53 protein-coding genes and 4 pseudogenes (1 of these 57 running past the window's edge) are annotated in these 57,671 nt (G+C 43.0%); 28 read left to right on the plus strand and 29 right to left on the minus strand.

Going from position 1 to position 57,671, the window contains the following annotated elements; translation table 11 throughout:
• Positions 1-120: 120 nt before the first annotated feature.
• Together ACYTXL_RS07355 and ACYTXL_RS07360 are read right to left on the minus strand one after the other, a co-directional pair.
• On the minus strand, positions 121-2,457 hold the full coding sequence (locus ACYTXL_RS07355; RefSeq protein ID WP_461924133.1) for a CHASE2 domain-containing protein: 2,337 nt from the start codon (positions 2,455-2,457) through the stop codon (positions 121-123).
• A gap of 184 nt (positions 2,458-2,641) precedes the next feature.
• Positions 2,642-3,595: a DUF1822 family protein gene (locus ACYTXL_RS07360; RefSeq protein WP_461924134.1), complete on the minus strand. Its 954-nt coding sequence runs from the start codon at positions 3,593-3,595 to the stop codon at positions 2,642-2,644.
• Positions 3,596-3,786: 191 nt separating this feature from the next.
• Here ACYTXL_RS07360 and ACYTXL_RS07365 point away from each other — a divergent pair, with 191 nt between their 5' ends.
• From ACYTXL_RS07365 to ACYTXL_RS07375, 3 genes are read left to right on the plus strand one after another with little or no spacing between them, the layout of a single operon-like run.
• Positions 3,787-3,954, plus strand: coding sequence for a hypothetical protein (locus tag ACYTXL_RS07365; protein WP_461924135.1), 168 nt, complete (start codon positions 3,787-3,789; stop codon positions 3,952-3,954).
• Complete coding sequence (locus ACYTXL_RS07370) at positions 3,944-4,438, plus strand: DUF4365 domain-containing protein (RefSeq protein WP_461924136.1); 495 nt, start codon at positions 3,944-3,946, stop codon at positions 4,436-4,438. Before ACYTXL_RS07365 ends, ACYTXL_RS07370 begins: the two co-directional genes overlap by 11 nt.
• Positions 4,435-4,977, plus strand: coding sequence for a hypothetical protein (locus tag ACYTXL_RS07375; RefSeq protein WP_461924137.1), 543 nt, complete (start codon positions 4,435-4,437; stop codon positions 4,975-4,977). The genes ACYTXL_RS07370 and ACYTXL_RS07375 overlap by 4 nt, the downstream gene beginning before the upstream one ends.
• Positions 4,978-5,153: 176 nt before the next feature.
• Here ACYTXL_RS07375 and ACYTXL_RS07380 read toward each other — a convergent pair whose 3' ends face one another.
• From ACYTXL_RS07380 to ACYTXL_RS07395, 4 genes are all read right to left on the minus strand, one after another.
• Positions 5,154-9,611: a DUF4912 domain-containing protein gene (locus ACYTXL_RS07380; protein ID WP_461924138.1), complete on the minus strand. Its 4,458-nt coding sequence runs from the start codon at positions 9,609-9,611 to the stop codon at positions 5,154-5,156.
• Positions 9,612-10,108: 497 nt separating this feature from the next.
• On the minus strand, positions 10,109-11,221 hold the full coding sequence (locus ACYTXL_RS07385) for a precorrin-8X methylmutase (RefSeq protein WP_461924193.1): 1,113 nt from the start codon (positions 11,219-11,221) through the stop codon (positions 10,109-10,111).
• A 48-nt stretch (positions 11,222-11,269) separates the two neighbouring features.
• The gene (locus tag ACYTXL_RS07390) at positions 11,270-11,515 is read right to left on the minus strand and encodes a hypothetical protein (protein ID WP_461924139.1); all 246 of its coding nucleotides are present in this window, start codon (positions 11,513-11,515) and stop codon (positions 11,270-11,272) included.
• 3 nt (positions 11,516-11,518) lie between these two features.
• Positions 11,519-11,866 (minus strand): STAS-like domain-containing protein, encoded by a 348-nt coding sequence (locus tag ACYTXL_RS07395; RefSeq protein ID WP_461924140.1) that lies wholly within the window; start codon positions 11,864-11,866, stop codon positions 11,519-11,521.
• A 315-nt stretch (positions 11,867-12,181) separates the two neighbouring features.
• Here ACYTXL_RS07395 and ACYTXL_RS07400 point away from each other — a divergent pair, with 315 nt between their 5' ends.
• Together ACYTXL_RS07400 and ACYTXL_RS07405 are read left to right on the plus strand one after the other, a co-directional pair.
• Positions 12,182-14,125 carry a heavy metal translocating P-type ATPase gene (locus ACYTXL_RS07400; RefSeq protein WP_461924141.1) on the plus strand — a complete coding sequence of 648 codons (1,944 nt, stop codon included), beginning with the start codon at positions 12,182-12,184 and terminating at the stop codon, positions 14,123-14,125.
• Positions 14,126-14,790: 665 nt separating this feature from the next.
• On the plus strand, positions 14,791-15,150 hold the full coding sequence (locus ACYTXL_RS07405; protein ID WP_461924142.1) for a hypothetical protein: 360 nt from the start codon (positions 14,791-14,793) through the stop codon (positions 15,148-15,150).
• Positions 15,151-15,542: 392 nt separating this feature from the next.
• Here the strand turns inward: ACYTXL_RS07405 and ACYTXL_RS07410 are convergent, their stop codons facing one another.
• The 3 genes from ACYTXL_RS07410 to ACYTXL_RS07420 form a co-directional block, all read right to left on the minus strand.
• Positions 15,543-17,162: an efflux RND transporter periplasmic adaptor subunit gene (locus tag ACYTXL_RS07410; protein ID WP_461924143.1), complete on the minus strand. Its 1,620-nt coding sequence runs from the start codon at positions 17,160-17,162 to the stop codon at positions 15,543-15,545.
• An 86-nt stretch (positions 17,163-17,248) separates the two neighbouring features.
• Entirely contained in the window at positions 17,249-17,647 is a 399-nt protein-coding gene (locus ACYTXL_RS07415; RefSeq protein ID WP_461924144.1) for a hypothetical protein, read from the minus strand.
• A gap of 569 nt (positions 17,648-18,216) precedes the next feature.
• A complete protein-coding gene (locus ACYTXL_RS07420) occupies positions 18,217-19,506 on the minus strand; it encodes a glycosyltransferase family 4 protein (RefSeq protein ID WP_461924145.1) in 1,290 nt (429 codons plus the stop codon).
• A gap of 659 nt (positions 19,507-20,165) precedes the next feature.
• On the opposite strand from ACYTXL_RS07420, the gene ACYTXL_RS07425 reads away from it, so the two are divergent.
• The 4 genes from ACYTXL_RS07425 (at position 20,166) to ACYTXL_RS07440 (ending at position 24,768) form a co-directional block, all read left to right on the plus strand.
• Entirely contained in the window at positions 20,166-20,333 is a 168-nt protein-coding gene (locus ACYTXL_RS07425; protein WP_461924146.1) for a hypothetical protein, read from the plus strand.
• A gap of 215 nt (positions 20,334-20,548) precedes the next feature.
• Positions 20,549-22,702: a glycine--tRNA ligase subunit beta gene (glyS, locus tag ACYTXL_RS07430; RefSeq protein WP_461924147.1), complete on the plus strand. Its 2,154-nt coding sequence runs from the start codon at positions 20,549-20,551 to the stop codon at positions 22,700-22,702.
• Positions 22,703-22,785: 83 nt separating this feature from the next.
• The gene (murD, locus tag ACYTXL_RS07435; protein ID WP_461924148.1) at positions 22,786-24,228 is read left to right on the plus strand and encodes a UDP-N-acetylmuramoyl-L-alanine--D-glutamate ligase; all 1,443 of its coding nucleotides are present in this window, start codon (positions 22,786-22,788) and stop codon (positions 24,226-24,228) included.
• Between the two features lie 126 nt (positions 24,229-24,354).
• Entirely contained in the window at positions 24,355-24,768 is a 414-nt protein-coding gene (locus ACYTXL_RS07440; protein ID WP_461924149.1) for a PAN domain-containing protein, read from the plus strand.
• 23 nt (positions 24,769-24,791) lie between these two features.
• Here ACYTXL_RS07440 and ACYTXL_RS07445 read toward each other — a convergent pair.
• The 4 genes and pseudogenes from ACYTXL_RS07445 to ACYTXL_RS07460 all read right to left on the minus strand — a co-directional run.
• Positions 24,792-24,965, minus strand: a pseudogene (locus ACYTXL_RS07445) (IS1634 family transposase); the annotation flags it as partial.
• Between the two features lie 142 nt (positions 24,966-25,107).
• A complete protein-coding gene (locus ACYTXL_RS07450) occupies positions 25,108-26,130 on the minus strand; it encodes a zinc-dependent alcohol dehydrogenase (protein WP_461924194.1) in 1,023 nt (340 codons plus the stop codon).
• Positions 26,131-26,380: 250 nt separating this feature from the next.
• Positions 26,381-26,566 carry a hypothetical protein gene (locus ACYTXL_RS07455; RefSeq protein ID WP_292796220.1) on the minus strand — a complete coding sequence of 62 codons (186 nt, stop codon included), beginning with the start codon at positions 26,564-26,566 and terminating at the stop codon, positions 26,381-26,383.
• 61 nt (positions 26,567-26,627) lie between these two features.
• Positions 26,628-27,692 (minus strand): glycosyltransferase family 4 protein, encoded by a 1,065-nt coding sequence (locus ACYTXL_RS07460; RefSeq protein WP_461924150.1) that lies wholly within the window; start codon positions 27,690-27,692, stop codon positions 26,628-26,630.
• Between the two features lie 458 nt (positions 27,693-28,150).
• On the opposite strand from ACYTXL_RS07460, the gene xth reads away from it, so the two are divergent.
• Positions 28,151-28,933: an exodeoxyribonuclease III gene (gene xth / locus ACYTXL_RS07465; protein ID WP_461924151.1), complete on the plus strand. Its 783-nt coding sequence runs from the start codon at positions 28,151-28,153 to the stop codon at positions 28,931-28,933.
• Here the strand turns inward: xth and ACYTXL_RS07470 are convergent.
• The 5 genes and pseudogenes from ACYTXL_RS07470 to ACYTXL_RS07490 form a co-directional block, all read right to left on the minus strand.
• On the minus strand, positions 28,930-29,079 hold the full coding sequence (locus ACYTXL_RS07470) for a hypothetical protein (protein WP_461924152.1): 150 nt from the start codon (positions 29,077-29,079) through the stop codon (positions 28,930-28,932). The two genes, xth and ACYTXL_RS07470, sit on opposite strands and share 4 nt — an antisense overlap.
• 21 nt (positions 29,080-29,100) lie before the next feature.
• Positions 29,101-30,294, minus strand: a complete 1,194-nt coding sequence (locus ACYTXL_RS07475) for a T3SS effector HopA1 family protein (RefSeq protein ID WP_461924153.1) — start codon at positions 30,292-30,294, stop codon at positions 29,101-29,103.
• Positions 30,239-31,477 carry a phosphotransferase family protein gene (locus ACYTXL_RS07480; protein ID WP_461924154.1) on the minus strand — a complete coding sequence of 413 codons (1,239 nt, stop codon included), beginning with the start codon at positions 31,475-31,477 and terminating at the stop codon, positions 30,239-30,241. The genes ACYTXL_RS07475 and ACYTXL_RS07480 overlap by 56 nt, the downstream gene beginning before the upstream one ends.
• 667 nt (positions 31,478-32,144) lie before the next feature.
• Positions 32,145-32,596, minus strand: a pseudogene (locus tag ACYTXL_RS07485) (WCX domain-containing protein); the annotation flags it as partial.
• A gap of 203 nt (positions 32,597-32,799) precedes the next feature.
• Positions 32,800-33,219 (minus strand): annotated as a pseudogene (locus ACYTXL_RS07490) (WYL domain-containing protein); the annotation flags it as partial.
• On the opposite strand from ACYTXL_RS07490, the gene cas3 reads away from it, so the two are divergent.
• The 11 genes and pseudogenes from cas3 (at position 33,202) to cysC (ending at position 41,069) form a co-directional block, all read left to right on the plus strand.
• A complete protein-coding gene (cas3, locus tag ACYTXL_RS07495) occupies positions 33,202-33,516 on the plus strand; it encodes a type I-D CRISPR-associated helicase Cas3' (RefSeq protein WP_461924155.1) in 315 nt (104 codons plus the stop codon). The pseudogene ACYTXL_RS07490 and the gene cas3 sit on opposite strands and share 18 nt — an antisense overlap.
• A gap of 1 nt (position 33,517) precedes the next feature.
• Positions 33,518-34,036 carry a hypothetical protein gene (locus ACYTXL_RS07500; protein ID WP_461924156.1) on the plus strand — a complete coding sequence of 173 codons (519 nt, stop codon included), beginning with the start codon at positions 33,518-33,520 and terminating at the stop codon, positions 34,034-34,036.
• A 53-nt stretch (positions 34,037-34,089) separates the two neighbouring features.
• Positions 34,090-34,245 (plus strand): hypothetical protein, encoded by a 156-nt coding sequence (locus ACYTXL_RS07505; RefSeq protein ID WP_461924157.1) that lies wholly within the window; start codon positions 34,090-34,092, stop codon positions 34,243-34,245.
• A 30-nt stretch (positions 34,246-34,275) separates the two neighbouring features.
• Complete coding sequence (locus tag ACYTXL_RS07510; protein ID WP_334801628.1) at positions 34,276-34,536, plus strand: DUF433 domain-containing protein; 261 nt, start codon at positions 34,276-34,278, stop codon at positions 34,534-34,536.
• Positions 34,533-34,913, plus strand: coding sequence for a DUF5615 family PIN-like protein (locus ACYTXL_RS07515; RefSeq protein WP_461924158.1), 381 nt, complete (start codon positions 34,533-34,535; stop codon positions 34,911-34,913). The genes ACYTXL_RS07510 and ACYTXL_RS07515 overlap by 4 nt, the downstream gene beginning before the upstream one ends.
• Entirely contained in the window at positions 34,913-35,155 is a 243-nt protein-coding gene (locus tag ACYTXL_RS07520) for a hypothetical protein (protein ID WP_461924159.1), read from the plus strand. Before ACYTXL_RS07515 ends, ACYTXL_RS07520 begins: the two co-directional genes overlap by 1 nt.
• A pseudogene (cas10d, locus tag ACYTXL_RS07525) lies at positions 35,133-35,594 on the plus strand (type I-D CRISPR-associated protein Cas10d/Csc3); the annotation flags it as partial. The gene ACYTXL_RS07520 and the pseudogene cas10d, both read left to right, overlap by 23 nt.
• Positions 35,584-36,261 (plus strand): type I-D CRISPR-associated protein Cas5/Csc1, encoded by a 678-nt coding sequence (gene cas5d / locus ACYTXL_RS07530; RefSeq protein WP_461924160.1) that lies wholly within the window; start codon positions 35,584-35,586, stop codon positions 36,259-36,261. The pseudogene cas10d and the gene cas5d, both read left to right, overlap by 11 nt.
• Positions 36,262-36,401: 140 nt before the next feature.
• Entirely contained in the window at positions 36,402-39,413 is a 3,012-nt protein-coding gene (locus tag ACYTXL_RS07535; protein WP_461924161.1) for a valine--tRNA ligase, read from the plus strand.
• Positions 39,414-39,615: 202 nt separating this feature from the next.
• Complete coding sequence (locus ACYTXL_RS07540) at positions 39,616-40,050, plus strand: hypothetical protein (protein WP_461924162.1); 435 nt, start codon at positions 39,616-39,618, stop codon at positions 40,048-40,050.
• 464 nt (positions 40,051-40,514) lie between these two features.
• Positions 40,515-41,069, plus strand: coding sequence for an adenylyl-sulfate kinase (cysC, locus tag ACYTXL_RS07545; protein WP_461924195.1), 555 nt, complete (start codon positions 40,515-40,517; stop codon positions 41,067-41,069).
• A 31-nt stretch (positions 41,070-41,100) separates the two neighbouring features.
• Here the strand turns inward: cysC and ACYTXL_RS07550 are convergent, their stop codons facing one another.
• Complete coding sequence (locus ACYTXL_RS07550) at positions 41,101-43,086, minus strand: ABC1 kinase family protein (protein WP_461924163.1); 1,986 nt, start codon at positions 43,084-43,086, stop codon at positions 41,101-41,103.
• A 317-nt stretch (positions 43,087-43,403) separates the two neighbouring features.
• Here ACYTXL_RS07550 and recN point away from each other — a divergent pair, with 317 nt between their 5' ends.
• A complete protein-coding gene (gene recN / locus ACYTXL_RS07555) occupies positions 43,404-45,152 on the plus strand; it encodes a DNA repair protein RecN (RefSeq protein ID WP_461924196.1) in 1,749 nt (582 codons plus the stop codon).
• A 454-nt stretch (positions 45,153-45,606) separates the two neighbouring features.
• Here recN and efeB read toward each other — a convergent pair whose 3' ends face one another.
• The 3 genes from efeB to efeU are packed head-to-tail and all read right to left on the minus strand — an operon-like array spanning position 45,607 to position 48,957.
• Positions 45,607-46,875: an iron uptake transporter deferrochelatase/peroxidase subunit gene (gene efeB / locus ACYTXL_RS07560; RefSeq protein WP_461924164.1), complete on the minus strand. Its 1,269-nt coding sequence runs from the start codon at positions 46,873-46,875 to the stop codon at positions 45,607-45,609.
• Between the two features lie 29 nt (positions 46,876-46,904).
• Positions 46,905-48,092 (minus strand): iron uptake system protein EfeO, encoded by a 1,188-nt coding sequence (efeO, locus tag ACYTXL_RS07565; protein ID WP_461924165.1) that lies wholly within the window; start codon positions 48,090-48,092, stop codon positions 46,905-46,907.
• A gap of 31 nt (positions 48,093-48,123) precedes the next feature.
• Complete coding sequence (gene efeU / locus ACYTXL_RS07570) at positions 48,124-48,957, minus strand: iron uptake transporter permease EfeU (RefSeq protein ID WP_461924166.1); 834 nt, start codon at positions 48,955-48,957, stop codon at positions 48,124-48,126.
• A gap of 143 nt (positions 48,958-49,100) precedes the next feature.
• Between efeU and ACYTXL_RS07575 the strand changes: the two genes are divergently transcribed.
• On the plus strand, positions 49,101-49,280 hold the full coding sequence (locus ACYTXL_RS07575; RefSeq protein WP_461924167.1) for a hypothetical protein: 180 nt from the start codon (positions 49,101-49,103) through the stop codon (positions 49,278-49,280).
• 690 nt (positions 49,281-49,970) lie between these two features.
• On the opposite strand, the gene ACYTXL_RS07580 is transcribed toward ACYTXL_RS07575, so the two are convergent.
• The 4 genes from ACYTXL_RS07580 to ACYTXL_RS07595 are packed head-to-tail and all read right to left on the minus strand — an operon-like array spanning position 49,971 to position 53,357.
• Positions 49,971-51,236 carry an MFS transporter gene (locus ACYTXL_RS07580; RefSeq protein ID WP_461924168.1) on the minus strand — a complete coding sequence of 422 codons (1,266 nt, stop codon included), beginning with the start codon at positions 51,234-51,236 and terminating at the stop codon, positions 49,971-49,973.
• Complete coding sequence (locus ACYTXL_RS07585) at positions 51,202-51,675, minus strand: MarR family winged helix-turn-helix transcriptional regulator (RefSeq protein ID WP_461924169.1); 474 nt, start codon at positions 51,673-51,675, stop codon at positions 51,202-51,204. Before ACYTXL_RS07585 ends, ACYTXL_RS07580 begins: the two co-directional genes overlap by 35 nt.
• Positions 51,676-51,694: 19 nt before the next feature.
• The gene (locus ACYTXL_RS07590) at positions 51,695-52,549 is read right to left on the minus strand and encodes an ABC transporter permease (protein ID WP_461924170.1); all 855 of its coding nucleotides are present in this window, start codon (positions 52,547-52,549) and stop codon (positions 51,695-51,697) included.
• Positions 52,506-53,357, minus strand: a complete 852-nt coding sequence (locus tag ACYTXL_RS07595) for an ABC transporter ATP-binding protein (protein WP_461924171.1) — start codon at positions 53,355-53,357, stop codon at positions 52,506-52,508. The genes ACYTXL_RS07590 and ACYTXL_RS07595 overlap by 44 nt, the downstream gene beginning before the upstream one ends.
• Before the next feature lie 117 nt (positions 53,358-53,474).
• On the opposite strand from ACYTXL_RS07595, the gene ACYTXL_RS07600 reads away from it, so the two are divergent.
• Complete coding sequence (locus tag ACYTXL_RS07600) at positions 53,475-53,600, plus strand: hypothetical protein (protein WP_461924172.1); 126 nt, start codon at positions 53,475-53,477, stop codon at positions 53,598-53,600.
• 163 nt (positions 53,601-53,763) lie between these two features.
• Positions 53,764-53,928 carry a hypothetical protein gene (locus ACYTXL_RS07605; protein ID WP_461924173.1) on the plus strand — a complete coding sequence of 55 codons (165 nt, stop codon included), beginning with the start codon at positions 53,764-53,766 and terminating at the stop codon, positions 53,926-53,928.
• A gap of 18 nt (positions 53,929-53,946) precedes the next feature.
• Here ACYTXL_RS07605 and ACYTXL_RS07610 read toward each other — a convergent pair whose 3' ends face one another.
• The gene (locus ACYTXL_RS07610) at positions 53,947-54,075 is read right to left on the minus strand and encodes a hypothetical protein (protein ID WP_461924174.1); all 129 of its coding nucleotides are present in this window, start codon (positions 54,073-54,075) and stop codon (positions 53,947-53,949) included.
• A gap of 13 nt (positions 54,076-54,088) precedes the next feature.
• On the opposite strand from ACYTXL_RS07610, the gene ACYTXL_RS07615 reads away from it, so the two are divergent.
• On the plus strand, positions 54,089-54,535 hold the full coding sequence (locus ACYTXL_RS07615; RefSeq protein WP_461924175.1) for a hypothetical protein: 447 nt from the start codon (positions 54,089-54,091) through the stop codon (positions 54,533-54,535).
• 14 nt (positions 54,536-54,549) lie between these two features.
• Positions 54,550-55,179 carry a PIN domain-containing protein gene (locus ACYTXL_RS07620; protein WP_461924176.1) on the plus strand — a complete coding sequence of 210 codons (630 nt, stop codon included), beginning with the start codon at positions 54,550-54,552 and terminating at the stop codon, positions 55,177-55,179.
• A 32-nt stretch (positions 55,180-55,211) separates the two neighbouring features.
• On the opposite strand, the gene ACYTXL_RS07625 is transcribed toward ACYTXL_RS07620, so the two are convergent.
• Complete coding sequence (locus tag ACYTXL_RS07625; RefSeq protein WP_461924177.1) at positions 55,212-55,901, minus strand: class I SAM-dependent methyltransferase; 690 nt, start codon at positions 55,899-55,901, stop codon at positions 55,212-55,214.
• Positions 55,902-56,507: 606 nt separating this feature from the next.
• Complete coding sequence (locus ACYTXL_RS07630; protein WP_461924178.1) at positions 56,508-57,263, minus strand: dienelactone hydrolase family protein; 756 nt, start codon at positions 57,261-57,263, stop codon at positions 56,508-56,510.
• Between the two features lie 134 nt (positions 57,264-57,397).
• Between ACYTXL_RS07630 and ACYTXL_RS07635 the strand changes: the two genes are divergently transcribed.
• Positions 57,398-57,671, plus strand: the 5' portion of a protein-coding gene (locus ACYTXL_RS07635; protein ID WP_461924179.1) for a GNAT family acetyltransferase. Its footprint extends 140 nt past the window's final position; the window shows 274 of its 414 coding nt (coding positions 1-274); it begins with the start codon at positions 57,398-57,400; its stop codon lies off the right edge, out of view.

Raw genomic sequence — 57,671 nt, forward strand, 5'->3', positions numbered from 1 at the left:
CGACAGGTGTTACCCTGAGCTTGTCGAAGGGCTCAGGGCAGGCAAGCTCAGTACAAGTCAGTCGAACGATTTTAGATTGTGAAAGAGTTATTGTAATCCGATTTGATTAAGTATATTTATTCAACCTTCTCTATTCCCCACCCCAACTTCTGTTTTGGAATTATAAATTGACATCAAGCCAACCATAGCTAGCAACGACAAAGCCGACGGTACAAACGGCACCCAAGCACCCGAAATTAGCAGACCAAAGCAAACTAGATACAGAACACTAAAGGTAATACTGACTGCCAATATCAACCAGGGGAACGAAAGCTTTCGCCAAGCCAGGACTCCCCCGACCAAAGACCAGCCCCAAATCCAGACCACCTCAACCCACAATGACCAAACCCGCAGCAACGGCCGCCCATCCTGGACAGCACTAAGGATCTGGCTGATCATATGGGCTTGTACTAATACTCCTGGCATTTGCTCATTTAAAGGAACGCCATAGGGTGTAGGCCAGGTGTCTGGAGAATCCCCCTTTGCCACTACACCAATCAAAACAATCCTATCTTTGATTGCATTGAGGTTAACCGGATTAGATAAAAATTCGGTTAGCTTCACCTGTTCGGCTATTTGTTTTGAAGAACGGTAGTTAAGTAAGATTTGACCGCCATTAGCATCAATATTTTGATAGCCGCCAGTGCGGGATTTCAGATTTGGAAAAATAGTTTTACCCAGCTGCAAATTACCTTCAGGAGTGAACTTTGGTTGAATTCCTGAAGGGCGTAGATAGAGAAAGGCCAGTTCTAGACTGAATGCAAAGGGAGCAGGACAAAATGATGTCGCCTCCTGCCTCATGAACAGGAGATGCCGACGGATAACTCCATCAGGATCATTAATAAAGTCACTGAATCCCAGGTTGCCTGCGGGGATTTCTGGTGGTGGCTTAATGCCTTTAATATTTAGAGTTCCATCGCTCCCCTTACATACGCCAACCAAATTATGAGTTTGTTGAAGACGAGCAATTAAATCTGGTTGTTTGGCTTTAAAATCACGGTAGATATCTAAGCCGATCGCGCGGGGTTGGTATTGATTCAGTTTTGCCAGGAGTTTATTAAGAGATTTTTCGGAAATGGAAGCTCCAATCAAGGACTCGTTATTTTGTCTTTGAATTGCCAAATCATCATCGTCAATTGTGATTACTAGCAGTCGGGGATCAAGTCCCTCCGCAGGGCGCGATCGCATCATCAGGTCAAAGGCTTGAATCTCTGAAATTTCCACAAATCCCACCAATCTCACCGCAAAAACCAAGGCTGTAATCGCAAAACTGGATAACAAAGTTGTTTGAAATCTGCGTCTGGTAGACAAAGCTAAATTCGATATATCTTCAATTTTTCTAGACCTTAATTCATCCCAAGTGGGTGGTATCTGCGCGGGATTTTGGCAAATCACTGGTAGCCAAGTTGCACAGGGAAATCGATCCTCAAGTCCTTGCAAGCGTTCCCGCGCTTGGCGTACCGACCGATAAAAAGACTCGCCACCGGCAAAGCCTTGGAGAAAATACTTTAAGAACTCCTTGGCAACCTGATCTGGGACTGGTTCGCGCATGACGATCATCTGAGGAATTTGCAAATCAGCCAATTCTCGCGCCAATCCCAATCCATCACAGGAGTTGAATATAGCTAGTTGCAAGCCGTTGTCAATCGCTTTCCTGAGAGCGTACTTTAATTCGCCAATGGTGAGGCTATCAGTTTTATTCAGATAAATTCGTCCGCTTTCTCCATTTCGCTGACTGGAACTGTGCCCAGCAAAAAAGAGAATATCCCAGTTTTTTCCCCAAAGATGGTCAGTCAATTGCTGACGTTGTGGTTCTACTAAAAAGCTGACCTCTGCATTACTACACTGTTGCAGTAAAGCTTGATCGGCTTGGGTGTCAATCCCCTGACTATTGCCTACAATTGCTAAAATGTTGACTAATTGATTTAAAGTACGTGGCTTGTGAATGCGATCGTAGGATGGTGAAGAAAGGGCGATTTCAGCTTTCGGGTAGCGTTCTAACAAGTCCCAAAGATGCCAGGGTAATAGCTGCAATTGCCTATTTTCTGTTTGCAGAATCACCCGCACTTCTTCGCTGGACGACAATCTTTCTAACCATTTTTCCCTTAAAGGGCGAAACTCCTCTGCTCGCAGCCAGGTATTAAAGCGTGCCCGCAAAATATGGGAAGTGTTTTCGCAGTCTTGAATCATCGATACATTCGTCACCTGCATTTTCTCAGCATGGAGGCGATAACGATTGCCTATCTGCCGATAACTAGACTGCCAATGACTATAATAGAGCGGCATTTCCGGGAATGAAGGTAACTTCCCCGTGATTTCTGTTGTAGCGTGCTGGTGTTCTTCACCAATTTGGAGAGTCACAGGAAACCCCTGATCAAAACTACCCTCTCCGAATTTCAGAACCACTAACTTACCCATGCGTCGCTATCTCCCTGTACAAAATCACGCCCTGTTCTAATGTCTAATCGCAAGCAAGCTTCAGAAGCATTTACAGACTTCTTTCAAAATCCCTAAAAGCCGACTTGAATTTTTAATTCTGAATTTTTAATTAACCAATTACCACTTATAAGTTACCGAGAAAGAGGGAAAATAGCTAGATGTTTCAAATCCGAAAATGTTCAGTAATGCTGATATCATTCATGGCTATTCTAACGCTAAATTGCTCTGTAGCTTCACCGCGAAACTGTAACTGAATGTAGTTGTCTGATTTTCTAGATTGAGCTTCTAGAAATACTGTTCCCGAACTATCTAAAACGGTGAGATAAACTCCGGGCGGCAAGTAGATTTGATTCCCAGTGGCGTGCAATTGGAGATGAATACTGGTTTGTTGATCCTTTTCGGGGCTGATTTCCACAATTAAGATCACGGGTTGGTTGAGAATTTGGATACCTAAATCAATCAGTTTTGCGCGTTTAGTAATTGATTCTGGTCGGTTAAGGGCATTTAGTTGCACAGTTTCAGGACTGCGAAAGGCATAAGCGGGTCTGAGTTCTGGCACGTTCCACAGGGATTCAATAGTCTGCCAACCTGCCTCAAATATACCAGCAAACCACTGACTCAAATTCACCAATTGGCGCAGTTGCCACAGGTGGTCGATAAACGCTTCCAATGGTTGCAGTTGTTCTAAAGGCAGTGTTTCAGTTGCCACACTAGGGATAAAACCAAGCAGCCGAGCTTCTTGGAGCAATTCATCAAATTGAACTACTAAATAACCCACCCGTTCTTCCCAGGTTTCTGGAGGAATGGAACATATCTGCTGATGCAGATGCACAGGGCGACACTCCAGACGGCCAACTGATGGCACTTCTAAGTCAGCTACATTCCCACAAAGGCGCATAACGGGGTTCCAGCTGTCACTAGCTTGGAGATCAGTAGGAATATCCATCATTTCCAAATAGTCATTCACCACCCACACAGCCAACGTATTCAGCCGAACTTGCTCTGCTTTTTCAGAATTTGGCTGCTGGTTAGCAAATTGCTGGGCAGTTATGCGAGCTGATTGGGAAATCGGCAATGTTAAAGTCAAATCGTCTGGCTGATAGGTGGAGTTACTCATAAGTTAATCTCTAGTGATCAATGCTGCTATATACATATCATCGACATTAACTAAATTTATGCCACAAAATAGAGAATGATTATTGAAAAAATAGAATTAGGAATTGGGGATTGGGGACTAAGACTCCCAATACTCCCAAGTACCCAAATCCTCATCAGCCCTGTAACTTGATAGTAGCCACACTTTAAGCGATGTCTACGATGGGCTGTGACGCTCGTTCGGGTAGCGGGTTTATTATTGGTGGAGGGAGTGCAAAGGTATCCGCGAGGATTTGGGGTGAGGCTGCGGGTGCGAGAAACGGTGCAGTGATAATCGGCTTGAAGATAAAGTCTGACCATCCAACACAATATGGATATTAACCAACAAAAAGAACAATTTAGCATCAGCTATATTAAAGCGATCGCTGCCGTTGCAGGTTATTCTTTATATAGGCCAGAAGTTGATAATGACAGCGTAGATTTAGGCATAGTTAGCAGAGGTGGTACAGGTAAAATCCTTTCTCCTAGACTAGAACTACAACTAAAATGTACATCTAGAAGTATTCTGGATGAAAACTATATTAAATATCCCCTCAATCTCAAAAATTATAATGATTTAAAAATAAATGCTCTTGTGCCTCGGATTTTAGTAGTCGTTTTAGTTCCCGAAAAAATAACAGACTGGATAAAACAAACAGAATCCGAACTGTGTCTTAGAAATTGTGCTTACTGGGTATCCTTGCGCGGAATGCCAGACACCGAAAATACAACCAATGTTACTATTGAAGTACCCCGTAGTAATCAGTTTACGCCAGATACACTCCAAGCCATCATTCAACGCATTAGTTTTGGAGATTTACCATGAAAGTTACTATCAAAGATAGTGAAATACTCAAAACTGTTAACCCTGATGTGCTACAGGCACACTTGCTAGCTACTGGTTGGCATGAAACAGGGCGTATATATAATAATGCCGGGGCAATTTGGCGACTGAAAAAAGATGCCGCCGATCAATACGAAATTTTACTACCTCTTCAACATAGTTTAGGAGATTATGCCGAAAGAATCAGCGATATATTAAAAACATTAGAGATAGTTGAAAATCGTGACCAAGTTGATATATTAAGTGAATTTATTACCAATTATCCCAATTTCACAGTACAAGGTGTGGTTATGCAAATTGCCACTCCTCAAATTGATAAGCTTAGTGGAAAAATTACTTTACTATGTGCAGTTTTTGATAAATTGCAAGAAATTAAAACTGAACTAGCAGATGATGATTATTTATTAGCGATTAAAGCATATCAGGAACGTTTACCAATTCGCTGCACAGGTGATTTAGTAAGAGTTGACAATCGTTTTATCCTTAAAAATCCTCAGAATTTGCAAATCGACAAAATCTAACTCCGACTTATCAATGTTTTTAGATTTTTTCTAGATGAGTTCTGATTCTAAGAGTTGCGCGATGCCTGACGATTATAAAAACACAAAAAAAGATAGATAAAATCTACTGATTGACCCTCTCCCCATTTCCCCCGAAAAGGGGAGAATAGGGTTAGAGGGATAACTCAGGGTAATTGCTAGCTTTCTGAAGTTTCTTGGGAGAACTTTTTATGGATAGTTCTAGTGGATTCCCCATCAGCAGCTACCGTGATCAGATAGTCGATTAAACCATCTGAAAAGGGGAGACGTAAGTGGAAAGTACCATCGGGTTTGATTTTGATGGTATGACCACCAATGTTTACGGTTGTGTTTGGTTGGGTTGCTCCGTGAATAATCAACTCAGCATCCGCCACAAACCAGAAATCTCCGTGGGGATGACTGAAGACCCGAACGATCGCTGAACGGGCGATGAATAACCAACGCTCGCCATCAGCAATATAGCCAATTTCAATCATGTAGTCGCGATCGCTGACAGGAATAGCCACAAAGCGATCGCATGCTACCTCTTCACATTCATACTGCTGTACAAGCTGCGGACTTTGATAACTCAAATCAATGCCAGTCACATCGTAGAGCCGCACTACCAATTGGGAGCCACCCTGTTGTTGCAGCGTTTCGTTCTCAGCCTTGGAAATGTACCAAGAGACATAAGCCCATTTGGGAGTGCGCGGTGTGAGGACAATATTGCTCTCTTGTTCACTGATCTCTTCTTGGGCATCTACTAAGCCAGTAGCGGTTTCACTTGTTAACGCTACATTTTCAACTGTGGGATCTGGATGAACAGCACTGAAGATCCGAACATTCGCTGAACGGGCGATGAATAACCAACGTAGTTTACCGCCTTCGGCATCGCCATCAGCAATATAGCCAATTTCAGCTATGTAATCGCGATCGCTGACGGGAATTTCCACAAAGCGATCATGTGCTGTTTCTTGACATTCATACTGCTGTACAAGCTGCGGACTTTGATAATTCAAGTCAATCCCAGTTACATCGTAGAGCCGCACTACCAATTGAGAGCCGCCCTGTTGTTGCAGCGCTGCTTTCTTGGTTTCGGAAATCTTCCAAGAAACATAAGCCCACTGGGGAGTGCGTTGTCTGAGGACAATACGGCTCTCTTGTTCACTGCTCTTTTCTTCTACATCTACCAAGCCAATAGCTGTTTCGCTTGTTAAAGCTACATTTTCAACTGGGGGATCTGTTGTGGGATCTGGATGGACAGGACTGAAGACACGAACGATCGCTGAACGGGCGATGAATAACCAGCCTAGTTTACCGCCTTCGGCATCGCCATCAGCAATATAGCCAATTTCAGCTATGTAATCGCGATCGCTGACGGGAATTTCCACAAAGCGATCATGTGCTGTTTCTTGACATTCATACTGCTGTACAAGCTGCGGACTTTGATAATTCAAGTCAATCCCAGTTACATCGTAGAGCCGCACTACCAATTGAGAGCCGCCCTGTTGTTGCAGCGCTGCTTTCTTGGTTTCGGAAATCTTCCAAGAAACATAAGCCCACTGGGGAGTGCGTTGTCTGAGGACAATACGGCTCTCTTGTTCACTGCTCTTTTCTTCTACATCTACCAAGCCAATAGCTGTTTCGCTTGTTAAAGCTACATTTTCAACTGGGGGATCTGTTGTGGGATCTGGATGGACAGGACTGAAGACACGAACGATCGCTGAACGGGCGATGAATAACCAGCCTAGTTTACCGCCTTCGGCATCGCCATCAGCAATATAGCCAATTTCAGCTATATAATCGCGATCGCTAACGGGAATATCTACAAGGCGATCGGATGCTGTCTCTTCACATTCATACTGCTGTACAAGCTGCGGACTTTGATAACTCAAGTCAATCCCAGTTACATCGTAGAGCCGCACTACCAATTGAGAGCCGCCTTGTTGGTGCAGCGCTGCTTTCTTGGTTTCGGAAATCTCCCAAGAGACATCAGCCGATGTATAAGTATGCGGTGTAAGCAGAATACTGCTCTCTTCATCTGCATCTCCCCAATCAATATCTGTTTCATCCCCAATCGGCAGATGATCAACTGTGGGATCTGGATCAATAGGACTGAAGACACGAACGATCGCTGAACGGGCGATGAATAACCAGTGTTCGCCATAAGCGATATAGCCAATTTCAGCTATATAATCGCGATCGCTGACGGGAATTTCCACAAAGCGATCATGTGCTGTTTCTTGACATTCATACTCTTGTACAAGCTGGGGACTTTGATAACTCAAGTCAATCCCAGTTACATCGTAGAGCCGCACTACCAATTGAGAGCCGCCTTGTTGGTGCAGCGCTGCTTTCTTGGTTTCGGAAATCTCCCAAGAGACATCAGCCGATGTATAAGTATGCGGTGTGAGCAGAATACTGCTCTCTTCTTGGGCATCTACCAAATTTATAGCTGTTTCGGCTGCAATCGGCACATTCTTAACTGTAGTATCAGTTTCTCCTTGGGCATCTGATGCCAAAGTGGTAGCCCAGGCTCCAATCCCTGCGCCTGCGACTAAAGCCGCAGCAGCAGCTAAATCTGTGGAGTCACCTTCCCCAACAGTCGGCTCTGCTTGAGATTTTTCCTCTAGTAAATTCACACTAGGTTCGTCCTCGTCCGCCACCACATTCAATTCATCTTCTGGCAAATCGAGCAGTGAAGCTGTTTCTGTCTCTGACGGTTCCACATCAGCTGTTAAAGGCAATTCATCTACTAAGGCTGTATCTTCATCTTCAGTTGAGGTAATACTATCTAGCCAGTTGAACTCTGCCTGAAGTTGCTCATCTATCTGATCTTCACTAATTTCTGTGTCCCAATATCCAAAATCAGATGTTACTTCTAGCACATCTGGTAATTCCGCGAGTGAATCTGTCACTTCAGATGATGACAGTTCCACATCAGATGCTTCTTCTGGAATATTAGCCCGGTGAGGATATGATGTATTTACTACAGCTGCTGGGGCTTCTATGTCCCATGCAACTTGATCAGACTCAGGAGGGTTCATATCCGTATAATTATTTAGCTCCTCTGTCTCATCAATCGCATCTGTTTCTGTTTCTTTGTTGCTAAAGGCAGACCAGGTACTCGCCCCGATACCCGTTGCTAGAGCCGCACCACCAGTTAAAGCTGCGGCTCCCAAATTGTGATTTTCTGATCCATTACCTACAGATGAGGTTGTGCCTTCACGGAGGTTAGATCTGCCATTAGTTACCTCTTGTACTAAATTTGATGTCCCCTGAGTAGCGTTCTGGGTCAGGTCAGATTCTGTTTGAGCATAGATGTTGAAAGGAGTGCGCTCGCGGGTTTCTTGCTCTTGGAAGTGCGGCACTGGCTGCTCCTCAAGTATCGCTCCGTTGAGCGAGGCCGCTGTGCTGGCATTGAACAGGGGCGTTTCTTCATCTTCTCTGCTGGGTGGACGGGGATTTGATTCTGGTAAGTTGTCTGTTTTGTCAGTGGGCAATGGGCGTTTTCCTAGAACCCACCATAGTAACCCTCCAGCTAGACTAATCAAAAAGAAAGGTAGCAGCAACCATAATGGTGCTTGCTTGTCTACAATTGGACTCTTTTGTACAGGAGCAGCCACAAAGGGCTGTTCGGCAAATGCAGGTGTCCTCTGGGCACTAGGGGAAGGTGTAGCAGTCGGTGTCGTCTGGGCACTGGGGGAAGGTGTCGCAGCAGGTTGTGATACGCTGGCTGCGATCGCCTCTGCCTCAGTAGTTCTAGCTTGTTCTATAGCTTGCTGTCCTGATGGTGCAAGGGTAAAGCCGAGAAAATCTACTATGCTTAAGCTCGGATTTTTTTTGTAAACGTAAACTAAAGGTTGCGAGAAAGGATATTTAGGATCATTTGGCAAGGTTTGATGTAATTGCAGAACTCGCACACCTTTCAACTTCGACACCTGATTAGCTAACACATAGCTAATGCCGTCTTTGCCCAGTTGTTTGATGATTTCTGCGGTATTATCCTCAGTTAATTGGGTAGCATTAGAGCCTGTAGCAAACTCAGCAGTCTTGAAGGCTGGATAAGCACGAAAAGTATCACGAGTATCACTCGTCTTAGGGTGATCGATTAGCCGAATCTTCCCTGGAGGTCCTCCCAGTTGTGACCAATTTGTAATTTGTCCCCGGAAAATCCGGGCGAATTGCTTACTGGTTAAGCTTTGCTTGAAAGGATTATCTGCACCAACCACGATCGCAATCTTCTCACGGCGCAAGCGCACTTGCTCTAGTCCTTGGGCTTTTTCTGCTGGTGTCAACCCACGCCCGATTGCTGCTATGTCAATTTTGCCATCTAGCAAATTTTTCAGTGCCGTACTAGTGCCGTTAGCAGCAATTTCAACCTTTGTGCCGGAAAACTGTTTTTCAAAACTTTCTTTCAGCCTTTGGTTGATTGCAGCCAAGCTATTTGAACCGTCAATCCGCACTGTCGTACCATTTTCCACTGTTTGCGGCAGTGCAAAAGAGGGAGCTTCAGGTTTAGATTTTGCCAGCATCGGTGCAGATACCACCAGAGTTACTGCCATCGGTGTTGTAGCTAAGGCAACCCATAATACCAGCCTGATTATCGAAGTATCTTTTTTTTCTTGTTGCCACATATGCCCTTTATTAAAGTAAAAAATAGAAAGCCTACCAATCCTAAATCGCAATCTTTTTAAAGATTATGGAGGAGACGCGCTAATTATACATCTGAGTAATCTTTACTTTTAATTATTTCAATGCACTTATATTGATTTATACTTCGCTCTAACTTGTATAGCATGATAATTTATACTCTAAATTGCCAAAGTCTGTTTACTATAAATTTTTCTAATTTAGATTGCAACTTATACTAAGTTCCTAGCTTATGGCCACAATTATGAATTATTGAATTACTAAAACTGGTAAAGTCTACCAAATTCAATATTATTTAACAATATTATTTTCAGAGACGTAACACTGTTACGTCTCTACAAGGGTTCTACAGGACTCGTATTTGATTTCTGAAAAAAATCAGTACAGCCCGAAAAGGCTTCTTCCCATTCGGCTACGCTCACGGCAAGCCCACTCCCTGTCTACTGTCTACGCAAATAATTTCAAAAATCAAAGCAGACTGCTATACATTTTTGAGATAACAATGACAATCTGGCTTATCAATCAGTGACTCCACCAAGGCATTTAAGGCAGTTGCAGCTAAAGCGCCACCTCCCAAAGTCCCTTCAACTGTAATAAAAGGTATCCCTTGTTGCATCAGTTGTCGCTTGGCTGCGGGAGCATGGCTAAAGCCAATGGGCATTCCAATTACTAATGCAGGCTGAATTTTCTGGTTGGCGATCGCAATTGATGCTTCCAGAAGTACTGAAGGAGCATAACCAACTACCAGCACACAACCCTGATTTACCTGCTGCAATTTTGCTCGCCATTCTCGATGTTGCCAAAAGGCAAGTTCTGCTTCTGTGGCGGTGGTAATATGGGGATTATCAATTAAGGTTTCAATGTGGCATCCCAAGTGAAATAATCGGGTTTGATCCAAAGCAGCTGCAACCGTTTGAGTATCGACAACAATTTGACATCTTGAAGATAGGGCTTCTCGACTAGCAGCGATCGCATCTCGACTTAATTTGATAAAGGACACCAAACTGACATCGCCACAAGCCAAAACCAACTGAGAAATTAAGTGTTGTTCAATTTCTGAACGGTTAGACAAATCAGGTAGTAAGCGTTGTAGCGATTCTGTAAAAGCTTCCGAGTGGGTATGGATTTCGGCATCCAAGCCACTCCAGAGATTTTCCAATCCCCCCAATCCGGCTTGGGTTTCCACATCCAGTAACTTGAGTTGTGCCAAAACTTCCGCTTGGATAATTTGACAATGGCGATCGCGCCCCAATAATCCTTCTAATGCTGATGCCGTTTGCCGTAGTTGGAAAATTTGTTGCATCACCGCTCGATATTGCTGCTGAAGTTGTCCCATGAGGTTAAGATTTGTGTCCGCTTCTGGTTCCACCTCCAAAATCTGACGGATATGGTTAAGCTGAAAGCCTTGCTGCTTGAGTGCGACAATCCGTTGCAAGCGAAGGACATCTTTTTGGTTGTAGAGACGATAATTGCTAGGCGATCGCACGGGTTGTGGTAGTAGTCCCAATTGATGGTAATGTCGCACCATGCGCGGAGTTAAACTGCCGCCAACCAAGTGCGTTAACTGCTTAATTGTCAGCTCGCTGCTATTGATTTCCACAAATTACGGTATAAAAGAGGTTAATTGTTGTCGAGGGGGCGTTCAGGAAAGGCGATGTCTGAGTTCAGCTAAAATTAGCCCAGAATATGTCAGTGTGGCTCCATTTAAAAGAGCTTGGTTGATATATTTTAGATAATTGCCGAATTTGGATGCTTTAGTACCAAACCCAGCATTTGTATAAGTCTGCCAAAACCAGACGTTGGTATCTACAAGGAAAATATCACCCTGCTGGGGATTATCAGTTTTAATGTCAATGATATCAGCTTGAATGTTAAGGTTGACCACCATGCTTTAAAAAGTTGTAGCCTGCTCTGCGATCGCTGCATCAACCGCATTACGAAATTGCTCATCAGAATAGTAATGCTTCGCATTGGCAATCACACGCTCAAGAACATTCCACCCCTCAGAACTTACAGCTGTGAATTCAACCAGTTGATTAAGGTTATCTGCTGGAATATCCTTCAAGAGATGACCAATCGCCAAGTTGAAAAAGGGAGATGCAAAGACCTGAACTCCTGTAAAATCCAATTCTACAGGGTTGCCAGAAAGCAGAACTGGATGAATCTGGTCATATACCTTCTGTCCACTCTCAGCGCTGATGGCGTATTTCCCCACAACATCAAAAATTTTGTATGCCATTCCTCTATCTCCCTCTTGAAAATAACCGCTTCTTAAGTTGATGAGCTTCAGTTGCTAGGCAGTAGCAAGATTCATCACACCGAATTGCAATATTAATCAGGGTTCCTCTAAAATTAGTACATTTGTTCTCATATATAATATTATCGCCTATATTGACATATCCGTCATTACTAAAGATTGTAAGGTTTCCATGATTTTTTGCGATCGTGGAGCGTGCCAGAAGCTATTGGTGTCAGAGCATTTTTCCGGCTAAACCTTGACATTAACATAAATGTCAAGGTTTAGGATGAAAGAGTCCCTGTTAATTCACCTCTCATGCTCTACCCCCAACGTTTCACCCAATTCACCAGAGAACACGCAGATACCGTAGCCGCCCTTTTGTGTGGCTTACTGTTATTTCTCGGATGGTTCGCCTTGCATCTCGGCGCTTTGGGATTGGCGTTGCTACTGCTACCTGCTGCTTATGTAATTGGTGGTTACGAAAGTGCGCGGGAAGGATTAACTACCCTATTCAAAGAAAAAGAACTCGATGTAGATTTGTTGATGATTGTGGCAGCGATTGGTGCAGCTAGCCTGGGCTTATGGCGAAGAGAATATCATTTAATTATTGATGGGGCAATTTTGATTCTGATATTTGCTATCAGTGGCGCATTAGAAGGCTATGCAATGCAGCGAACTGAACGGAGTATTCGGAGTTTGATGAGTTTGACACCCGATACAGCAAGGGTTTGGCATCAGGGAAGAGAAGAGGAAGTTGCCATCAGTCAGCTAAAAGTGGGTGATGAGATTGTCGTCAAACCCGGAGAGCTAATTCCTACTGATGGGATAATTTTATCTGGTTACAGCACCCTCAATCAAGCTGCGATTACAGGCGAGTCTTTACCTGTAGAGAAAACAATCGGTGCAGAAGTATTTGCCGGCACACTCAACGGCTATGGTGCATTGCAGATTAAGGTACACAAACCAGCCCAAAGCAGTTTAATTCAGCGTGTGATTCGTTTGGTAGAACAAGCAAAGACTCAAGCCCCTCCTTCGCAAGAGTTTATCGATCGCTTTGAGAAAGGATATGCCAAAGTCATTGTAGTAGCCGGAATATTACTGGCAACTTTACCGCCATTTATTTGGGGTTGGGATTGGGAAACGACGATTTATCGCGCCCTTACCTTCCTGGTGGTAGCTTCTCCCTGTGCGCTGATGGCGGCAATTATGCCCACCCTGCTTTCAGGAATTGCCAATGGTGCAAGACAGGGGATTTTGTTTAAAAATGGGGCGCAGTTGGAGAAGATTGGCAAAGTTAGAGCGATCGCATTTGATAAAACTGGTACTCTCACAACAGGACAGTTGCAGGTATTTCAGGTAATTTCAGCTAGTGAATACACCCAAATAGATGTATTAAAAGCCGCAGCTAGTGTAGAATTCTCTTCCGAACATCCCATCGGTAAGGCAATTCTAGAGGCGGCTGGTGATTTGGATTGGGTTGGTGCAATCGAAGTGCAAGCGATACCTGGACAGGGAATTGTCGGAATCGCCCAAGAACAAGAGATAATTGTGGGGAATGCCGTTTTTGTGCAAAAGTATGTGACAAATTTACCTGAAGAATTGCGAGAAATGGCTCAATCTTTAGAGCAAGAAGGTAAAACTGTGGTTTGGGTAGCGAAGAAGGCTCAGGCTCCCCTCCTTGGTTGCGGGGAGGGGTGTTTTGATGTGATGGGTGTAATTGCGATCGCAGATCATGTAAGAGCGCAAGCAGCCGCAACTATTACCCGCTTAAAGAAACTGGGAATTGAGCAAATTGTCATGTTAACTGGGGATAACCAGGAAACTGCTCACAGTGTCGCCAAAGCAGTCGGAATTGATCGGGTGTATGCTCAACTTCTACCCGAAGATAAGCTGGATGTGATCCGCCATCTACAGCAACAATATCAAACTGTGGCAATGGTAGGCGATGGGATTAATGATGCACCAGCCTTAGCACAAGCATCTGTAGGTATAGCAATGGGAATATCTGGGAGTGATGTGGCATTGGAAACCGCAGATATAGTACTAATGGCAGACAGGTTAGAAAAAATTGCCGTGGCGATGCATTTGGGTAGGCGATCGCAATCCATAGTGAAACAGAATATAGTCGTAGCATTGGGTTTCATTATGTTGCTTTTGGTGGGCAACTTTCTGGGAAATATTAACTTACCCATTGGCGTTATTGGACATGAAGGTTCCACAGTCTTAGTTACCCTCAGTGGACTAAGATTGCTCAAATAAACTACTGTATAAGCATCTCCTTGCCTACACAGTTCTAAGATTCTAGAGTAAATATTATCATCAATATCAGGATAGTATTTCGGGCTATCTTTCGATGAGTTCATAAATTTCGCCGGGGTAAGGCTCTGTTCTTATAAACAAGATTCTAGCTCCCTCTCAGAACCCACGGAGAGGGTTGGGGTGAGGTTTTACAAGGCTTTTTACGAAAGTTAGACAATTTTGGATTTTGGATTTTAGATTTTAGATTGACCCCAGCAATTAAGTCAGGAGCAAGTCAAGTAATTTTAGATTTGGGATTAAAGAATTATTCTCGCGTACTTCGGCTGCGCTCAGTACAAGTTTAAATTCGCGGGCAACTCTTGGAGACGCTATTGCGTTCAGACCTTTTTAAATTTTGCATTTTGAATCTTCTTTTCCTCAATCGAAAATTTAAAATCTAAAATTCGGTGAGATGCTCCCTGTGGAAAGTCAAAAAGTATCACAGACGACAAAACTTTTCTCAATTAGCGCACTCAAGAAAACTTTTTGAGTTACTCAATACTGATAGGATTGATTCAAAGACTTGTGGAATCTGCTCTTCCTAAACAGACTGGACTTGCATAAATTACTATCAACAATTTTCGACTCAGATCATGAACCGCTTGACCTCTATTTTTCTGGCCGGCTTGATAGCATCTGCATCAGCTTTGGCTATTTCTCTAAAAGCTGATGCTAAGGCACCAGTGTCTTATCTTGCTGAGTTGGATAACTACAGCTATCATCGCAACGATGATAACTACGAACGTGAGAGTCGTCATTACAGAGATGTTAATGTTAATTATGGCCGTGAGAATGAGCTTCGTAACATTAATGACAATAACCGCCGCTATGAGCGCGAAAATCATCGCCGCCATGAACGCGAGAATTATCGCCGCTATGAGCGCGAAAATCATCGCCGCTATGAGCATGAGCGCGAGAATAATCGCCGCTATGAGCGCGAAAATCATCGCCGCTATGAGCGCGAGCGCGACTGGGGTCGTGGTTAATCCCTCCGCCTTCATTTATTAAGCTTTGGTTCCAGGTGAACTAAGCATTGATTCTCCTTGGCGGTAAGCTCTTGGAGATAAAAGTTGCATATTACCTAGAAGTAAAACTCTTGTGGGGTGGGCCGAAAAGCCCGCCCTAGTTATGCAAATTAAAAGTACATTAGCTTAGGAATAAGAATTAAATAACATACAATTTATATCCCTGGCTTACCTCACCCTCAATCCCTCTACTTATAGAGGAGAGGGAAGCTAGAGACAGGATGAAGTTTTGCATTTTATTTAATCCACGTTCCTTAGTACAGACAACTGCATTGGTTTTTTTGACAGTAAACATCATTAGAAAACGGGTAGATAGAAACTGAGCATTACGTAGTTATCGATTGGTACAAACGTCAAGACTTCGGACTAGCCGCTTCATCAGGTGCAGGAGTGATGGGAGTGCCATTGGTGAGGCTGAGAATACCGGAAACAACAATTTTGTCCCCAGCTTTTAGTCCTTCGATAACTTGATAATTATTTCCCTCAATAACTCCCAATTTCACGGGCTTTTGTTGAGCTACTAAAGATGGCGCTGGCGCTTGGGCTTTAGGTTTTTGCTCTGGCGCTTCAGATTTAGGCTTTTCCGTCGGCGCTCCAGCCACAAACACAAAAGTCTCCCCACCCAAGCGAGTTACTGCTGTAACTGGAATTAAGATTCCCGGATGTTCGTTCCAGATCACTTTGGTTTGCAGTGACTGAAGATTAAGCAGTCGATTTCTGGAATTGCCAAAGTTGGCTTTCACCAAAACTGTTTGTGAATCTGAACTAGCATTTGGGGAGATAAAACTGATCTTACCCGTAGCTGTGGGTTTCCCTTGGGCATCCAGTATTTGCACAGGTAATCCCAAGCGCAACTTTCTGGCTTGATTTAGCGGAATGGATATATTCAGTTCTAAAGAGTCGTTTTTGGTCAATGTGGTCAGCTGATCCCCTTGTCCCACATACTGTCCTACCCTGACTGGGATGTTACCAACAATACCTGTGAATGGAGCTAGGACTTTTGTGTATTGCACTTGAACTTCAGCCGACTGGACTTGAGCTGCTGCTTGGCTGACTTGCGATCGCCCTTGGGCAATATCTTCGGGGCGGTTGCCGTTCACCTGCTGGCGATAGTTTTGTTTCTGTTGTTCTAAGGCAGCACCTAACTGCTGGATATTAGCAGTTCTGCTTTTGCGAAGTTGCTCTAAGTTTTTCTGGGCTGCAACCAGCGCTGCTTTAGCACTATCTTTGTTTTTGACATATTCATCTAGGCTATCTTGGGAAGTTGCCCCTTCTTTTGTTAATTGTTGGTATCGCGTTGCTCGTGCTTGTGCTAATACTAAATCGGATTGGGCGGAATTAACTTGAGCTTCAGCCTGCTGAATTTGCTGTGGTAGCGATCCAGATACGGCATCTTGATATTTTGCTTGGGCTTGATCTAACTGGGCTTTGGCTTGCAAAACTACTTCTCTTCGAGTCCCGGCTTTGAGTTCGGCAAGATTTGCCTGTGCTTGTTGTAGTGCTGCTTGTTTTTGTCGTAGCTGGGCTTGGACATCATCACTTTGCAGGCTAATAATGACTTGCCCTTGTTGAACACGGGTGCCCTCTTTGATGAAAATCTGGGTAATTCGCCCTTCAACCTGTGGCTTAATTGGTACAGATAATGATGCCTCTAAGGAGCCAATAAACTCCGAACTCTCCTGCACAGTTTGACTTTCCACAGTTGCTAGCTTGACGGGAATTGCCCGTTGAGCAGCTCCTGCTCCAGCAGCATCGCCTGCTTTGCTAGCATTACTAGTTTGCCACCAGCGCCAACCAAAACCAACACCTGCAATTAACAGGATGATTCCCAAGATTAGAGGCCAACGCCGCTTTTGAGGTCGCTTAGGCGATCGCTGTGGCAATGGTTGCAACTCTTGACTAGGATCAGTAACAGCAGGCTGTTCTATTTCAACGGGAACACGAGAGTCAGGGAACTCAGAATGGGTCATCATTTTCTGATTTTGTGGATTTAAACTTGGGCAATCTACTTTTTTTCGCTAAAAAAGCATTATTTGAATAGTTTTTTCGCCTTTTTTCTCTATATTGGTGACAAATATATTTTGGTATTGGGGCCATCGCTCACAATCTCTAGCACCTCAAACGCACACATCTCGTTCAGCACATTATGGTTAATTTGTACATTCCTTAACTCCGAACATTTTTTAAATTGTAATTTATAAAACCTTTTTAGCCAGTATAAACCCAGAGATTTTGCTCCGAGATAAAGGTCAATGTCTAGATTTTGAGTCCACTGGTCGTTACGGGCTAAAGCTTGGTTTTCTAAAGCGATCGGTTCGGTAATCACAGCAGCTAGTAGTTGCTCTTTATTCTGGAAATCACCAAATAATATCACCTGATTGACCGCAGCAACACAAGCCATTTCTCCGCTTAAACCTGCGGTTGCTGGCTTTCTCAACCCGACACGAGTTTGTAGCATCCTTGATCCTAAGTTTTCCATGAGCGTTTGTAAGCGCTTACTTGCATTATAACCACATAGTATAAAATCTTAGTATAAATTACAGATGAGTTTATCCCTCTTGAGTGGTGCTAAATAATGATCTTAGGAAAGAAAAGCCTATGGAGCAATGCCTTCTCTTCTCCCTTGGCGTTAGCCTCTCCCTTTGGGAGAAGGGGAGACGCTGCACCTAGTTTGCTTCCCCCTAAGGGTACGCGAACGGCGGGCTACGCCGGAGCTGATTAATTCAGCTATATGGTGCTTCTCAATTGCATCAAATACAGGAGCCAGTCGCGTAGCGGCTACTCTACGAGTTCTCTAATGGAGTACTCGCAGGGTAAGAGAATTACTTTATTAATCAAGGTTGCGAGTTTCATCGACTTATCCTCACCAAAAACGACGTGCAATCATCAATCAGTATTCTCTAGAGTCGTATTTTTGAGCAGTTTCAACTTCCTACACTTAGTTCATCCAATCGGTTGATTTTTAACTCACCCAAATGGGTGATTTAATTTATCCTAATTAGGGTTTTGTTTTATGCCCAATCCCCTTCAACCATCCACAACTGATTTTTGAGTATTCAATTTCGGTAAAATACCTACAGTTGATTTTCGGTTAGCAACAATATCAGAAAATAGCCACTCATACCGATCAAGTGCTTGCTCTAAGGAATAGTTTTCTTCAGCAAACTGTCTTCCTGTCTTACCTAGTCTCGCCCTGAGAGTCGGATTAACATATAAATCATGCACCGCAGCAGCCATTGCATCGGGTAATTCTGGCTCAACAATTATCCCACCACCACTGAGTTGGATTGCTTTAGCAGCAGTACCAGTGGCGGGAACTGAACACACAATTGGGCTACCACTCGCCAACAGCAGTGGTATTTTTGAAGGCATATTGAACGAAATCACATTGCGCTTTTGCACAATTAGCCCGATATCAGCTGCTGCTAGCATTTCGGGTAGTTTTTCTCGCGGCTGCAACGGTAGCAGCAAAACATTATCTGCTCTATTTAATAGACAATATTCCTGCAACCTTTGCAATGCTATTGATTCGCCAACGATCACAAAGATAATATCTTTGATATGACGTAAGCAAACTGCTGCTTCTATTACTGTCTCTAAACCTTGGGTTAGAGCAATGTTGCCCGAATAAAGTACTATAAATTTCCCATCAAGTTGATGGCTAGATATCCAGGAGTTGTTCTCTTTCGCTAAGGGGCGGATGAAATTTACATTCACCCAATTGGGAATACAAACTATTTTGTCAATAGGTACTCCCTTATTCACTAAATTCTCACGAAACCCATCGGCAATGACGCTAATAGTGTGTGCAGTCCGATATGCAAATTTCTCTAGGGCTGCAAGAGTTTGGATCATCCACTTATTTTTCAATAGCCCCATACGCACGGCAGCTTCTGGTAGAATATCTTGCACATTTAGAACTACTGGGCAATTGTATAACCAAGCAAATATTGTTACTGGCAACGTACCTAATAGAGGCGGAACTGTTAAGATAATCACATCGGGGCGTCTGCCTTTAAAGACTTGGGGTAAGCTCGTAAAAACAAAACTCAACTCCAATAAAAGCCGATCCACGAGGTTGGGTTTAGACTGAATCCGCAGATAACTTCGTTGAATGGTGACACCATTTTTTTGTTCATTAACGTACCATTTACCCCGATATCCATCGTAAATCTGACGCTGAGGATAGTTGGGCATTCCGGTAATCACCCGCACTTCATGACCTCGCTTTACTAAGCCTTCTGCTAATTCAGTCATTAAGGGAGCAATTCCAATCGGTTCTGGATGATAGTTGTAGGAATATATCAGAATGTGCATGAGCTATTTGTAAATTTTGTGAAGACAGCCTGAGATCAGCAGATTTATTGCTAATTTCAGTAGACGCTGCTAGTTTTATTATTTAATTTAGGTTGTGAGCAGATAATGATTTTTTAAAATCACAATTGCAATGAAGACTGTTTAAGACTTTTCTCGGTGGATTTTAACAGTTATCAGTTAACGCAGTGTGCAACTTTCTCTCAAACCTAAGCCCCAACCCCTTACCTACAAGGGAATGGGAGCAAGAATCAAAGCCTCTCCCCACCGCGAGAGAGGAATGGAAGTGGGGTTCTAAGAATAAGTTGCACATCGCGTTAATTATTCATCAGTTACCAATTACCAGTGTTGACTGACAACTGTTGACTGATTTAAGTTCCTTACCATACGCATGATAAGTTTTCACTAATTTAAAAGGGAATCTAATGCTTAAATTTACACATAGGCGATTGTAGCATCATATTTAATCTCGTGCATGAAACCCACATTCCAGCTTGTAAAGTGGCACATGAAGTATTTTTAACCAATTCATTAGTATTGGATTCAATGGTGAGCATCCTACTTTTTTGAGCAGTTAAAAGGCGCGAACTTTTCAACATTAGAGCCAGCTAAAGTTTAAATCAATAGATACCCCTTGGGCTGGGTTGTTAGCACTAGCAGCGATGCCTACGCCTGGCTACGCCGAAGCAACACTAAAAGCAGCACTGGTTGCTGCGATTCTAGCAATTTTGGCGAAAATATTTTTCATTGTCATAACTCCAAAGTTAATTTACATCATGCAAATATCAATCTATAAACAACACCAACTTTACTATAGAAATTATGTATAAGTAAATACTGCATGAAAATACGGTAGTGAATGTAAAAAATCAATGAAGAAAAACACTTTTTTGTGAAGTTTTGGATAAGATGCCAAGTTTATCTCACAAACCTAAGCTCGACTTTATCGATAAAGATGTATCTGGCAAGGCTGACTAAAAATCACGAGCGATCGCCAGATAATAACTGATAAAGTTGAGCTACGCAAAGTTGAAAACAGTATCCTATGCCTGGGTTTCTATTAGAAGTTGGTACAGAAGAACTACCTGCAAGTTTTCTCAGTGATGCTTTAGTGCAATGGCAAAAGCGCATTCCCCAAAGCCTGGAAGCAAACAGTCTCAAAGGCGAAAGTATTCAAGTGTACGGTACTCCCCGGCGGCTGGCGGTAGTAATTAAAGGTCTACCATCTCAGCAACCCGATCGAGAAGAAGAAATTAAAGGACCACCCGCCCAAGCTGCCTTTAAAGATGGTCAGCCGACAGCAGCAGCCGCCGGTTTTGCCAAAAAGCAAGGTGTGGAACTTGATGCGCTGTTTGTTCGCCCCACTGACAAAGGGGAATTTGTATTTCTGCAAAAAAGAATTCCCGGTCGTCCTGTGGCGGAAATTTTGACCGAACTTGTTCCCCAGTGGATTTGGGGTTTAGAAGGTAAGCGGTTGATGCGTTGGGGGAATGGTGATGCGAGGTTTTCCCGACCAATTCGCTGGTTGATAGCTTTGTTAGATGAGACAGTGCTACCTCTAGAATTAGTGAATGGTTCTAAAACGATTCAGAGCGATCGCATTTCTCAAGGTCATCGTGTCTTGCATCCTAAACCTGTGACAATTGCCCAAGCTAGTGATTATGTTACCGCTCTCAAGTCTGCTTATGTCACCGTTGACCCAGAAGAACGGGCAAATCTGATTAAAGAGCAAGTAAATGCAGTAGCAGAGAGTTTAGGCGGGTATACAGTAATTTACCCCGATTTGTTAGCGGAAGTAACCAACCTTGTAGAATATCCTTCTACAGTTGTCGGTAAATTTGAACCAGATTTTTTGGAATTACCAACTGAGGTAATTACTGAAGTCATGGTTACTCATCAGCGTTATTTCCCTGTATTTAAAACAGGTAGTTTTGAGCAAGAATTATTGCCCAATTTCATCACCATTTCTAACGGTGATCCTAAAAAATCAGATATTGTTGCTGTCGGGAATGAAAGGGTAATTCGTGCCAGATTAGCTGATGGGAGATTTTTCTATGAAGCTGATTTAACTAAGCCTTTAGAAAGCTTTTTACCCCAGTTAGAAAAAGTCACTTTCCAAGAAGAATTAGGTTCGGTGCGTGCTAAGGTAGATAGAATAGTTAAGATTGCCGAGCAAATTAGCCGCCAATTAGAATTAGAGGAAAATCAAAGCCTAAGAATCCAACGTGCTGCTTTATTATGTAAAGCAGATTTGGTTACACAAATGGTGTATGAATTCCCGGAATTGCAAGGGATAATGGGAGAAAAATATGCCTTAGCCAGTGATGAAGATGCCGAAGTAGCAAAGGCAATTTTTCAACATTACTTGCCAACGGGAGCTGGCGATATTTTACCCGAAACACTCACGGGTCAAATTGTCAGTTTGGCAGATAGATTAGATACTTTAGTGAGTATCTTTGGTTTAGGTTTAATTCCCTCCGGTTCCTCTGATCCTTTTGCCTTGCGGCGTGCTGCTAATGCTATAATTAAAATTGTTTGGTTTGATAATTTGCCGATAAATTTAGATGGTTTATTGACGCAAATAGCAACAGATTTTGCAGCAACATATCACAAAGATCAGGCAGCATTAACCGCAGCATTACAAGAGTTTTTCTTGCAACGCATCCGCACCTTACTGCAAGAAGAAAAGCAGATTGATTACGATTTGGTAAATGCAGTTCTGGGAGAAAATGACGCAGAATACACAGAACGGACGTTAAAGGATTTATTGGATGTACGCGATCGCGCTTCATACTTACAACAAATCCGTAACAATAGTACCTTAGATAACATCTACGAAACCGTTAACCGTTCCACACGATTAGCCGCCCAAGGTGATTTGGATACAAAACAGCTAGAACCGACAACCGTAGTTAGTCAAGAACTATTCCAAAAGTCCTCTGAAGTCGCTTTGTATAATGCCCTAATCGAATCAGTACCGCAAACTCAAGCAGCACAGCAGACACGAAATTATCAACTATTAGTAGCAGCACTAACAAAAATTGCTCCGACAGTTAGTAACTTCTTTGATGGCCCAGATAGTGTTTTAGTTATGGACTCCGATCCAGAAGTCAAGCGTAATCGATTACATCTGCTGGGACTAGTTCGCAATCATGCCCGTGTTTTAGCTGATTTTGGTGCGATCGTCAAAAATCTGTAGCGTAGGTTAGCAAAAAGTTGTGTAATTTTTGCCAACAAACGCTAATATAGGGAATGCTTAACCAGGGATTTCTGCTGCAATCTATGCCTAAAGCTTCTGTGATTGGATTGGGAAAGTCCGGTGTTGCTGCGGCGAGATTGTTGAAACGGGAAGGTTGGGAGGTAGTGCTGAGTGATGGCAACACCTCCGATACCCTCCTACAACAACAACAAGAACTCGCTGCCGAGCAAATAACCGTTAAAGTAGGCCAATCCCTAGAATTGAATGGTGATAATTTACCCCAATTAATAGTTGTTAGTCCTGGCGTGCCTTGGGATATTCCCGTATTAGTTAAGGCACGCCAATTAGGTATTGAAACCATTGGAGAAATGGAGCTCGCTTGGCGAAATTTGCGCTCACTACCTTGGGTAGGAATTACTGGTACTAATGGCAAAACTACTACTACAGCTTTAATTGCTGCCATTTTCCAAGCAGCAGAATTAGATGCACCCGCCTGCGGTAATATTGGTTACGCCGCTTGTGAAGTTGCCCTATCTCAGGGGAGAGGGACAGAAACTCAAATCCAAAATTGTATTGATTGGGTGATTGCGGAAATTAGCAGCTATCAAATAGAATCTTCCGTTTCTCTTGCTCCTCGTATTGGTGTTTGGACGACTTTTACACCGGATCATCTTAGTCGCCATCAGACTTTAGAGAACTATTACAACATCAAAGCCAAGCTATTGCATCAGTCTGAGTTGCAAGTGTTTAATGGCGATGATGCTTACTTGAGCCAGCTTGGTTTAAGTGCTTGGCCTGATGCTTATTGGACAAGTGTGAAAGGAAAAGATTTCCTGATTAGCGAAAAAGGTTTTTACATCGAAGACGATTGGGTTGTGGAAAAGTTGACTGCAACCTCTGCACCAGAACCGATTGTGAAAGTATCTACTTTGCGGATGGTGGGAAAACATAATCAGCAAAATCTATTGATGGCAGTAGCAACAGCACGATTAGCGGGAATTAATCGTAATGCGATCGCGCGTGCGATTCGGGAATTTCCTGGCGTTGCTCATCGTTTGGAGCATATCTGCACTTGGGAAGGTATTGATTTCATTAACGATAGCAAAGCCACTAACTATGATGCTGCTGAAGTGGGTTTAGCATCTGTGAAAAATCCAGCCATTTTAATTGCTGGTGGAGAAGCTAAAGCAGGTGATGATACTACTTGGCTAGCAAAAATTCACTCCCAAGCTGCTGCTGTATTATTAATTGGCTCTGCTGCACCTGCATTTGCCCAACGTCTGCAAGAGGTGGGGTATTATTCTTACCAGATTGTGGAAACGATGGAAAGGGCAGTTCCTAGAGCGGCGGAATTAGCCAAGGAGTATCAAGCGCGTGTGGTGTTGCTATCTCCCGCTTGTGCAAGTTTCGACCAGTACCCGAATTTTGAGGTGCGGGGCGATCGTTTCCGTCAGTTGTGCCTTGATTGGGCAAAAGTAGAGAAGCTTCAATACAATTCGATTCTTTCATCTCCTCTGCCTAATTAATTCAGGTGTAACTTGCAGCCACACAGTGAATTAATTATGTAAAATTATTAACAAATTTTCGTATTTGGTAGCAAATAGCTGTATTGTACACAGCTGAGAATAATACTGTGCAACCAGGAGAGATTTATGAAATTAAAAATGGTCGCGGCTTGGCAATATGCAAAGAAAATTTTTGTTTTCCCAAAAAATATTATATTTTTTGGGTTGGCGCTTTTACTGATTTTAGGTTTTAGTACGATTGTAAACTTCACACCATTGGCTCAACCTGCCACAGCTCAAACGAGTCCACTCTCAACCACTATTCCACGTTATGTCGTAACGGCTGAATTTGGTAGAAATAGAGGAGGTAGCGATTACACATCTTTTGCGACCGATGGATTCGCTTCAATTTGCCAGCAGTCTTGTATTAATGATAGCAACTGTAGTGCTTATACTTATGTTCGCCCAGGAGTACAAGGTAGTAATGCTGTTTGTTGGTTAAAAAATGCAGCACCAGCATCAACACCAGATTCAGGCTGTGTATCCGGTGTGAAATTGTAAGCTAAAAGTGCGGTGCGATCGCATTTTACTGCCCTTTGTCCTAAACTGTAAACCAATAAACACAGACCCATCACCATCGTTAATGCTGCCACCCGTTCAGCAGAGTTAAGGAAAACGCTGGAAGAAAAAAATAGTGGGTCTTTGAGAAAACGAAAACCCCCTTCAGTAGATTGTTGAGCCTTATACTCACACAATATAATGATTTGTATAAGTAAGTCGGCGGGAAAATTTATAAGTATGTAACGAAAATTTAACCAGAGCAGTTAGAGTTTAGTTATATCATGTCCGCCAAATTACCCATAATAAAAGAACTTACCTCCTGCCTTTCAGGGTAAAAAACTAAGGAATCATCGCTACCTTAATCACCTGACGCACCTTCATATCATAAAACACCTGTTCTAAATCTTTTAACGATCGCTGTTCACTAATAAGTAACTCCAAAGGAATTTTGCGACTAGCAATCAATGCAAGCGCCTGCCGTACATACTTTGGTGTATTATGAAACACACCTTTGATGGTAAGTTCGCTGTAGTGTAGCTGTTCTGTATTGACGGTAATGCTGGTATCCCGTGGACATCCACCGAATAAGTTGACTGTTGCACCAGGACGGGCACAGGCGATCGCAGTTTCCCAAACACTTGGTACACCAGTTGCTTCAATCACTACATCTGCGCCCCATCCTTGGGTGAGTTCTTTCACCATACTGGGAATATCCGAGATTTGATGATAATTAAAGGTCTGAGTTGCACCCAATTTCTGACCAATTTCTAGTCTGTGGTTATTACCTCCCCACAGCAAAACCTCAGCTTTCGCACTCAACGCCGCCACAAACATCAGCCCAATTGCCCCATCTCCTAAGACGACTACTTGATCTTTGGCTTTGATGTCAGAACGCGCTACACCATGCAACACACAAGCTAAGGGTTCCGTCATCGCTGCCAATTCCCACGGCAACTCATCAGGAATTTGCAACAAATTATGCTGTACTATCGCTGCGGGGATTTTCAGGTATTCCGCAAAAGTCCCGTTATTCCACGTCAGGTTCGGACATAAGGAATATTCTTGGCGTTGACAAAAAAAGCACCGGTAGCAGGGGGCGGAATTATTAGCGACAATGCGATCGCCTATTTGCCAACCAGTCACACCTGCACCCAAGGCAACAATTCGCCCAGCAGCTTCATGACCAAACAGCGTCGGCGGTATCAGCATTTTGGCATGACCACCACGTCGCCAGACTTTCAAATCTGTACCACAAGTTGTTGCTGCCCCCACCTGGATCACAATTTCGCCAGCCGCTGGAGTAGGGTCAGCAACCTCTTCTAGGCGTAAATCTTCTTGACCATAAAGTAACGCTGCTAACAAAACTTTAAACCTATCAATTAACTCCATCCGATTTTATCAGTTGGAGCTAATTGATAAATGTAAACTCGATTTCTATAGGACTCGTATTTGAATTTTTGAAAAAAATCAGTACACCTCGAAAAGGCTTCTTCCCATTCGGCTACGCTCACGGCAAGCCCACTCCCTCTCTACGCAAATAATTATGGCTACGCCACGCTGCGCTAACAAAAATCAAAGCAGACTGCTATAGTAGGCTTTATATGTCGAAAAACTAGCTATTCACTGCTGGTTGCGGAACCACTCCAGTATTCCGGGTTTCCACATTCGGCAAGCGAGTAACCGTTAATAGCGGTACTTCTTGTCGGCACGACAGGCAAAACCAATATAGTTCACCATGACGGGCATGACGCAGGAGGGGACCACCGCAACATAAGCAGGTGTTGGCTCTCGTATTCATACCAATGTCCTCGTTAAAAAAAGTTGTTGTTTAAGCTGGATAAAAAAGCAGTTGATTAAAACTAGATTTTGGCAGCACGAATGCAGCCATTTGATTCTATGCGGTCTTTAATAATTTGTCTGTAAACAGCTTCGTAGCCGTTAACCATTTGGCTAACGCTAAACTTGTTCTCCACATATTTTCGACAGTTTTGACGATTGAGTTCCAAAGCTAGTGGAATCATTGCCGCCATTTCTGTATAGCTTTTGCAGATAAAACCTGTTTTATTATGGGCAATCACTTCAGGTACAGAGCCTAAATTCATGGCAATCACTGGTGTACCAGTTGCCATTGATTCAATCATTACTAAGCCAAAAGGTTCTTGCCAGTTAATGGGGAAAAGAGTTATGGCAGCATTGCCCAGAAGTTCAGTCTTTTCGGCGTGATTAATTTCGCCTAGATATTCAATTTGCTGACCATCTATCAGGGGGGCAATCTCTTGTTCAAAAAACTTCGAGTCTGCTAAATCAACCTTTCCTGCCATCTTCAAGCGCCAACCACTCTCTTTAGCAATGGCGATCGCATGTTGTGGCCCTTTGTCTGGTGAAAAACGGCCTAAAAAGGCCAAATATGGAGGTTCTGACGGTTGGGCTACGAATGGGTAATCTGCTAGCTCAATTCCGTTATAAACAGTGCCAATATAATTAAGATCAATTTGGCGCTGAGAATTACTAATGCTGACGTAGGGTTGCTTTTGGTGGTAGCTAAATGCGTGACGGTTATCTGTTGTAAAGTTACCGTGCAGGGTGTGGACTGTAGAAGTTGCTGTTATCAAACTCGCTAAAGCTAATGCCGAAATCCCTACATGAGAATGGATAATATCGAATTGGGCAGCACCTTGGTAAACTTGGCTTAGTTCCAGCATTTCGTACACTGCATACTCTTTCACATTTGGGTCTAAGCGCAATGCACGCGGATAAACTGCTTCTAAGTCAGCCAAAGTTTGAGAATCGCCAGAGGCAAATAAAGTTACCTCATGACCGCGACGAACAAGTTCATCAGTCAAGCGACTCACTACCAGTTCGATTCCTCCATAACTATGAGGTGGAACCCTTTCCCATAAGGGGGCAACTTGAGCGATTTTCATAAGTTGTTTTGGTTCAGTCTCTGAAATTGTCCTCTATATAATGAGCAACAGCATTATATTATGAGGAAAGAGGATTTGTATTTACTCTTTTGACATTTAAGTTAACCTAACAGGCTACCAAAAGCGCAACAATGGTTAAGCGGAAGGCAAATTCTCTACCGACAAATCTAAACGACTATCGGCAAAAGTCAACCATGAGCTACACTTCTAACCGTATCGCTAATCTATTACTTGTTACATCTGTCTTGGGGATCATAATGAGGGAGAATATTTTGTATCACAACTGACAAACTTGAAGACTTTGTAGCTGACGACACTAAATTATGCAATGGGATCAAGTCATTAAAGCTTCCTTTAAAGGTAATTGGGAAACTCAACAGAAATTATAAGTATTAAGTAATTGTACAAAAATTACACAAATGTAATTAGTAATTTACAAAAATTTTGATAACTAACGAATGAAAATCGCTACTTGGAATGTTAACTCAATTCGCACTCGCCTTGAACAGGTTATCGATTGGTTAACCCTGAATCCTGTTGATGTTCTCTGTTTGCAAGAAACCAAAGTTGTGGATGCCGAGTTTCCGCGATCGCCTTTTGAGCAGTTAGGCTATAACTTTTATATATCAGGACAAAAATCTTATAACGGCGTAGCCCTGATTAGCCGCCAGCCACTCTTAGACGTAAGTAGCGGGTTTCGGGCGATTTTGCCAGATTTACACCACGAATGGGATGAGCAAAAGCGGGTGATTACGGGTGTAATTGATGGTGTTCGGATTGTGAACTTATATGTTCCCAATGGCGCAGCAGTCGGAACTGAAAAATACGAATACAAACTACGCTGGTTGACAGCACTACACGAGTATTTGCGCTTGCTGGTGCTGTCGGAACCTGCAATTAGTGTGTCCGGAGACTTCAACATCGCACCGGAAGATAAGGATATTCACGAGCAAGTGAGTACAGAAAATCACATTATGGCAACAGAAGCAGAGCGCCAAGCTTTACGGGCTATTGTGACACTGGGATTTGCTGATGCTTTTCGCAAATTCACCACAGAAGGCGGAAATTATAGCTGGTGGGATTATCGCGCCGCCGCCTTCCGTCGCAATTTAGGTTGGCGGATTGACCATCACTATCTTACACCCGTGCTATATGAACGTGCTAAAAGTTGCATCATTGATGTCGCACCCAGAAAATTAACCCAACCCAGCGACCATGTGCCGGTGATTGTGGAATTTTAAATGGGGCATTGGGCACTTGTACTGAGCGAAGTCGTTGGCGCAGCCTCTCGTAGAGAAGTATTGGGCATTGCATTACTTCTTTTTCCCTCATCCCCCTCATCCCCCTCATCTCCCACCCTGCGGGAAGCTAAAGCTACATCCCCCACTCCCCCACTCCCCACTCCCCATTAATTTAGGGGGTAATATATATCTTTAGAATTGGGATTAAGATAAGGACGCTGCAAATCTATTAGGTGTAGCGTAAAGTGTTGCTCAATAACCCTCATCCGTTCCTCCATCGCATTCTTACCTTTTTGCCAAGCTTCTAATAAAGCATTAGCGACAATTTGGCAACGGTTCATCCCAAAACTTTCTTGTGCTGCAAATTTTTGGATTGGTTCCTCAGCTAAACCTAACCCCGGTGCTAAAAATTTGGTAAACAAGGGAATTTCGGGCTGGAAATGGGATTGATTTTCTGGATAAATAGCCTGAAGGATTGCGCGGATTGCTGGATAGTCGGGGAGTTCAAAGTAAAGTAGCCCCGAATCATAGCGTCCGTATGCAGAAGGGTTGTGAAGAACCTGAAAGCTAAAGGGAATCGAGGCTGCGTTCAATTGCAGTGTCAAGCTTTCCATGAGCGCGATCGCACCAGATGCCGTAAAGTTAAAGTAAATTCGCCCTGCTCCCAAATCACCATCGGGGTTGCTCTGGCGTTCTTGTCCGACATTACTAACTGCCAAGTAACAGCCATTTTGCAGTCGATTTTTGGGCATCCAGATTGCTACCGTCTCACCCACTTTGGTAGATTTATTGCTGGATTTTAAATAGCAGTCTCGCTCAACATAAAGTGTTAAACCGCCTTTAGTCACCGCCATAGTCCCATCAGGTTCTTTCCGCAACACCTGCCATTGAGGGTCAAAGTAACCTATGCCGTGATTACTAGCGTGCAATTGCTCGTAAAAGTTCCAATCAATCTCCAAAATGGAATTATCTGCTAAATTATACTTTGGCGGGCGAGTAGTACTATCAATATTGACTGCCAAAGTACTTTGTAGCGAACCATTGTAATAGATTCCATAGAGAAAATTTCGCAGCAGGAGAGCGAGATACTTCTGTTGTAAATCTACAGAATTGTGCTGAAATCTATCGGCTATTTTACTCGGCAGAGCAAAGGGTTGATAATTGGGATGGGAAATACAAAAATTTGACTCAATTTGGATATTATTCGCAATGTCCAATAGAGAAATTAGCGGTTGATTGATAGTGGTTTCTGAATTCTGTATTTTGAATTCTGTATTCTTCTTCAAATTGTTCTGCTCCTTGCCATTAACAACCGCGAAGCCGAGTTTTTTCGTAATAAAGGCGAAGTAACTGCGGCTCATTTACAGGTTGAGGAAGTTTATAGATTTTTGCTATAGGATTGAGGATTTCTGACTCTGATATCCCGAAAATAGTCAGCACAGCTTGCTCCGGCAGAGTGAGTAAACTTTTAGCTACTTCGAGCATACAGATTTCAGCATTATTAAAGTATTTCCGGTAGGTAATCATCTCCTGAATTTGATGAACTAGTGCCAGCCCCGCAAACTGGATAACACGCAAAATAAAGTCACTGCGGTATGACAAAATCATCGGAAAAGCAGTTATATAAGACCTAATTAGGGCAATAATTGAAGGTTGTAAAATCTCCAAAGGTGTCAACGCCAGATGTAGAGATTCTTCTAACTCAATGGTGGGGTCTACTACCAGACTATTGAGCCAAATTCCTAAATAGCTTGCTAGTAAAGTCCCTAAATCAAAAGCTGGATCTCCCCAAGCACAAGCTGACCAATCAATTAGTCGTACTAGGCAATTGTCTAGTTTCTCCCACCTGGAATGAACCAAAATATTGTTTAATTTCAGGTCGTTATGAGTCAAACAGCAAGGATTCCAGTTAGATGCCAAATCTGCGATCGCTGATTCCAAACTCTCGTACTGTTGATAGAGAACATAGAATTTAAGTGCATCCGTGGGAACACTCCCAAAAATCTCCGGCTCAATTGACCCTACCCCTTGCGCCGGATTGTAAAAGCCATAGCGAAACTCTCCTTGGGGAGCAGTTGCCATAAAATCCTTATATTCTCGGCGGTTGAAGGTTGCACGATGGAGTCCCGCCAAAGTAGTGCCGATCGCAGAGGCAATTTCTTGTGGAAAAATCTCATTGTTGTGGTAGAATATCGCAAGCTCCCGATATTCACTCAGATAATTGCGGACGAGAATAGAGTTTTCTTCGTCAAAATGCACTACTAATGGTGCGAGCGCTGAAATATTGCCGAGAACTGGAAACTGTTGGAGCAACTGGTGAAACAGCCATTCCTTAAACAACTCATGGGGCGGGGCATCATTGTTGATGTTACGTTCTTGTTTAAGGAGCAGTTTTCGATTATCTGCTAGAGTCACTAGTAAATCGAAATTGTTTTTACTACTTCCTGGCAACTCAGATTTCTCTGATGCGCAATCTTCTGAGCTACACAGACCCGCGTCTTGCAGATACTGGATAACGTTATGAGAAGACAGTGATAATACCATGTATTATTTCCTACTTCATAAATTACTTAAATTTATCTGTGTCAAATTTGCTTGGTCTTAGCAGCTTTCGGTAGATAGTAACTGATGTGTGAATAACAATAAAGATTTCTACAATCTACTAATATCCCATATTTTGGGTAAAAACCTGCCAAAATGGCACCAAGTCTTTTACAATTCCTTTAAAATTTGCTCCTAGATAGCGTGACATCTTTACAAATACATCTAGAGCAAGTTTTGTGGTAGAGCCTTTTGATACAGCTCCATCTCCTTTTTTTGTGGCAAAGAAGCATCCCCAGCAAAAATTTGATATTCAGTAGTCATCCTGAAAGTAGCGAAGAATTTCAGTAATCCTTCGCGGTACGAAGCATGGCATTCAACGCTATTATTTTTATTTATCATCACAAAGTCAAAAAAACCGGACTTTTTAGGCAATTAGTGATGATTTTTTTCTTTAATTTTCAAAATTTATGTCTAGAAAGCTTGTTATAACGTTATTTGTGTCACCGACAAAGTGTAGATGACTAGAGGCGATCGCAAATAAAGGCTACATGAGTGCATCTTATGGAAGTGTACTTTTGTCAAGGATGTTAGGGGAGTTGCAAATAAGAAACCTCTCCCTGGTTTTACTACGTAAAACCGTCCCTCTCCGAGTCGGAGAGGAAAAGAGTTAAGACCTGGTTTCGATATCGTATAAATTGCAGAGAGTGAGGAGTTTTTGTTTGAGGCGATCGCGCACATTCTCAGGTAAAATAACTACACAATCTGGCGCATATTGCATCACTTCACGACTGAACCAAAATGTACTGGATACTCGTCTGACAACTCGCCGAACTCGCGCTTTATCTGGTAGCCACTCATTAATATTGTCTTCGGTTTAGCTTGATAGGCAAAAGCCAAGCCAGAAAATAAGTGCATTTCTACTTTGATTTCATCCAAATTAGATCGCCACTCACCAGAAATTAAAGTTACAGCAGCATCCGTAATCCGATCTAATCGTAAACTCCAATTGTGAATTAGTTCTGGTATATCAAAGTTCCCTTCTGTCTCTTCGCACCAGCAATCAAGATATTGCCGCTTTTCATGGGGTATAACTTTGGCATGGCGAACAGTAAAATTAAACGTAAGGATTCAGGTGTTTGAAACCCAGTCACAGAGATAGTTTCAAAATTGACTTTGGCTTATTAACATACCTTTAGTCGCAATAATGCACGGAAATATAGGCGTTCCGTAATTATTATTGAGAATATAAATTTGTAGTTAATCCCCGGAAAGTATTATCAGGAAACGATTGTAGACATTTTGGTATGACCTGAATCCTTACAATTAAACATACGCTCCGCAGCATCTTGATAGGATAACTGAAAGGGCTGTTCGCGCAAGATATAGCGGTCTATTTCTAAGCGCCAAGCTGGGGGCAAATTCTCTAGGAAACGTTCGATTTCGCCTCGTAACGGTAATGATAATTCACTGCGTTCGAGAAGTAAGTTTGCAATGATTTGGGCTTGTTCAATTTGCCCGATGTCTGTCAAAGCATTGATACATCTATGTAATGCCCTAATGCGTGGTTCTTTCCAATTGTTATTGTTACCGATGAGTAACTTACGTTGAGCGATCGCTTTAATTAACTTAGAGATGTTAGGCTCCTCTCCCCACATCATACCGAATTCACGAGCGATCGCTTCTAGCTCGGCTTTATCACGTTCTGATATCGACAGTGTAATAGATTGACCTTTTCTACTCAATATGAAATTCTGCTGACAAATCCTGATCTTTTCCACTACACCCATAATTTTTACTACTTGAGAGGAAAAATAGATAATCCTGATAGGTTATTCAGACGTATAGATGAAAAGTACAAATTATTTATATATGATGAATTTCATATTTTCTCATCTCCACAAGTAGCCAATGTCATCAATACTATACTATTGATTAAACATACTGGTAGTTATCAGAAAAAGTTCCTCTTTCTTTCTGCTACACCTAACGAATTCCTAAAGACTTCTTTTCAAAAGGCTGGAATAGAACCAAAAATTTAAAATGTATAATCTTCCTGGCATTCTCAATAACTTTCTTTTCGAGTTATGGGATAAAAATAGCTTTATGGCAAAAGCCGAGAAAGCTGGAGTAATTACTACTCGCTTTGATAAAGCTTTGTGTTATTTAAAGTTCAAAGGGTATCGAGATGTGCGGGAAGATTGGCACTTCTATTATCCAGGTAATCTGAGAGAATTAGCTAAATCTGGGAAGGTGCAAGTTTTACCAGATAAACAACACGAACTACAAGGTTTAGAGATTTCCCAACGACACGGTTACGGTATCAACCAAATTAGTGATGCTGTGAGTAGACGTAAACTAGTGTGCTTCATTTCAGACCGCGATCGCAACTTTTTACGCGCTACTCTCGGACTACCAATGCATTTTCAAGCTTACCCTCTCACCAACGAGCCAGAGGATAGAAGTCCTCGCTATACCATTACTTTTGGACAAGACGCGCTGTTATTGGAAACCTTAACTTGGCATTGGAAGCCAAAGGGCGATGAAGGATGGATATGTTAGAAAGTGCTGTAAAGGGTTACAGTCGCCAATAATAAGCTAAAGGAGGATCAAAGATGAATTGGCTTAAAAGCTTGAGGAGAAAGAATTTAGCCCGAAATCAGAAGGCAACAGTGTTTCAATCCCTAAGAGGTATTATTTTAGGCATTAATGCTTATGCAGTACTGCACTGCGTTTCTTGGTTAAGAAAAACGGCGAATGGGTTGGTTTAGATAAATTACGCGAAATCTGGAGAAGTACCAATGACTAAAGATAATTTGCTTTCTCGTATTTCGATCGACCCAAATATTTGTTTTGGTAAACCGTGCATTCGCGGACACCGTATTTGGGTATCACTAATTTTGGATTATTTAGCCGGTGGTACAACAATTGAAGAAGTTCTTGAAGCTTATCCAAGTATAGAAAGAGAAGATGTGCTAGCTTGTATCGCCTACGGTGCAGAGATGGCGCGGGATGTTTTTGTGGAACTGCCTTTGAACAAAAAAAAAGAAGCAAGTGCATGAAATTAAAGCTAGATGAAAATATCGACTTGCGGGTTGTAACTTTATTGCAATTAGTGGGACATGATGTTGCGACAGTACCAGGACAAGGCTTAAGTTCTGCACCCGATCCTGAAGTTATTGATGTTTGTCGCCGTGAGGGTAGATGTTTAGTCACTTGCGATCGCGGCTTTGGAAATCGTCTTAAATATAATCCCTCTAACTATTCAGGAATTGTAATTATTCGTCTACCCTCTCGCTACACATTTGCTGATTGGCGTGAAGCTATTGAAACATTAATCACTGGGTTAGAATCCGCAGATGTAACGGGTAAATTATGGATTATTCAACAAGTAAAAATACTCGAATATCAAGCTATTGAAAGCGAGGAAGCAAATTAATGAACGAATTTAATGATGATTTACCGGAAGAAGTACCAGATTTTGATTCAGGAAAGGATGAGAATGATGAATTGCCTGTCAAACGCGAACTTCTCACTATTCGCTTATTTAAAGAAGCTGTAAAAAAGGCAAAAGGAAATGAAGGCGCTCGCATCCTAGAAAACTTTGCAGATTATGTCTTACCTAACTTAATTCAACAGCTAGCAGGATCAACCGCTAAAAGCAATTCGTTCTTTGATTAAAAAAGATAACTATCGTTTAGATAGCATTCTACCTCGGAGTTCAGAAAAGCGTCAATTTTCTCCGCTTAATGCTCTGACTGCTGCTTACTGCATCCACTTGGAAGTTAACCATAAAAAGGATGGCGATCCAGATTGGGGAAAATTAGCAGATTTGGCACGGGATTTAGAAACCAGTCCTCTCTATGTCTTCCATTACCTTAATAAATGGTTGCGGAGGCAAGACAAAATTGATTCTGTACCTATGGCGAAAGTTCGCCTATACTTGGATTTTTATCACTATTTTGAACCAGAAGGAGATGAGATGACGAAACTTCAGGAATTAACAAAATTGTATCGCAGCTTTTATCGAGCTAAAAGCAAGGGAAAATCACCAAAAACTAATGCAATTATCAAGCCAATTGACGAGGCTGGGGATATTATTTTGAAATTTGAAAAAGCTCCTCTATTACGCAAGTCGTGAAATCGGGCGATTGTATGAAACAGAGGCAATAATTCATAATTACGCTCTCTGTTATGCGCTGGGTTTAGTTGATAGCAAAATCTACTCTACTACCGTTGCAGAAGAAGATTCTTATCGCTACTTTTGTCCAGAACAAGTGCCAAAATATGAGGAGCATTTAACGCCACTCAATCAACAAGGAATTTACGTAACTCCGGCGCGATCGCTCAATCATTCTTCCATCCTCAATACCTGGAAGTATGCTAATAACAACTACCACGTTGAAATGGAGAAAACACAGAAAAACATCCCTAGTTTTGGTAGAGCAAAAGAAATTGCCCCAGAAAGTAAATTTGAGTTTTTTGTCATTTCCCAAAAAGAACTCAAACTATCAAAGTGGATTCGCTTGGGTAAATGGATGAGCAAGGCTGAAGTAACGGTTGAACAATTACCGAAACCTAAAATTACTGAAGGTATATTCATTTGTACACATCCATTAAATCCTTTAGATGTAATGTTCACTAATCAAGTTATTAGCTATGATGTTGTGAATATGCCTCCAGTTAGCTTAATTCAGAATGTCCAAATGCGAGGTCAATACTATCAATTTGAAGACATTAAAGAACTAAAACTTCCGGTTCGCATGGAATATCGTTTTAAGGGTTAATTACTTCCCGAAACCCGATTCAATTCCTCTCCCACCTCTCTTCCCTTCGCGTTCTCTGGGCCTCTGCGGTTCGTTTCCATAATAAAGCCTCTCCAACCCTGTGGCAAAATTTATTAGAGTCCTTCTTTAGTTTGCCCAGCATGACCGCAATCATTCCCAATCTCCCCAGTCTCTACGACCCCTTTTCCACTGAAGCCAAGTGGCAAAAATTCTGGGAAGAGAACCAAGTTTATAAAGCTGACCCCAACAAAGGCGGTGAACCTTATTGCATCGTCATTCCACCCCCTAATGTCACCGGCAGCTTACACATGGGTCACGCTTTTGAAAGTGCGTTGATTGATACCCTCGTGCGCTACCACCGGATGCAGGGGCGCAATACCCTGTGGCTACCCGGAACTGACCACGCCAGCATTGCTGTGCATACTATGCTGGAAAGGCAACTCAAGACAGAGGGTAAGACTCGCTACGAGTTGGGGCGCGAGAAGTTCCTAGAACGCGCTTGGCAATGGAAGGCGGAGTCTGAGGGAACGATTCTGAATCAGCTACGACGTTTGGGTGTCTCGGTGGACTGGTCACGGGAAAGGTTTACTCTGGATGAGGGTTTATCTAAAGCTGTTGTCGAGGCGTTTACTCGTCTTTACGAGGAAGGTTTAATTTATCGTGGTGAATATTTAGTTAACTGGTGTCCAGCTTCCCAGTCGGCTGTGTCTGATGTGGAGGTGGAAAATCAAGAGGTTAATGGGAATCTTTGGTATTTCCGCTATCCCCTCACCGATGGTTCCGGTTTTGTAGAGGTGGCGACAACTAGACCAGAAACTATGCTGGGTGATACGGCTGTAGCGGTTAATCCCAATGACGATCGCTACAAACATCTCATTGGCAAAACTTTAACTCTGCCCATTCTACACCGAGAAATTCCGATTATTGGCGATGAATTTGTTGACCCCACTTTCGGCACGGGTTGCGTGAAGGTGACTCCTGCCCATGACCCAAATGATTTTGACATGGGTAAGCGTCACAATCTGCCGTTGATTAATATTATGAATAAAGACGGCACTCTTAACGCCAATGCCGGGGAGTTTCAAGGACAAGACCGCTTTGTTGCGAGAAAAAATGTGGTTTCTCGCCTAGAAACAGATGGCTTTTTGGTGAAGATAGAAGATTATAAGCATACCGTTCCCTACAGCGATCGCGGTAAAGTACCGATTGAACCTCTCCTCTCAACTCAGTGGTTTGTCAAAATTCGCCCCCTAGCTGACAACACTCTCGAATTCCTCGACCAGCAAAACTCTCCAGGGTTTGTCCCCCAACGCTGGACAAAGGTCTATCGTGATTGGCTAGTAAAACTCAATGATTGGTGTATCTCTCGCCAATTATGGTGGGGACACCAAATTCCGGCTTGGTATGCTGTCAGTGAAACGGATGGGCAAATTACCGATAACACCCCGTTTGTGGTGGCGAAATCCGAAACTGAAGCTTGGGAAAAAGCCAAATCACAATTTGGACAAAATGTCAACTTAGAACAAGACCCAGATGTGCTAGATACTTGGTTTTCTTCTGGACTCTGGCCATTTTCGACTTTGGGCTGGCCGGAACAAACTCAGGATTTAGCAACTTATTACCCGACTACGACTTTAGTAACAGGCTTTGATATCATCTTTTTCTGGGTCGCCAGAATGACAATGATGGCTGGGCGTCTTACTGGGCAAATGCCTTTCCAAACGGTTTACATCCACGGTTTGGTGCTGGATGAAAAAGGTCAGAAGATGTCTAAGACCAAAGGTAATGGTATTGACCCGTTGTTATTAATTGACAAATATGGTACTGATGCCCTGCGGTATACCCTAATTAGGGAAGTGGCGGGGGCTGGTCAAGATATGAGATTGGAGTATGATCGCAAAAAGGATGAATCGGCATCGGTGGAGGCATCCCGCAACTTTACTAACAAGTTGTGGAATGCAGCCCGGTTTGTGATGATGAATTTGGATGGACAAACGCCGCAACAATTGGGGAACCCAGTAGCTAGAGAATTGAGCGATCGCTGGATTCTCTCGCGCTATCATCAAGTTGTCAAACAAACCACCAATTACATCGATAATTACGGTTTAGGGGAAGCAGCTAAGGGATTGTACGAATTCATTTGGGGTGATTTCTGCGATCAGTATATTGAGCTGGTGAAATCCCGCCTTCAGCAAGATGCAGAACCGGCATCGCGGCGGGTAGCACAGCAAACCCTTGGCTATGTGCTGGAAGGAATTTTGAAACTACTTCATCCCTTCATGCCTCATATTACCGAGGAAATTTGGCAAACTCTCACCCAACAACCAGCAGATTCACCGCAAACTTTACCATTACAAATCTATCCCCAGGTGGATGCAAACCTAATTGATGCAGCTTTGGAAGAACAGTTTGAATTGCTGATTGGCACTATCCGCACAATTCGGAATTTGCGTGCGGAAGCGGATATTAAACCAGGCGTAAAAGTGACAGCGAATTTGCAAACTGAAAGCCAGAAGGAGCGAGAAATTCTCACTGCTGGACAGGATTACATTAAAGATTTGGCGAAAGTTGAGACTTTAACCATTACTGACAAGCAAAAAAGCGAAACTGTTGCTGCGAAAAAACCTCAGAGAGGTTTGAAGACAATTGGCTTAATTATTGTGGCGATAGTCTTTGGTAGATTGGGTTTAGCTGTGGGAAATGACATTGATCACACTCCCATCCTCGGAACTTTCTTTGAAATAGTTGGTTTTGGTTACACAGCTTGGTTTGTTAGCCAAAATTTACTAACTGCTCAAGCAAGACAAAAGTTATGGAGAGGTTTTTTCTCGCAGAGAGAATTAGAACAACCACAAGAATCAGAAAATGCGATGCCTGACGGCAAGCCGGAAAACGTCTACGCTGGTGTGATTGGTACAATACAAGTGCTAATTCCTCTGAGCGGTGTAGTGGATATTGAAGCTGTGCGTGCCAAACTAGAGAAAAGCTTGAGTAAAGCTGAAGCAGAAGTTCAATCCCTGAGTGCCAGATTAAACAATCCTAGTTTTGTGGATAGAGCTAGAACAGACGTGGTACAGGGAGCGCGGGACGCTTTAGTCGAAGCACAGAAGCAAGCTGAAATTTTGCGCGATCGCCTTCAGGCGTTGTCGTAGGCATCGCCTGCATCGCTTAGGATAACTGTAATGGGTAATCGGAGTGTCAATAATTCCCAATTACCCATTACCAATTAACAAGATCCAAATTTGTCTCCCCTCAGACGCTACGCGATGGGAGAAGAGGAGCAATTTTTCCAGACTGCGTAGGCTGGAGGCGATCTGAACTTCGGTGATTTTGAATTGGAGCGAACCGACCCTCATGCTATATCTAGCCCAGGTGCGTAAAAACGATTTTTTAGACCAGCACCAGTTACGCTTGTTAGCGCGTCAAGAAGCTGATAACTTGTGGGCGATAATTCCCGAAGAAGCTTTCATTCTGCTAGGAAAGGGAAAGATGATGAGTGAAAACTTGCTTATTTTAGTCGAACTTTCCCCTACAGGCGACATTGAAAGAATAGAAGACGCCACCAACTGGGTACTTCATTTAGTACAAAACTACCTGACTATCGGCATTACCCCGGAATTTTTGCAGCAGGAAGCCGAGCGAGCCGAACATTGGCGACAATCCCTGACGTTGCAAAATCAAGACTTAGCGCGACGTTCCTTAGAATTGGAAGCGCGTCGTGAACAAATTCAAGCCTTAGAAGAAAGCCTCAAACGTGAGAAAAATGATTATCCCCAAGAAGAAAGTTAAAAGTTTGCAATTGTCTTGTCTATAAGGCAATACCAGGGCTATTTCATTCTGATCTAGTCCGCCTCAGAATGAATTCTGAGTCTAATAGCACTCATTCGTCTAAAGACGACTAAGAAAAGGTTATAGTCCGTTTTAACGGACTTTAGCTATGAGCCTCTGAACTTCAGTTCTGGGCGGTTTCTGTCTAGAACGAAATAGCCCTGAAGGCAATACAGTTCAGTTAAGGATTTCTTCCTTCTCTTCCTTCTCTGCGAGACGCTACGCGAACGCGTCCTTCTCTAACGAGGCGCTGCGCGTAGCTTGCTTGAACGTAGGAAAGAGTATGCGGTAGCCTGCGGCAAGTCGCTCCGCGTCTACGTTATTCCGTAACTCGTGCTAAGTCCTAATAAAATTGCTATTTGACCCGAAATTACCCAAAAAAGCTTTTATTTGATGTGCCATTTGAAGTGTACGGCGGAGGTAGGATGAGACAACAAGAGTGTGGTGTGACAGTATGGTTCACCGGTCTAAGTGGTGCAGGTAAAACTACTATTTGTCAATTTGTGGAAAAGGAACTGCGGATACAGGGATACAGAGTTGAAGTTCTTGATGGCGACGCGGTACGTCAAAACCTATGCAAAGGGTTGGGTTTCAGTCAAGAGGATCGAGAAGAGAATATTCGGCGCATTGGCTTTGTGGCTCACCTTCTTGCCAGAAATAATGTAATTGTATTGGTTTCGGCTATTTCACCTTACCGCGAAATTCGGGAAGAAATACGCCAAAGTATTCCATATTTCATTGAAGTTTACGTCAATGCATCATTAGAAGTTTGTGAACAGCGAGACGTAAAAGGGTTATATAAAAAAGTAAGATCCGGGGAGATTAAACACTTCACTGGTATTGATGATCCTTATGAAATACCACTCCACCCGGAAGTCGAATGCAAAACTAATGAAGAAAGCATTGCCCAAAGTGCTACTAAGGTCTTAGAAAAGCTGGAAGAGTTGAGTTACATAGTTGCTAAAGTGAATCAGTTATGAGTTAAAGAAAGTTTTTAACTCATAACTTTTACTACGATGCCAATAATTGCCGAATTAACCTAGCTACAGCCTTTTGCGTGAAGCGGTTGGCAATTTGTTGACCTAAACGTTGCACATCTGAATTTACCAATAACTGGGCAATTTTAGGCGCAATTTGCACCGGATCAAAGCCTTTTGTTTCTCGGAGAATACCTAATATACGTTTGATATGCTCCAAGGTTTGTTGTTGCTCACCTGTCGCCGATGGAGTTTCATTAACTGTTCTCAATCCTACCCGTTCCCGCAACAAGGAGGTAAAGTTATGCAAAACATTTTTACCTAAAGCATCGAGTCCGTTAACAGATTCATCTACTAACTTGTCACGAATGAAAGCGCCGCGTTCAGATGCCAGAAATTCTATTCCCTGATTCAGCACTAAATTAAAGTCGTAATCTTGACTATTACGCGCATTTCGTAACAAGTTTTCTAAACGATTCCAGCGAAATCTGCCATCTTTAAATAGCAAATCTTGCAATGATGCTCTTAATTGCGGTGCTGGATCAGTTAACAGGCGTTTAGAAACGTAAGGATAAGCTTCACTGAGAACTTTAAAGGTGGGATCTATAAATATTGCAATACCTTCGAGCGTCACCAGGGAGCGAATAATTAAGGCGTAGTAAGGCGGTACGCGGAAAGGATATTCATACATCAAAGCCGATAGTTCATCGGTGATGCTTTTAATATTAAGATCGGCAACACTGGCTCCTTGGGCATCAGCAAAGACTCTCGCAAAAGCTGGGATAATTGGTGTTAAATCGGTTTCTGGTGATAAGAAATCTAACTTAACGTAGTCTTTTGCTAATCCTTCAAAGTCGCGGTTGACGACATGGACGATCGCTTCAATCAAACCATAACGCTGTAGTGGCTTAATCTCGCTCATCATCCCAAAGTCGAGATAAGCTAATTTGCCATCTGGTGTTGCTAATAAATTACCAGGGTGGGGATCGGCGTGGAAAAATCCATGTTCTAACAATTGGCGTAGGGAACACTGCACACCCACTTCAATTAGGTAACGAGCATCTATACCTTGGGCGCTAATTTCTTCTGTCTGAGTTAATTTGGTGCCGTTAATCCACTCCATCGTCAAGACGCGACGATTGGTATATTCCCAGTAAATTTTCGGTACATATATGTCTTTTATATGGCCGTATAGCTGGAAAAATCGCTCGGCATTTTCGCCTTCGTGGATGTAGTCCATCTCTTCAAAAATGCGATCGCCTAATTCATCCAAAATCCCAACTAAATCACTTCTTACCCGCTTAACTTTTTTCTGCACCCAAGCAGCGAGGTTACGCAAGATATACAAGTCAATGGTGATCCCCTCTCTTAAGTCGGAGCGTTGGATTTTAACGGCAACTTCTTCACCAGTTTTTAGCTTACCTTTATAGACTTGCCCCAATGAAGCCGCAGCAATTGGCTGGGCTGAGAGTTCGGCGTAAACCTGTTGGGGAGGTGCGCCTAGTTCTTCTTTGATAAACTGGTAAGCAATTTCGTTGGGAAAAGGCGGTAATTGGTCTTGTAGCTTAGTTAATTCTTCTAGGTATACCGGAGGAACCAGATCCGGTCTGGTGGACAAAGCTTGTCCAATTTTGATGTAAGCAGGCCCCAGTTTGGTCAGCAATACTCGTAGCTGAGTGGCTCGGCGGCGGTCATTTTTGACGACAATTCCCCGTTTACTATCCGACCACAACCCAAAAGCAAAGGATATACTCGGCCCTAAAACCGCGAAAATCCGCCTGATAACTTGTAGGGGTCTGTTTTGGTAATGCACCGCTATGCTCACGGGATCGTAAAGCGTTTCAGGTTGGGCTGTTGTCCTCAACTTTTGGGCGGGCGATATTTGCGGCACAACCAAGCTTTGTGTACCATTTTCTTCTGGCACTATATCAATAACGTCCAGTTCACCTCGGCGATTTGTGCCGTTGCGACTGTCCTCCTGAATCGATCGGGAACTAGGGGGAAGTGTCTTAACAATCATGAAGAAGGCCACCGGTCAGAACGATCACGTTAAGTATTGTAACAATATGTTGAGGGATTGGGCATGGGGCATTGGGAATTGGCCACTTGTACTGAGCGTAGTCGTTGGCGCAGCCTCTCATAGACAAATATTGGTTATTTCCCACTTGCTCCCCTGCTCCTCTAGCTCTTAAAAGTCTTCAGTACCAATAGGTCTGCTACACTTAAATGGGCATACTAGTTCAATAGTAGTAGCTATTGCTAGTTGCTGAAAGATCATACTTATTGTCCTGTAAATTGGAAGTATTTGGCATCTGCCCTCATGGAGAATTTGGCTTGATGTTGCTTTGTCTGCGAATTGAAAACTTTGCCCTAATTGACCAACTGGAATTGGAATTTGGCGCGGGACTAAATGTGTTGACAGGTGAAACCGGCGCTGGAAAATCGATTATCTTGGATGCTATTGATGCTGCTTTGGGTGGTAAAGTCTCTAGTCGGGTCATTCGCACGGGGACAAGTCGAGCGATGGTAGAAGCGACTTTCACCTCAAACGCTCCTCTAGCGGCTTGGTTGACTGAACAAGAAATAGATTTGCTTGATGAAAATTCCGTAGTTATTAGTCGAGAAATCACAGCCAGTACTAGTAATATCCGCAGCCGATCGCGGGTAAATGGCGTGTTGGTAAATCGGCAAATTATGGGAGGAATGCGCGATCGCTTGGTGGAAATTACAGCCCAAGGTCAAACTGTACAAGTGGGACAATCTGCCCAAGTCCGCGACTGGTTAGATTTATATGGCGGCGACTCTCTAATGCAGCAGCGCCATAAAGTCGCCACCAGCTTTGGTACTTACCAACAGGCGCATTTAGCATTAGAAAAACGCCGGACATCAGAACGAGAACGGTTACAACAACTCGACTTGCTCACCTATCAAGTGCAAGAATTGGGAGCAACCAATCTTAGCGAAGCTAATGAATTGGAACAGTTGGGACAAGAAAGGGAACGCCTGAATCATGTCGTCGATTTGCAACAAATGAGTTACAAAGTTTATCAGGCTTTGTATCAAAACGATAATGAAACCCCAGCCGCCGCAGATTTATTAGGAAATAGTGAGGCGACATTAAATGACATGGTGGAGTATGATATCCAACTCCAACCCCTGTTGGAATTAGTCAGGGACGCGCAAGCTGCGGTAATGGAAGTGGGAAGACAGATTAATGCCTATGGGGATGGTTTGGAAGCCGATCCGCATCGCTTGTCAGAGGTGGAAGAACGGATTCAGGAATTAAAGCAAATTTGCCGTAAGTATGGGCCGACACTTACAGAAGCGATCGCTTATTACGAACGTATCCAATGGGAATTAGCCCAACTTAACGACGGCGAACAATCTATTGAAAACTTGGAACAGCAAGAAAAGGCATGTTTTGAAAAACTCACCCAAGCAACTAATCAGTTAACCGAACTGCGGAGTAAAGCGGCTGCTAATTTAGAATCAAGTTTGATAGCTGAACTCAAGCCCCTAGCGATGGAAAAGGTGAAGTTTCTGGTTGAAATATTACCAGCTTTTCCAACTGCAATGGGAGCGGATAAAATTACCTTTACATTTAGTTCCAACCCTGGAGAACCACTGCAACCTTTAACGGAAATTGCCTCTGGTGGGGAAATGAGCCGCTTTTTACTGGCGCTGAAAGCTTGTTTTTCTCAGGTTGATGTGGCTGGAACAATGGTATTTGACGAAATTGATGTCGGGGTTTCGGGAAGGGTAGCCCAAGCGATCGCGGAAAAATTACACCAGCTGAGTCAACGCAACCAAGTATTATGTGTTACTCACCAACCTTTAGTTGCGGCCATGGCTGATCGGCATTTCCGCGTAGATAAGCAAACTATCAATCAAGGCAAAGGTAAAAAAGCCAACAATGACAACGCCGAACAGCGTACTGTTGTCAGAGTTACTACCTTAGATAATTTAACCACACGCCGGGAAGAATTAGCGCAGTTAGCTGGTGGTAAATCTGCAAGTGATGCGATCGCCTTTGCGGAATCTCTGTTATTGCAAGCTGCTAACCATCGTCAAAAAATTAAAAATTAATGATCAGGCAATACGCTTGGGTTAAGGCTTAACTCTTTATGAAAGTCAATTTTTTAACGAACCGCAAAGGACGCGTTCGCGTAGCGTCTCGCAGAGAAGGAAGAGAAGGAAGAAATACTTAACTGAACTGTATTGAATGATAAGGGACTGACAAATAAAAAAAATACTCAACTATTTTAGGACTTACGCACTGTACAAATTCATCGTGATGTGGGTTAACAAAAATAGGTTGTTTCAGGCTTTTCTTAATTATCCTTTGATCGTAAATAGACGATACTGTAGGGGAAAAGCCATGCTAAACCCCTACGAAAGATGTGGTTTTTCACCTGTTACATATTTGGTATTTCTTGTCAATGCGTAAATCTTATATTTCTTGTGGGGTGGGTGTAGACCAAAGCGGGCAAGATGCCCACTCCACAAGTAGTAGTAATTTATTTGTTGGAAATCCTTAAATCTACACTGATGATGTTTCTAGTAATGACTGACCGAGATAACCTCCTTCAGCTTTGACACCAGGTAAAGCAAAGAAATATCCACCACCAATGGGGCGAATATACTCTTCTAGTGGTTCACCAATCAAGCGATTTTGCACCGTCACAAAGCCCTTTTCTAAATCAGCCTGAAAACAGACAAACAACAAACCCATATCTAACTGTCCAGCTTTGTCAAACCCGCGTGAATAGTTGAAACCACGCCGCAGAATCAAATTCGACTCTGATGTGCGGGGATTAGCAAGGCGGATATGAGCATCTAGGCGGATTTGTTGACCCTTTGGGTCTTGAGCATAATTGGGAATATCTTTCTCGTGATTCATCCCCAAGGGTGCGCCAGAGTCCTTATCGCGCCCAATAATTGTCTCTTGCTCCTGTAGTGGTGTCCGATCCCAGTGTTCCACTAAGTTGCGGATCACCCGCACCACTTGATAGCTTCCCCCGACTGTCCAAGCTGGTTCGCTGCTATTTGGCTGTACCCAGACAATCCGGTTCATCAACTTTTCATCGCTAGCATCTAGATTTGCTGTCCCATCTTTAAAACCAAGCAGGTTACGCACCGTAGTTTTACCTTGTTTTTTGTGGGTATTCGGCGGCAGAAACCCTGCTATTTGCCAACGCAAAGTTATCAAGTCAGGCAAGTTCTTAATGATGTCGCGTAAAGCGTGGAGATTCGATTCTTCAGTATTCGCACAGAATTGCAACAGTATATCCCCATGACATAAATCTGGGTCAAGCTGGTCATTGGGAAAATTGGGCATAGTATCTAACCGCTTGGGTTTCAAGTTGCCGAGTCCAAAGCGGTTATCGAACAGTGAGTTACCCACAGCTAGGGTGATTGTCAAGTTATTGGGAACCACTACAGGCCCAAGAATCCCCGAATCATTGGGTGGAAATTTGGGGTCGCGCGACCTGGGTGTTCCCCCTGCCATGAGAAACTGGATGCGCTCAGTTAAAGTTTTGAACAACCGCACTAAATCTGCTTTATTTGCAGCAGTTGTATCAAATGCTACCATTAACCCAGAGGCAGGAGTAGGGGTAAGAATACCTGCTTGGTGAAGTCCAAAGAAGGGCACGATCTCTTCAGATGGGTCAAGAGGTGTTCCTAGAAGAGTCTGATAACCCAAACTGGTCAAAGCTGCTACTCCACCTGCTGCGGCCATACCGATGAGCAAGTCACGACGGCTGATGCGGGGAGTAATGCGTAAATTTGGTTGCTTTGTAATAGACATAGTTTCCTCCTCTAGGAATGATTGATAAATTACTCAACTCCCAAAGTGCCGCGCAGCTGAGACAAATCTTCAGCAAGAGCAGCGATCGCTGTTTTCATGTCTTTCTTGTCTGTTTCACTCACCTTATTGTAGTTAACAAAACCACCATCAGGGGTTTTATACTTAGCAAGTTGTTGGTCAACTTTGGTGAAATTTGCATCCACACGCCCCAGTAGTTCGGGGTTAGCTTTTTGGATGACGGGGCGCAATAACTCCACAATCTTTTGGGAACCATCGACATTAGCGCTGAAGTCCCAGAGGTCAGTATGACTGTAACGGTCTTCTTCTCCAGAAATCTTGGTTTTACCCACTTCTTCAATCAAGTCAGCAGCACCGCCAACCATCTTTTTCGGTTCAATGGTCAAGGTGGCAATGCGCTTTTGTAAATCTAGTCCATCTTTCTGTAGCTTTTCGGCATAGGGTTTCATGCCTTTTGTAGTTTTGTCCTGGAATAAAGCTTTTTCTAGGCGATGGTATCCGGTGAATTGTGGGTCAGCCTCTTTTTTGGCAAAGTCATCAGCACGGGAATCCATGCTTTTGTCGAGGTCGGAGAACAATTCAGCTACAGGTTCTGTGCGTTCATAGTGAAGATGGGCAGATGCATAGGTTTTTTGAGCCTTGGGAAGGTCGCCAGCAATCACGGCATCTGTCAATATCTTGGTTTTAGTAACCAGTTGGTCAATTTCTTTAGTGATGTAGACTTTATATTCTGCGATCGCACCGACTAATTGACCTTGATCTACAGTCCCTTTGGCTTGAGAATCTCCTCCAGCTTTCACTGTGATTTTACCTTTGGGATTGCTGCGTAAACCGCAAGCCATGTCATAGTCACCCGGTTGGAGATTGGTTTTGAGTTTTTGAACGAAGCCAGGAGCAATATTTTCCTTTTCTTCAACGACTTTCACCCCAGACAAAATCTCCCACTCTACAGGTTTGCTGCTTTTGTTGGTCAGCACAAAGGTGTTTTGCCCAGATGTTACTGACAGCTGATTCGGTTCGCAACCTTGATCTGTCACACTCAAAGCTGTTTCTGTAGGATTGTTAGCAGAGGTATCGCTGGCTACTTTTGCTTCTGGAGTATTACTCGCGGCAGTATCGCTTGATTTGTTCGATTCACAGCCAGCTACTGTCAAGGCAATTAGACAGATAATTGTTGAATACTTTAAAACATTTTTCATTGTTGTCTTTTCCTAAAAGTTATGGAAGTAGCTAAGAATGACTCGCTGTACTCTTCTGTCCAGCCTTTTCCCCTAAGAAGAACAGCGACATCGTAGGAATTAGATAGCCAAAATAGGCGATCGCTTCGCTGACAGTCGGCGCATCGTTATATCCAAAAAATCCTGCTAAAAGTGAACCGAGAAACCCGTTATTGGGAAGTACCCCGCTAGCATCAAATACCACTGTTTGCAGTGAATTCCACACTCCGGCTTCATGGAAAGCTCTCACCCCACTTGCTAAGAGTCCAGCAGCAACCAGGATAATGAAGGCTCCTGTCCATTTAAAAAATCGCTTCAAGTTGATGCGGATACCACCCTGATAGATGCCTACACCGACGGCTAGTGCGGCTGCATATCCAAATAATGCTCCCACGGGAGCTTGAATTCCCAAATTTTGCTGAAACGTGGCCAGCAGAAACACTACTGTTTCTAGACCTTCCCGTAGTACTGCAAAGAATGACATCCACACTAATGCTGTACCCCATTTATCCCCCGACTGAATCGCAGTTTCAATTTGAGACTGTAACTCCCCTTTCAGAGAACGAGCCGCACGGCGCATCCAGAAAACCATCCAGGTGAGAACCCCAACGGCAACGAGGGAAATTACCGCTTCAAATAGTTCCTGTTCTTTCTGGGGAAACTCCTGACTGGTTATTTGTAAAATAATGCCAGCAGCTAGACAAATCAAAGTCGCTAGTGCGATGCCAATCCAAACTGACTTCATCAAATGGGTACGACCAGTTTGCTTGAGATAACTGGCAATGATCCCCACGACAAGTGCAGCTTCAACGCCCTCTCGGAACATGATCAAGAAGGGAAAAAGCATGGATAACCTTATTAGTTATAATTACTATCAAATCATCATGAGAATAATAACTTACTTGAGAAGATTTGTACATAAGTACGAGTTAAAAATCTAGGTTGATGAAGTTTTTCTGATTCCGATTCAGAGCATTACCAGCCGATGCAATGGCATTACCAGGCGATGCAATGGCATTACCAGCCGATGCAATGGCATTACCAGCCGATGCAATGGCATTGCGGCTTAAAGGACTTCCAAATAAAAAAATATTTAACTACTTCTTGTGGGGTGGGCAACACGCAAGAAATACCAAATATGTATCAGGTGAAAAACCACATCTTTCGTAGGGGTTTACCATGCTAAACCCCTACAGCATCGTCTATTTACGACCAAAGGATAATTAAGAAAAGCCAACAAGAGTCGGAAACCCGCCCAATCCACTGGCTTGAGCTGTTATGTATACAACTTGCACAATCAGGGCGGGCAAGATGCACACCCCACAACCATGTTGAAAAAATATTAGTGCAAATTAAAGGCGCAACAGCTTTGACTTAGAGATTGTCTCGTTCCCAGTCTCTGACTCTTACACGCTATTTTCAGGTAAATAGACCCACGCGGTAGGGGCACAGCAATGCTCATTGGTGTCAACTTAACCTAGAAGTTAGGCAAGGCATGCTTTCGAGGTTTGACCCTCACAAGAACAGCCCCTCTCCCACTTTTGGGAGAGGGGAGCAAATTCTCTAGTTCCCCGAATCCCAAGTTGGGAGAAGGGATTAGAGGATGAGGGCAAAACGTCTTCTCAAAGCAACTTTTTTCTTAAGTTGACACGCATGAGCTTTTTCTGTGCCCCTACGACAGATGTGGTTCAAATACATGAAAACTGCTGTAATGCATAGTGGGGGCTGCCGCCTCAAGACTTGCGGCACAGCTGCAATGAGGAGCATTTTCAGCCAGAGGCTAGAAAGGAGGTTTTAATAAAAAAGCAAGTATGTTAGGCGGGTTTAAATCCCCATTACAAAACTGTACTTCCGACTTGTTTAATACTCCTGCAAAGCTCCTAACTTCCGAATTCCCGGCCAAATCATCGCCGTAGCAATCACTACTACAATTGTGCCAATTCCACCACCTACAACTGAAATCACTGGGCCAAACAAGGCAGCAGTCAAGCCTGACTCAAAGCCCCCCAACTCATTGGAAGCGCTAATAAAAACGCTATTAATAGCAGCAACTCGACCACGTAAATGATCCGGTGTTCTGATTTGAACTAATGTATGACGAATCACAACGCTAATACTATCTAGTGCGCCACCAAGAATCAGCATCAACATAGACAGCCAAAACGAACGAGAAAGCCCAAAGATAATTGTCACAACGCCAAAGCCAACCACTGACCACAATAAGGCTGGGCCAGCTTTGCGTAACGGTGGTAAATACACCAAGGTAATCGCCATAGTTAAAGCACCGATGGAATGGGCTGCTTGTAGGTATCCCAACTCCACTGGCCCCACATGTAAAATATCTTTGGCAAAGATGGGGAGGAGCGCGATCGCACCACCCAACAATACAGCAAACATATCCAATGTAATCGCGGCTAAAATTAACTGATTCTGCCAAACAAATTTAGCACCAGCTGACAGGGCTTTGAGTGAGATTGGCTCCGTTGAGCGAATAGCTTTTTGCTCTTTGATCGGCAGGGTTAAAATAAAACACAGCAACGCGGCGATCGCAGCTACTATATATACGCCTGTAGCACTTCCCAACAGCGCAATCCCGAATCCTCCGAAGGCTGGGCCGATGACTGCGGCTAACTGAAAGCTACTACTATTCCAGGTGGCTGCATTTGTAAAAGCACTGATCGGTATCAACTGCCACATGAAGGCATCGCTGGCAGGTCTGAGAAATGCCCTAGCAACACCTGTTAATACCAAGGAGGCGTAAATGAGAAACACTGCACCTTTAGTATAGGAAAGTACACCCAAAGCCAGCGAGCAGAGAGCTAGCAACATTACCGACAGTAAGATGATCAGTTTGCGATCGCGGCGATCGGCCACATGTCCGACAATCAAGGTGAGAGCAATCATCGGCAAGACTTGCGCCAGCCCCACGCCACCTAAAGCGATCGCTGAGTCAGTGCGCTCATAGAGTTCCCAGCCGATGGCTACAGTTTGCATTTGCGACCCTACGAACAGCACCAGCCGTCCAATGGCAAATAGCCGATAGTCTCGAAACTTTAGGGCTGCAAAGGGATCGTGCTGTGCAACCTCAGAGTTATGGGGATTTGAGTTCTGTTTTCTCGAAGACATTTTTTAGTAGAGTTAAGCCTTCTTCAATGTTGGAAATTTGCTCTTCTGTAAGACCTTTCAGCAGATCGGTAATATGAGCGCGAGTTTGATCTTGGGATTGCTTGAGATGGTGTCTTCCCTCTTCAGTTAGATTGAGCAACACCCGCCGCCGCTCTTGAGGATGATCGCAGCGTTTGACAAAATCGCGTTGGACTAAGCGTTCTATAGTTGCTGATGTCGTAGCACAGGTGACACCTAAATGGTCTGCTAGGTCAGATAATGAAGCCCCAGGATTCCGGTTGATAAATGCTAGCGATCGCAACTGAGGTATAGATAAAAAAGCAGCGCTGTGGGCACGCATATCTGCTCGGATAAATCGCATCATTAATGGAATTGTGTCCATTACCCTAGCGGCACATTCTTCGGAAGTTGCACCTTTAGTAGGTTTATCCAAGGTCATGGGCTTATTGTTCTCCTAATTACATCGCCACCCGTGGATAAAGTTTTCCACCGATGATGGTTAAGACTGTTACTGTTAATAAGAGAATTGTACAATCTAGACCAAAGCCATAGACGCTGATTCCATCTACTAGCATGGTGCTACGTAAGGCATCAACTTCATAAGTTAAAGGATTCAAGTGGGAAACAAACTTTAACCAGTTGGGCATCATTGCGATCGGATAAATAGCATTGCTGGCAAAAAATAACGGCATGGTTAACATTTGTCCAATTCCGGTCATCCGCTCTCTGGTTTTTGCTAAACAGCCAATAATTAATGAAAAAAGACAAAAGCAAGCCCCCCCTAGCATCACTATTAGTAACACTTGCAGAAAAGCTAAAGGATGGAGATTTAATTTTACACCTAAGAAAAAAGCCAATACATAAATTACTGCTACTTGGGATAAGCACCTGACCCCACATGCTAAAGCTTTGCCCAAGACCATTGCTATACGGGGTGTAGGACTAGCAAGAAATTTATGTACAATCCCTAAATCTCGCTCCCAAATTAGTGTCATTCCACCGGTGAAAATCGCCACATTCAACACGCTTTGAGCGAGAATGCCAGCAGCCATAAAGTCTAAATATGGTAAGTTCCCTGTATGAATTTCGTGAAGTTTGGAGAACACTTGCCCAAAAATCAGCAACCATAATGAGGGTTGCACTGATCTAACTACTAAATCAGTGGGATCGTGGCGGAGTTTTCGCACTTCCAATTCTGCGATCGCTAAAGTTTTCGTAACTAGCTCTTTAATTGCAGAGATGATATTTCCTCGGTGAGTAGCTGGGGCTTTAACCCAACCGTTGAGCAGTACGTCTGGTTCTTGCTGTGTCACGGTAGTTGACTCCTGATGTTAACTGGTCGCCTGTATAGTGAATAAAGACATCATCCAAAGTTGCGTTTGGTTTATCTAAAGAAGCTTTTAAGTCGCTTGGTGCGCCTGTAATTACGACTTCACCTTGTCGCATAATCGCCACACGGTTACATAAGCTATCTGCTTCTTCTAAAAAGTGGGTTGTTAAAAATATAGTTGTGCCGTAATCAGCACAGAGTTGTTCCACAAGCTGCCATACTTGAGTCCGAGCGATCGGATCTAGTCCCACAGTCGGCTCATCAAGAAACAAAATTTGGGGTTGATGCAGCACTGAGACGCCGATTTCCAGCTTGCGGATCATCCCACCAGAGTAGTTTCGTACCAAGCGCTTCGCCGCATCTTGCAAACCCATGTACTCTAGAATCTCATAGATACGGCGATCGCGTCCTTTGGCAGGTATTCCATACAGCTTGGCGAAGATTAAGAGATTTTCGTAACCCGTAAGGCTACCATCAGCAGAGAGCGCCTGGGGTACATAGCCGATCGCCCGTCTCACAGGATTAGATTGACGAGTCACATCATAGCCAGCTAAGGTTGCTGTCCCTGCACTGGGAGGCAGTAAAGTTGTCAACATCTTAATAACTGTACTTTTCCCTGCCCCATTCGGCCCAAGCAGCCCAAAGACTTCGCCTTGTTCCACAGATATGCTCAAGTTATTAACAGCCGTTAACTTCCCAAAACGGCGTGTGAGTCCCTGAGTTTCCAAAATCAGCGCTCTTGGTTCGCTAGGAGGTTCTGACCGATTTATTTTTCCCGTCAGTATTGTCACAAGTTTGATGCACTTCCAATAATTAGCTTAACTAACTATTAGTTTCTCAATATACTCATCTGAAGTCAATAGACTTGTTACAAAAATCTGAATGAGAGTAAAAGGAAACTCAGTACAATGGCAGCGAAGTTATTGATGGGCGAAGTCTCACTGAGTGCGATCGCAGTCTACCCATCGTCTGCAAGTTATTTGTCAATTTGTGGAGTTGAGTTAACAGCTTTCAGTATTTACCGTCTTGGCTGATTGCTATAAAAGTTAATTAGGCATTATTTTTATGGGTTTTTACGTTGCGAGAGAGTTTTTTAATAGGCAATTTTGGCTGGTAATTTTGGTTTTAATCATAAAAATATATTTGTTCTGATTTGGGAACCCTAAGAATAATACTTGAGTACTCAACACGGTCTGTATGGCAATAAAGGATGTTCTCGCAGATTTCCAGGGAGATGATTTCGTCACTCCCAAAATCATTCGTGCTACTCGCAGTTTTAATGGTCAAGCTACTTCACTCTATTACTATATTTGTGGTAAAGATTCTGATGGGGTTGTTGCTGGTCTAAAACTAGACTTCTGATGAGTTGAGTGTTCTAGGTTATATGCTGCCGCTAACTTTTGCCGTTAGCTCTCTCATCATGGTTTGAAGCACTGCACCAGGATATAGAGGAAAGAGCGATCGCTCATAACCTATAATTAATAGGCTGTTTAAAATGGTCAATGTCACGAGGATTTTAAAAATGGGCGTTGAAAAACTTAGTGATAAAACAATAGAGGTATCAGACATTACAGGTTGGAATAAAAATGGACAAAAACTTCTAGTATCAAAAATTAGATCCAGAGACATTCAAGAAGATATTAAATCCAAAGTACAAGAAATTCTCAAGTTCGAGCATGAACATAATAAAGTCATAGTTCCTTATGCTATGACTGCTACCCCTGAAAATATTATTTTTTTTAAATGGGATGGGGAAAATCTAGAGACTCTCTACACTTTCCCAACTCATGAAGTTATGTCTGAATACGATTCAAAATTTCCAAACAAGAGGATTTCTGAGTCTTATCTAGAAATATTAATTGAGAGTTGGTTAAGAGATCTAGCATATAACTGGAAAACAGATAATCCTCCTAAATTACAAGAGTTAAAACAAATAGATTTTGTACAAAAGCTGGGAGATGCAGCATAAGGGTAGAAAAACTAGTGACTACACTTTATCTTGAAACTAACTTTTTCATTGGTTTTGCTAAAAACCAAGATCAAGATTCTGATGTTTTAATTTATCCTGAAACAAATGAGCAAATATCGCGAATTACAATTGTGATTCCTGCAATTTGTTGTATGGAATCTCTTTCTGTTCTAGAAGATGAACGCAGAAGAAGACATAGTTTTACAGAAAGGTTAGAGAGAGAAAGAAACGAACTGAAAGGAAATATTAATTCCGAATTTTCTAGGGAAGTTGTGCGTTCTCTTCAAACCGCAAAAATTCATAATGAAGCAATGACTAATGATATTGAAAATCGCCTTTTTGAAGTTTTGAAATGGGCTGCTAATAATGTAGAATTAATAAATTTAGAATCATCTATACTCATTACCAGCCTTAATCAACAACTTATTCCTGATCCGACAGATAACTTAATTCTACATTGTATTCTTGCTCTTGCCAAAACATCTTCAGATGATCATAAAGTTTTATTAAGTGGAAATTCTAAAGACCTTGGTACAAAAGAGATTAAACAAATATTGGGTGCAGCAGGAATAAAAAAATATGTTGCAAGTACGCGAGACTTTTTAGGGTGGTTGCAGTCAATAAGAGACACCCAAGGGACGTAGCGGGGCATAGCCCATTACGAATTATCAATTATTTAAATCTTTCTCCCATGTGCATAGATAAAATAGTTATCTGTCACCTTCACGTTAGCCTGAAAACCTGTTTTATTTAGCTGATATTGAAGTTCATCCGGCTGATAAAAAATTTTGACAATCTGAAATTCTTGACCATCATTTAACTTCCGGGTTTCATATATGTTTCCGTCATCTTTAAGGATATGATTGTTAGCCGTCGATGTCGGTTCAAAGCGAGAGTCAATGATAAATACTTGTCCACCAACGCGAACAGATTGATAGACTTTCGTCAGAAATGAATCGAGTAATTTTGGCGGCACATGAGAGAGCCAAAAGGCAAAGAAAACTAAATCATATTCAGTGTTAGGTTGCCATGTAAATAAATCCATAAGGTGATATTCAACACTCAAGGAATTTAACTTCGAGCGATTAATTGCAATCACTTCTTGGGAAGCATCGATCGCAGTAATTTTTTTCCCGATACTTAAAAGCTCTTGCGTCCAAATACCTGTTCCAGATGCTAACTCTAAAATATCATCCACCACGCCAATTTGGTGTAATGTATTTTTAATCACGGCTACTTCATTAAACCAGCGCTGGTTGTTTTCGATACCGCGATCGTAGCGTCCTTTCCTATAGAACCACTGATCATATTCGTTGGCTCTAGCGCGATAGTATTCAATCTGTTGTTGAAGAATATTATCTGTCATCGTGTGCATTCTCAGTTGATTGAGCTTAGATTTGACGTTGTTATAACTTTTAGCGAGAGTTTTTTCTTCAGCGAATAGACTTGCATTTCAGCTTGAATTATATGATATTTTTATGATTTGATAATACGGTAAATCAATAAATTTGCCGGAGTTAGACCGGAGGTTTGTTGAAGTCTGATATTTGAGGAATTAAACCCTTAAAATTTGTTAAACATTTGTTTTTAGTATCAAGGACTCTACGTGTTAGAACTTTACAGCTATTATCGTTCAACAGCTTCATACAGAGTACGGATTGCACTAGAACTGAAAATGTTAACTCGTGGCTGTTTGAAGGCGGTAATCATTGATGTGATACTTTATTTTTATTTACTTTTGACTATTTGGCTAATATTTGCCGATTTGATGAAGATGCATACTGTTAAGTAAAGGCGCACAGATAGATATAGATGTGCGCTTCTAACCCCTCGCCTTGGCGTCAGCCTGCCGTTAGGCAAGCAAAGAGGGGGAGTTTGGCTCCTCCTTTCCTCGTAGGAAAGGGGGCTGGGGGGTTAGGTCTTTGATTACTGAATCGATGCTCTAGCGGTGTATTGCTTCTAACCCAAAGATTTAGACTTTTTGAAGCTGAAGGTTTTTTTGGAACAGTTCTTGAACGTTTTTCCAAGCATCGGCAGCAGCTTCGGCATTGTAGCTGGCGCGATGGTTGCAGAAAAAGCCATGTCCGGCTCCAGAATAGCGGAAGATAGCATGGGGAATCTGATTTTTCTTTAATTCAGCCTCAATCTGTTCTGTTTGCTCCAAAGGGATTCCCTGATCATCAAGACCAAAAAAGGCGTAAATGGGGCCTTTAATATCGGGAGTGCGGGTGATAGTTGGTTCTCCACCGCCGGGAGTTGAGTTGGGAATACCGCCACCATAGAAGGAAGCTGTAACTTTAATATCTGGTAAAGTCGCAGCTAGATAAACGACGTGACCACCAAAGCAGAAACCAATAGAGCCGATCGCATCTCCTTGCACATTTGGTAAGGTTCTTAAATAGGCGATTGCAGCCTTAATATCACTTAATATTTCATCTGCTGTTGTCTGCTCCTTATACCCTCTTCCTTGCTGGACATCTTCAGGAGTGTATCCACCCTCAAAACCAGGGGCGGTGCGTTGGAATAGAGTCGGAGCGATCGCCACATACCCTATGTTGGCGAACTTCTCAGCAACTTCCCGAATGTGAATGTTGACGCCAAAAATTTCCTGAATCACGATAACGGCTGGGAATGTTCCCTCTTTTGCTGGTTCAGCTAAATAAGCATCAATTTGCAAATCTCCGTTAGGCACTTTAACTTTAGCAGTGCGAATTTCTCTGTTTGTCATTTTAGCTTTGAGGACACGATGTTTTATGGTAAGTTTTGTACAATACTACTTAAAGTGTACCGATTTACAGTAGTTTTAAGAGTAGTATTTCACAAACAATCGGCAAAGGCAAGTCCTTTGATTTAGAGATGTAGATGAATATAAGACTATACCAAGAATCTAATGCTGAATCAGTCAGTACTCTGTGGGATGAGGTGTTTCCTAACAACCCGTCGCACAGCAGCCCCAAATTGATAATCAGTCAGAAGCTTGCTGTACAGCCTGAGTTGTTTTTCATTACTGAGATTAACTCTGTAATTGTAGGCACTATAATGGCAGGATATGACGGACATCGCGGTTGGTTATACACAGTTGCGGTCAGTCCTCAGTATCAACGGCAGGGTATTGGTAGCAAGCTAGTGCGGCACG

This window comes from Nostoc sp. (genome assembly GCF_054880495.1).

What these genes read in the sequence shown, in the direction of transcription:
- ACYTXL_RS07355 (WP_461924133.1), bottom strand. Translation starts at nt 2,457, where the DNA reads ATGGGTAAGTTAGTGGTTCTGAAATTCGGAGAGGGTAGTTTTGATCAG.
- ACYTXL_RS07360 (WP_461924134.1), bottom strand. Translation starts at nt 3,595, where the DNA reads ATGAGTAACTCCACCTATCAGCCAGACGATTTGACTTTAACATTGCCG.
- ACYTXL_RS07365 (WP_461924135.1), top strand. Translation starts at nt 3,787, where the DNA reads ATGTCTACGATGGGCTGTGACGCTCGTTCGGGTAGCGGGTTTATTATT.
- ACYTXL_RS07370 (WP_461924136.1), top strand. Translation starts at nt 3,944, where the DNA reads ATGGATATTAACCAACAAAAAGAACAATTTAGCATCAGCTATATTAAA.
- ACYTXL_RS07375 (WP_461924137.1), top strand. Translation starts at nt 4,435, where the DNA reads ATGAAAGTTACTATCAAAGATAGTGAAATACTCAAAACTGTTAACCCT.
- ACYTXL_RS07380 (WP_461924138.1), bottom strand. Translation starts at nt 9,611, where the DNA reads ATGTGGCAACAAGAAAAAAAAGATACTTCGATAATCAGGCTGGTATTA.
- ACYTXL_RS07390 (WP_461924139.1), bottom strand. Translation starts at nt 11,515, where the DNA reads ATGGTGGTCAACCTTAACATTCAAGCTGATATCATTGACATTAAAACT.
- ACYTXL_RS07395 (WP_461924140.1), bottom strand. Translation starts at nt 11,866, where the DNA reads ATGGCATACAAAATTTTTGATGTTGTGGGGAAATACGCCATCAGCGCT.
- ACYTXL_RS07400 (WP_461924141.1), top strand. Translation starts at nt 12,182, where the DNA reads ATGCTCTACCCCCAACGTTTCACCCAATTCACCAGAGAACACGCAGAT.
- ACYTXL_RS07410 (WP_461924143.1), bottom strand. Translation starts at nt 17,162, where the DNA reads ATGATGACCCATTCTGAGTTCCCTGACTCTCGTGTTCCCGTTGAAATA.
- ACYTXL_RS07415 (WP_461924144.1), bottom strand. Translation starts at nt 17,647, where the DNA reads ATGCTACAAACTCGTGTCGGGTTGAGAAAGCCAGCAACCGCAGGTTTA.
- ACYTXL_RS07420 (WP_461924145.1), bottom strand. Translation starts at nt 19,506, where the DNA reads ATGCACATTCTGATATATTCCTACAACTATCATCCAGAACCGATTGGA.
- ACYTXL_RS07425 (WP_461924146.1), top strand. Translation starts at nt 20,166, where the DNA reads ATGCCTACGCCTGGCTACGCCGAAGCAACACTAAAAGCAGCACTGGTT.
- glyS (WP_461924147.1), top strand. Translation starts at nt 20,549, where the DNA reads ATGCCTGGGTTTCTATTAGAAGTTGGTACAGAAGAACTACCTGCAAGT.
- murD (WP_461924148.1), top strand. Translation starts at nt 22,786, where the DNA reads ATGCCTAAAGCTTCTGTGATTGGATTGGGAAAGTCCGGTGTTGCTGCG.
- ACYTXL_RS07440 (WP_461924149.1), top strand. Translation starts at nt 24,355, where the DNA reads ATGAAATTAAAAATGGTCGCGGCTTGGCAATATGCAAAGAAAATTTTT.
- ACYTXL_RS07455 (WP_292796220.1), bottom strand. Translation starts at nt 26,566, where the DNA reads ATGAATACGAGAGCCAACACCTGCTTATGTTGCGGTGGTCCCCTCCTG.
- ACYTXL_RS07460 (WP_461924150.1), bottom strand. Translation starts at nt 27,692, where the DNA reads ATGAAAATCGCTCAAGTTGCCCCCTTATGGGAAAGGGTTCCACCTCAT.
- xth (WP_461924151.1), top strand. Translation starts at nt 28,151, where the DNA reads ATGAAAATCGCTACTTGGAATGTTAACTCAATTCGCACTCGCCTTGAA.
- ACYTXL_RS07475 (WP_461924153.1), bottom strand. Translation starts at nt 30,294, where the DNA reads ATGAGCCGCAGTTACTTCGCCTTTATTACGAAAAAACTCGGCTTCGCG.
- ACYTXL_RS07480 (WP_461924154.1), bottom strand. Translation starts at nt 31,477, where the DNA reads ATGGTATTATCACTGTCTTCTCATAACGTTATCCAGTATCTGCAAGAC.
- ACYTXL_RS07500 (WP_461924156.1), top strand. Translation starts at nt 33,518, where the DNA reads ATGTATAATCTTCCTGGCATTCTCAATAACTTTCTTTTCGAGTTATGG.
- ACYTXL_RS07505 (WP_461924157.1), top strand. Translation starts at nt 34,090, where the DNA reads ATGAATTGGCTTAAAAGCTTGAGGAGAAAGAATTTAGCCCGAAATCAG.
- ACYTXL_RS07510 (WP_334801628.1), top strand. Translation starts at nt 34,276, where the DNA reads ATGACTAAAGATAATTTGCTTTCTCGTATTTCGATCGACCCAAATATT.
- ACYTXL_RS07515 (WP_461924158.1), top strand. Translation starts at nt 34,533, where the DNA reads ATGAAATTAAAGCTAGATGAAAATATCGACTTGCGGGTTGTAACTTTA.
- ACYTXL_RS07520 (WP_461924159.1), top strand. Translation starts at nt 34,913, where the DNA reads ATGAACGAATTTAATGATGATTTACCGGAAGAAGTACCAGATTTTGAT.
- ACYTXL_RS07535 (WP_461924161.1), top strand. Translation starts at nt 36,402, where the DNA reads ATGACCGCAATCATTCCCAATCTCCCCAGTCTCTACGACCCCTTTTCC.
- ACYTXL_RS07540 (WP_461924162.1), top strand. Translation starts at nt 39,616, where the DNA reads ATGCTATATCTAGCCCAGGTGCGTAAAAACGATTTTTTAGACCAGCAC.
- cysC (WP_461924195.1), top strand. Translation starts at nt 40,515, where the DNA reads ATGAGACAACAAGAGTGTGGTGTGACAGTATGGTTCACCGGTCTAAGT.
- ACYTXL_RS07550 (WP_461924163.1), bottom strand. Translation starts at nt 43,086, where the DNA reads ATGATTGTTAAGACACTTCCCCCTAGTTCCCGATCGATTCAGGAGGAC.
- recN (WP_461924196.1), top strand. Translation starts at nt 43,404, where the DNA reads ATGTTGCTTTGTCTGCGAATTGAAAACTTTGCCCTAATTGACCAACTG.
- efeB (WP_461924164.1), bottom strand. Translation starts at nt 46,875, where the DNA reads ATGTCTATTACAAAGCAACCAAATTTACGCATTACTCCCCGCATCAGC.
- efeO (WP_461924165.1), bottom strand. Translation starts at nt 48,092, where the DNA reads ATGAAAAATGTTTTAAAGTATTCAACAATTATCTGTCTAATTGCCTTG.
- efeU (WP_461924166.1), bottom strand. Translation starts at nt 48,957, where the DNA reads ATGCTTTTTCCCTTCTTGATCATGTTCCGAGAGGGCGTTGAAGCTGCA.
- ACYTXL_RS07575 (WP_461924167.1), top strand. Translation starts at nt 49,101, where the DNA reads ATGGCATTACCAGGCGATGCAATGGCATTACCAGCCGATGCAATGGCA.
- ACYTXL_RS07580 (WP_461924168.1), bottom strand. Translation starts at nt 51,236, where the DNA reads ATGTCTTCGAGAAAACAGAACTCAAATCCCCATAACTCTGAGGTTGCA.
- ACYTXL_RS07585 (WP_461924169.1), bottom strand. Translation starts at nt 51,675, where the DNA reads ATGACCTTGGATAAACCTACTAAAGGTGCAACTTCCGAAGAATGTGCC.
- ACYTXL_RS07600 (WP_461924172.1), top strand. Translation starts at nt 53,475, where the DNA reads ATGGCAGCGAAGTTATTGATGGGCGAAGTCTCACTGAGTGCGATCGCA.
- ACYTXL_RS07605 (WP_461924173.1), top strand. Translation starts at nt 53,764, where the DNA reads ATGGCAATAAAGGATGTTCTCGCAGATTTCCAGGGAGATGATTTCGTC.
- ACYTXL_RS07615 (WP_461924175.1), top strand. Translation starts at nt 54,089, where the DNA reads ATGGGCGTTGAAAAACTTAGTGATAAAACAATAGAGGTATCAGACATT.
- ACYTXL_RS07625 (WP_461924177.1), bottom strand. Translation starts at nt 55,901, where the DNA reads ATGACAGATAATATTCTTCAACAACAGATTGAATACTATCGCGCTAGA.
- ACYTXL_RS07630 (WP_461924178.1), bottom strand. Translation starts at nt 57,263, where the DNA reads ATGACAAACAGAGAAATTCGCACTGCTAAAGTTAAAGTGCCTAACGGA.